General features: G+C 66.5%; 42 protein-coding genes, 11 tRNA genes, 1 other RNA gene and 3 pseudogenes (2 of these 57 only partly in view). 39 read left to right on the top strand and 18 right to left on the bottom strand.

Features of this window, described 5'->3' with window-relative positions:
• The 6 genes from ACXI0D_RS07815 to ACXI0D_RS07790 form a co-directional block, all read left to right on the top strand.
• Positions 1-175 carry the 3' portion of a histidine phosphatase family protein gene (locus tag ACXI0D_RS07815; protein ID WP_010483945.1) on the top strand. Its footprint begins 470 nt before the window's first position, so 175 of the gene's 645 nt are visible here — the last part of the coding sequence; its start codon lies beyond the left edge, outside the window; its stop codon occupies positions 173-175.
• Positions 176-216: 41 nt separating this feature from the next.
• Entirely contained in the window at positions 217-1,488 is a 1,272-nt protein-coding gene (folC, locus tag ACXI0D_RS07810) for a bifunctional tetrahydrofolate synthase/dihydrofolate synthase (RefSeq protein ID WP_101764990.1), read from the top strand.
• An 80-nt stretch (positions 1,489-1,568) separates the two neighbouring features.
• On the top strand, positions 1,569-2,603 hold the full coding sequence (locus ACXI0D_RS07805) for an SPOR domain-containing protein (RefSeq protein WP_479642461.1): 1,035 nt from the start codon (positions 1,569-1,571) through the stop codon (positions 2,601-2,603).
• Positions 2,604-2,649: 46 nt separating this feature from the next.
• Positions 2,650-3,429, top strand: a complete 780-nt coding sequence (locus tag ACXI0D_RS07800; protein ID WP_049446716.1) for a CvpA family protein — start codon at positions 2,650-2,652, stop codon at positions 3,427-3,429.
• Positions 3,430-3,459: 30 nt separating this feature from the next.
• The gene (gene purF / locus ACXI0D_RS07795) at positions 3,460-4,926 is read left to right on the top strand and encodes an amidophosphoribosyltransferase (protein WP_479642460.1); all 1,467 of its coding nucleotides are present in this window, start codon (positions 3,460-3,462) and stop codon (positions 4,924-4,926) included.
• Positions 4,927-4,935: 9 nt separating this feature from the next.
• Positions 4,936-5,760 (top strand): ferritin-like domain-containing protein, encoded by an 825-nt coding sequence (locus tag ACXI0D_RS07790; protein ID WP_119007239.1) that lies wholly within the window; start codon positions 4,936-4,938, stop codon positions 5,758-5,760.
• A gap of 68 nt (positions 5,761-5,828) precedes the next feature.
• Here the strand turns inward: ACXI0D_RS07790 and ACXI0D_RS07785 are convergent, their stop codons facing one another.
• Entirely contained in the window at positions 5,829-7,286 is a 1,458-nt protein-coding gene (locus ACXI0D_RS07785) for a DUF2235 domain-containing protein (RefSeq protein ID WP_049446712.1), read from the bottom strand.
• A gap of 225 nt (positions 7,287-7,511) precedes the next feature.
• Here ACXI0D_RS07785 and ACXI0D_RS07780 point away from each other — a divergent pair, with 225 nt between their 5' ends.
• Positions 7,512-8,765 (top strand): zinc-dependent metalloprotease, encoded by a 1,254-nt coding sequence (locus ACXI0D_RS07780; RefSeq protein WP_049446710.1) that lies wholly within the window; start codon positions 7,512-7,514, stop codon positions 8,763-8,765.
• Between the two features lie 87 nt (positions 8,766-8,852).
• Here ACXI0D_RS07780 and lpxH read toward each other — a convergent pair whose 3' ends face one another.
• The 9 genes from lpxH to ACXI0D_RS07735 all read right to left on the bottom strand — a co-directional run bounded on the left by lpxH (position 8,853) and on the right by ACXI0D_RS07735 (position 22,624).
• The gene (gene lpxH, locus ACXI0D_RS07775) at positions 8,853-9,599 is read right to left on the bottom strand and encodes a UDP-2,3-diacylglucosamine diphosphatase (protein ID WP_049446708.1); all 747 of its coding nucleotides are present in this window, start codon (positions 9,597-9,599) and stop codon (positions 8,853-8,855) included.
• Between the two features lie 93 nt (positions 9,600-9,692).
• Positions 9,693-10,232, bottom strand: a complete 540-nt coding sequence (locus ACXI0D_RS07770; protein WP_014036131.1) for a phosphatase PAP2 family protein — start codon at positions 10,230-10,232, stop codon at positions 9,693-9,695.
• Positions 10,213-11,358 carry a glycosyltransferase family 4 protein gene (locus ACXI0D_RS07765; RefSeq protein WP_135965883.1) on the bottom strand — a complete coding sequence of 382 codons (1,146 nt, stop codon included), beginning with the start codon at positions 11,356-11,358 and terminating at the stop codon, positions 10,213-10,215. Before ACXI0D_RS07765 ends, ACXI0D_RS07770 begins: the two co-directional genes overlap by 20 nt.
• Positions 11,359-11,529: 171 nt before the next feature.
• Entirely contained in the window at positions 11,530-14,472 is a 2,943-nt protein-coding gene (locus tag ACXI0D_RS07760) for a TonB-dependent receptor domain-containing protein (RefSeq protein ID WP_075675255.1), read from the bottom strand.
• A gap of 319 nt (positions 14,473-14,791) precedes the next feature.
• Positions 14,792-16,318: an exopolyphosphatase gene (ppx, locus tag ACXI0D_RS07755; protein WP_049446703.1), complete on the bottom strand. Its 1,527-nt coding sequence runs from the start codon at positions 16,316-16,318 to the stop codon at positions 14,792-14,794.
• 323 nt (positions 16,319-16,641) lie between these two features.
• Entirely contained in the window at positions 16,642-18,729 is a 2,088-nt protein-coding gene (ppk1, locus tag ACXI0D_RS07750; protein WP_049446701.1) for a polyphosphate kinase 1, read from the bottom strand.
• A 4-nt stretch (positions 18,730-18,733) separates the two neighbouring features.
• The gene (phoR, locus tag ACXI0D_RS07745; RefSeq protein ID WP_005415460.1) at positions 18,734-20,065 is read right to left on the bottom strand and encodes a phosphate regulon sensor histidine kinase PhoR; all 1,332 of its coding nucleotides are present in this window, start codon (positions 20,063-20,065) and stop codon (positions 18,734-18,736) included.
• Between the two features lie 106 nt (positions 20,066-20,171).
• Positions 20,172-20,861, bottom strand: a complete 690-nt coding sequence (phoB, locus tag ACXI0D_RS07740; RefSeq protein ID WP_005408258.1) for a phosphate regulon transcriptional regulator PhoB — start codon at positions 20,859-20,861, stop codon at positions 20,172-20,174.
• Positions 20,862-20,977: 116 nt separating this feature from the next.
• Positions 20,978-22,624 carry a M48 family metalloprotease gene (locus tag ACXI0D_RS07735; RefSeq protein WP_101764998.1) on the bottom strand — a complete coding sequence of 549 codons (1,647 nt, stop codon included), beginning with the start codon at positions 22,622-22,624 and terminating at the stop codon, positions 20,978-20,980.
• A gap of 142 nt (positions 22,625-22,766) precedes the next feature.
• Between ACXI0D_RS07735 and grxC the strand changes: the two genes are divergently transcribed.
• The 6 genes from grxC to ACXI0D_RS07705 all read left to right on the top strand — a co-directional run bounded on the left by grxC (position 22,767) and on the right by ACXI0D_RS07705 (position 27,503).
• Positions 22,767-23,057, top strand: coding sequence for a glutaredoxin 3 (gene grxC, locus ACXI0D_RS07730; protein ID WP_004154541.1), 291 nt, complete (start codon positions 22,767-22,769; stop codon positions 23,055-23,057).
• Positions 23,054-23,446, top strand: a complete 393-nt coding sequence (locus ACXI0D_RS07725) for a carboxymuconolactone decarboxylase family protein (protein WP_032129080.1) — start codon at positions 23,054-23,056, stop codon at positions 23,444-23,446. The genes grxC and ACXI0D_RS07725 overlap by 4 nt, the downstream gene beginning before the upstream one ends.
• A 323-nt stretch (positions 23,447-23,769) precedes the next feature.
• Positions 23,770-24,774, top strand: a complete 1,005-nt coding sequence (locus tag ACXI0D_RS07720) for an isocitrate dehydrogenase (RefSeq protein ID WP_014036138.1) — start codon at positions 23,770-23,772, stop codon at positions 24,772-24,774.
• A gap of 245 nt (positions 24,775-25,019) precedes the next feature.
• On the top strand, positions 25,020-25,763 hold the full coding sequence (locus ACXI0D_RS07715; protein ID WP_049446693.1) for a cysteine hydrolase family protein: 744 nt from the start codon (positions 25,020-25,022) through the stop codon (positions 25,761-25,763).
• 53 nt (positions 25,764-25,816) lie between these two features.
• Positions 25,817-26,725 carry a LysR family transcriptional regulator gene (locus tag ACXI0D_RS07710; RefSeq protein ID WP_049446690.1) on the top strand — a complete coding sequence of 303 codons (909 nt, stop codon included), beginning with the start codon at positions 25,817-25,819 and terminating at the stop codon, positions 26,723-26,725.
• A 25-nt stretch (positions 26,726-26,750) separates the two neighbouring features.
• Positions 26,751-27,503, top strand: a complete 753-nt coding sequence (locus tag ACXI0D_RS07705; protein WP_101764999.1) for a sulfite exporter TauE/SafE family protein — start codon at positions 26,751-26,753, stop codon at positions 27,501-27,503.
• Between the two features lie 11 nt (positions 27,504-27,514).
• Here the strand turns inward: ACXI0D_RS07705 and ACXI0D_RS07700 are convergent, their stop codons facing one another.
• On the bottom strand, positions 27,515-28,135 hold the full coding sequence (locus tag ACXI0D_RS07700; RefSeq protein WP_049446686.1) for a flavin reductase family protein: 621 nt from the start codon (positions 28,133-28,135) through the stop codon (positions 27,515-27,517).
• A gap of 125 nt (positions 28,136-28,260) precedes the next feature.
• Positions 28,261-29,019, bottom strand: a complete 759-nt coding sequence (locus tag ACXI0D_RS07695; RefSeq protein ID WP_049446684.1) for a Bax inhibitor-1/YccA family protein — start codon at positions 29,017-29,019, stop codon at positions 28,261-28,263.
• Positions 29,020-29,315: 296 nt separating this feature from the next.
• Between ACXI0D_RS07695 and ACXI0D_RS07690 the strand changes: the two genes are divergently transcribed.
• From ACXI0D_RS07690 to ACXI0D_RS07675, 4 genes are all read left to right on the top strand, one after another.
• Positions 29,316-29,392, top strand: a tRNA-Arg gene (locus ACXI0D_RS07690).
• 174 nt (positions 29,393-29,566) lie between these two features.
• Positions 29,567-29,643, top strand: a tRNA-His gene (locus tag ACXI0D_RS07685).
• Between the two features lie 79 nt (positions 29,644-29,722).
• A tRNA-Lys gene (locus tag ACXI0D_RS07680) sits at positions 29,723-29,798 on the top strand.
• Between the two features lie 195 nt (positions 29,799-29,993).
• A tRNA-Lys gene (locus tag ACXI0D_RS07675) sits at positions 29,994-30,069 on the top strand.
• 343 nt (positions 30,070-30,412) lie between these two features.
• Here ACXI0D_RS07675 and ACXI0D_RS07670 read toward each other — a convergent pair.
• Positions 30,413-30,697 (bottom strand): hypothetical protein, encoded by a 285-nt coding sequence (locus ACXI0D_RS07670; RefSeq protein WP_479642459.1) that lies wholly within the window; start codon positions 30,695-30,697, stop codon positions 30,413-30,415.
• Between the two features lie 298 nt (positions 30,698-30,995).
• Between ACXI0D_RS07670 and ACXI0D_RS07665 the strand changes: the two genes are divergently transcribed.
• From ACXI0D_RS07665 to ACXI0D_RS07610, 12 genes and pseudogenes are all read left to right on the top strand, one after another.
• A tRNA-Leu gene (locus ACXI0D_RS07665) sits at positions 30,996-31,080 on the top strand.
• 189 nt (positions 31,081-31,269) lie between these two features.
• Positions 31,270-32,564 (top strand): annotated as a pseudogene (gene tig, locus ACXI0D_RS07660) (trigger factor).
• Positions 32,565-32,640: 76 nt separating this feature from the next.
• Positions 32,641-33,267, top strand: a pseudogene (clpP, locus tag ACXI0D_RS07655) (ATP-dependent Clp endopeptidase proteolytic subunit ClpP).
• 126 nt (positions 33,268-33,393) lie between these two features.
• Positions 33,394-34,684, top strand: a pseudogene (clpX, locus tag ACXI0D_RS07650) (ATP-dependent Clp protease ATP-binding subunit ClpX).
• Between the two features lie 142 nt (positions 34,685-34,826).
• Entirely contained in the window at positions 34,827-37,277 is a 2,451-nt protein-coding gene (gene lon / locus ACXI0D_RS07645; RefSeq protein WP_101765000.1) for an endopeptidase La, read from the top strand.
• Between the two features lie 219 nt (positions 37,278-37,496).
• On the top strand, positions 37,497-37,769 hold the full coding sequence (locus tag ACXI0D_RS07640) for an HU family DNA-binding protein (protein WP_004146343.1): 273 nt from the start codon (positions 37,497-37,499) through the stop codon (positions 37,767-37,769).
• Between the two features lie 11 nt (positions 37,770-37,780).
• A tRNA-Val gene (locus ACXI0D_RS07635) sits at positions 37,781-37,855 on the top strand.
• A gap of 26 nt (positions 37,856-37,881) precedes the next feature.
• Positions 37,882-37,958, top strand: a tRNA-Asp gene (locus tag ACXI0D_RS07630).
• An 83-nt stretch (positions 37,959-38,041) separates the two neighbouring features.
• A tRNA-Asp gene (locus ACXI0D_RS07625) sits at positions 38,042-38,118 on the top strand.
• 87 nt (positions 38,119-38,205) lie between these two features.
• Positions 38,206-38,282, top strand: a tRNA-Asp gene (locus ACXI0D_RS07620).
• A gap of 106 nt (positions 38,283-38,388) precedes the next feature.
• Positions 38,389-38,465, top strand: a tRNA-Asp gene (locus tag ACXI0D_RS07615).
• A gap of 183 nt (positions 38,466-38,648) precedes the next feature.
• On the top strand, positions 38,649-40,604 hold the full coding sequence (locus ACXI0D_RS07610; protein WP_049446681.1) for a peptidyl-prolyl cis-trans isomerase: 1,956 nt from the start codon (positions 38,649-38,651) through the stop codon (positions 40,602-40,604).
• A gap of 226 nt (positions 40,605-40,830) precedes the next feature.
• Here the strand turns inward: ACXI0D_RS07610 and ACXI0D_RS07605 are convergent, their stop codons facing one another.
• Together ACXI0D_RS07605 and gloB are read right to left on the bottom strand one after the other, a co-directional pair.
• Entirely contained in the window at positions 40,831-42,033 is a 1,203-nt protein-coding gene (locus ACXI0D_RS07605) for a lytic transglycosylase domain-containing protein (protein ID WP_101765001.1), read from the bottom strand.
• The gene (gloB, locus tag ACXI0D_RS07600) at positions 42,030-42,794 is read right to left on the bottom strand and encodes a hydroxyacylglutathione hydrolase (protein ID WP_479642458.1); all 765 of its coding nucleotides are present in this window, start codon (positions 42,792-42,794) and stop codon (positions 42,030-42,032) included. The genes ACXI0D_RS07605 and gloB overlap by 4 nt, the downstream gene beginning before the upstream one ends.
• An 11-nt stretch (positions 42,795-42,805) precedes the next feature.
• Here gloB and ACXI0D_RS07595 point away from each other — a divergent pair, with 11 nt between their 5' ends.
• The 3 genes from ACXI0D_RS07595 to dnaQ are packed head-to-tail and all read left to right on the top strand — an operon-like array spanning position 42,806 to position 44,651.
• Positions 42,806-43,450, top strand: coding sequence for a methyltransferase domain-containing protein (locus ACXI0D_RS07595; protein ID WP_049446672.1), 645 nt, complete (start codon positions 42,806-42,808; stop codon positions 43,448-43,450).
• A 12-nt stretch (positions 43,451-43,462) separates the two neighbouring features.
• Positions 43,463-43,915, top strand: coding sequence for a ribonuclease HI (gene rnhA / locus ACXI0D_RS07590; RefSeq protein WP_014036151.1), 453 nt, complete (start codon positions 43,463-43,465; stop codon positions 43,913-43,915).
• A gap of 4 nt (positions 43,916-43,919) precedes the next feature.
• A complete protein-coding gene (gene dnaQ, locus ACXI0D_RS07585) occupies positions 43,920-44,651 on the top strand; it encodes a DNA polymerase III subunit epsilon (RefSeq protein WP_049446670.1) in 732 nt (243 codons plus the stop codon).
• Between the two features lie 110 nt (positions 44,652-44,761).
• On the opposite strand, the gene ACXI0D_RS07580 is transcribed toward dnaQ, so the two are convergent.
• On the bottom strand, positions 44,762-45,466 hold the full coding sequence (locus tag ACXI0D_RS07580) for a PP2C family protein-serine/threonine phosphatase (RefSeq protein WP_049446668.1): 705 nt from the start codon (positions 45,464-45,466) through the stop codon (positions 44,762-44,764).
• 165 nt (positions 45,467-45,631) lie between these two features.
• Between ACXI0D_RS07580 and ACXI0D_RS07575 the strand changes: the two genes are divergently transcribed.
• Positions 45,632-45,722: transfer RNA gene (locus tag ACXI0D_RS07575), tRNA-Ser, on the top strand.
• A 277-nt stretch (positions 45,723-45,999) separates the two neighbouring features.
• Positions 46,000-46,404 (top strand): DUF6165 family protein, encoded by a 405-nt coding sequence (locus tag ACXI0D_RS07570; protein WP_049446667.1) that lies wholly within the window; start codon positions 46,000-46,002, stop codon positions 46,402-46,404.
• A gap of 54 nt (positions 46,405-46,458) precedes the next feature.
• On the opposite strand, the gene ACXI0D_RS07565 is transcribed toward ACXI0D_RS07570, so the two are convergent.
• A complete protein-coding gene (locus ACXI0D_RS07565; RefSeq protein WP_049446665.1) occupies positions 46,459-47,505 on the bottom strand; it encodes a glycosyltransferase family 9 protein in 1,047 nt (348 codons plus the stop codon).
• Between the two features lie 20 nt (positions 47,506-47,525).
• On the opposite strand from ACXI0D_RS07565, the gene ACXI0D_RS07560 reads away from it, so the two are divergent.
• Genes ACXI0D_RS07560 through ACXI0D_RS07550 form a run of 3 tightly spaced genes read left to right on the top strand, consistent with a single transcriptional unit; the run spans position 47,526 to position 49,428 of the window.
• Positions 47,526-48,275, top strand: coding sequence for a 3-deoxy-D-manno-octulosonic acid kinase (locus ACXI0D_RS07560; protein WP_049446664.1), 750 nt, complete (start codon positions 47,526-47,528; stop codon positions 48,273-48,275).
• Entirely contained in the window at positions 48,275-49,042 is a 768-nt protein-coding gene (locus ACXI0D_RS07555) for an MBL fold metallo-hydrolase (protein WP_049446661.1), read from the top strand. Before ACXI0D_RS07560 ends, ACXI0D_RS07555 begins: the two co-directional genes overlap by 1 nt.
• Positions 49,039-49,428 carry a nuclear transport factor 2 family protein gene (locus ACXI0D_RS07550; protein WP_049446659.1) on the top strand — a complete coding sequence of 130 codons (390 nt, stop codon included), beginning with the start codon at positions 49,039-49,041 and terminating at the stop codon, positions 49,426-49,428. The genes ACXI0D_RS07555 and ACXI0D_RS07550 overlap by 4 nt, the downstream gene beginning before the upstream one ends.
• Positions 49,429-49,515: 87 nt before the next feature.
• On the opposite strand, the gene ffs is transcribed toward ACXI0D_RS07550, so the two are convergent.
• An RNA gene (gene ffs / locus ACXI0D_RS07545) (signal recognition particle sRNA small type) lies at positions 49,516-49,612 on the bottom strand.
• A 300-nt stretch (positions 49,613-49,912) separates the two neighbouring features.
• Between ffs and ACXI0D_RS07540 the strand changes: the two genes are divergently transcribed.
• Both ACXI0D_RS07540 and ACXI0D_RS07535 read left to right on the top strand, forming a co-directional pair.
• Positions 49,913-50,230: a DMT family transporter gene (locus ACXI0D_RS07540; protein WP_010483859.1), complete on the top strand. Its 318-nt coding sequence runs from the start codon at positions 49,913-49,915 to the stop codon at positions 50,228-50,230.
• 358 nt (positions 50,231-50,588) lie between these two features.
• Positions 50,589-57,671: the 5' portion of an autotransporter-associated beta strand repeat-containing protein gene (locus ACXI0D_RS07535; RefSeq protein ID WP_119007234.1), read on the top strand. 3,798 nt of this gene lie beyond the right edge of the window; the window shows 7,083 of its 10,881 coding nt (coding positions 1-7,083); its start codon is at positions 50,589-50,591; its stop codon lies off the right edge, out of view.

Raw genomic sequence — 57,671 nt, 5'->3', positions numbered from 1 at the left:
GATCCTGTGCAAGGTGCTGGGCCTGCCGATCTCGCGCCTGTGGACCTTCCGCCAGGCACCGACCACGCTCAACCTGCTTGAAGGCGCCGACCTGGACAGCCTGGAAGTGGTGCGCCTGAACGACTGCGCCCACCACACGCCGTTCTTCGGCGAAGCCAAGCACCGCGCTCTCTGATCCATCCCCTCGCATCAACTGCTTCTGCTGGAACTGCTGCCGTGACGAACACCCCGACCACCCTGGCCGACTGGCTGGACTACATTGAACGCCAGCACCCGGCGACCATCGACATGGGCCTGGAGCGCGTGCGCGCCGTGGCTGCAGCGATGGGCCTGGGTACGCCGGCCCAGCGCACCATCGTGGTCGGTGGCACCAACGGCAAGGGCTCCACCGTGGCCTTCATCGAAGCCATTGCACGCGCGGCGGGCTGGAAGGTCGGCGCCTACACCTCGCCGCACCTGCTGCGCTACAACGAGCGCGTGCGCATCGACGGCCAGGACGTGGACGATGCCGCGCTGGTCGCTGCGTTCAATGCGGTCGAAGCCGCGCGTGGCGACATCACGCTGACCTATTTCGAGTACGGCACGCTGGCCGCGCTGCAGTTGTTCGCCGACGCCGGGCTGGACCTGGCGGTACTGGAAGTGGGCCTGGGCGGTCGACTGGATGCGGTCAACATCATCGATGCCGATGTGGCAGTGATCACCACCGTGGACATCGACCATGCCGAATGGCTGGGCGAAGACCGCGAAGCGATCGGCACCGAGAAGGCCGGCATCATCCGTGGCTGGAAGCCGGTGATCCTGGGCGAGACCGATCCGCCGTCCAGCGTGCTGGCGCGTGCCTACCTGGTCGGTGCCAATGCGATCCGGGGTGGCAGCGATTATTTCTACGAGCCGATCGATGCCCAGCGCTGGCGCTGGCGCGACGTCGGCCTGCGCATGGAACTGCCGACACCGGCGCTGGCCGGCCCGATCCAGCTGGCCAACGCGGGTGCCGCCATCGCTGCGCTGCGCGCACTGGACAAGCCGGTGCCGCGTGCGGCGTGGGCTGCCGGTATCGCGGCGGCGCGCATCTCCGGCCGCCTGCAGGCGTTCGAGCGTGACGGTGTGCAGGTCCGCGTCGACGTCGGGCACAACCCCCAGGCGGCGGGCCAGCTGGCGCGCGCGCTCAAGTCCGAAGCGTCGGCCGGGCGCACCCTGGCGGTGTACGCCGCGCTACAGGACAAGGACGCGGTGGGCGTGGTGCAGGCACTGCAGGACGTGGTCGGCGAGTGGACCCTGGCTGGCCTGGACGGCCCGCGCGGTCAGAGCGCTGCCCAGTTGCAGGCCCGCCTGGCCGGCACGGCAGCGGCCAAGGCCCAGCGGGCTGATACCGTCGAACAGGCGCTGGCACAGGTCCTGGCCCAGGCCGGGCGCGGTGACCGCGTACTGGTGTTCGGCTCCTTCCATACCGCTGCTGCCGCGCTGCAATGGTTGCAGGACGCCGCCTGATCCGCGTTCAGCCAATGCCGACGCCGTCCGGTCCGGCACCCGTATAATCGACCGCAACCTCCGGACAGTTGCCGCCTCACGTGGATACGCCTCTGAAACAGCGTCTGATTGGTGCCATCGTGCTGGTGGCGCTGGCCGTGATTTTCCTGCCGATGCTGGTCAAGGGACCGGCGCCGGACAGCGGTGTGGCCTCGGTGCCGATCGCCGCGCCGGACGCACCGGCCGATGGCCAGTTCGAAACCCGTGAGCTGCCGCTGGTTGCTCCGGCCGGTGGTGCCACCGGCCTGCAGACCGGGCAGGCCAAGCCACTGCAGGAGGCCGCCGCGCCGGCCACGCCGCCGACCGTGGACACGTCTCCGGCGGTTGCCGCCGGCAACTACGCCGTCACGTTCGGCGCCTACGGCAGCAAGGCCGACGCCGATGCGGTGATCGCCTACCTGAAGCGCTCGCAGATGCCGGGCTTCGCCGAAACCACCACCATCAGCGGGCGCCAGGCGTGGCGTGTGCGCGTCGGGCCGTATGCCGACCGTGCCCAGGCCGAGGCCGCCCGGCTGCAGGCGGTGAAGATCCGTTCCGACGTGAAGGCCGAGGTCATCACGCTGGACGCGGCGGCAGGCAGCAGTGCGGCGGTCGCTGCCACGCCGGCGCCGACCACCAGCACCCCGGCCGCGGCCACCACGCCGTCGGCCACCAGCAACCCGGTGCGCAGCGAAAGCCTGCCGCCAAGCACGCCGACGGCGACCACCCGGCCGGAGCCGCCCAAGCCGGCGTCGAAGCCCGAGACCCCGAAGCCGGAGGCCAAGCCCGAGCCGAAGCCGGAGGCTACTGCCAGCAAGCCGGCGACGGCCCCGGCCACGCCGGCCGCACCGGCGGCCAGTGGCGTCGGCTTCGCCGTGCAGTTGGGCGCGTTCGGCCAGGCCAACGATGCCGATGCGCTGCGCGACAAGGTCCGTGCCGCCGGCTTCAGTGCTTTCGTCGAGCAGGTACGCACGGAAAAGGGCACCCTGCATCGCGTCCGCGTCGGACCGGTGGCCAACCGCGCTGACGCCGAGCAGCTGAAGGCGCAGGTCGCCGCCAAGGTCGGCGTGGCCGGCATGGTCCGACCGCACCCATGACCCACGCGCAGGCCCGTTGCCAGCGCCGCCGAAGGAGCGGGGCGCCATGATCGACGTGGTGCTGCTGATCGTGATCGCCGCCTCGACCCTGCTCGGGATGCTGCGTGGCTTTGTTGGAATCGTCATCGGCACGCTGTCGTGGCTGCTGGCCGCGTGGGCGGCCTTCGCCTTCGGCAACGATGCGGCACGCTGGTGGGCGGCCCCGGCCGCGCCCGGCGGCGAGCACTTCGTCGGCGGCTACCTGGGCGTCGGCATTGGCGTGATGATCGTGGTCGCGGTGATCGGCATGGTCATCAAGGCGATGATCCACCGCAGCATGCTGACCAGCCTGGACCGGTTGCTGGGCGGCGTGCTGGGAGCCGTGCGTGGCGGCCTGATCGCGGCGATCCTGGTGCTGCTGGCCAGCTTCACCCCGCTGACCGCCGAACCCTCCTGGAAGCGCTCGGCGGTCCGCCCGGTGCTGAACCCGGCCGTGGCCTGGATGAACGGGAAGCTGCCGCACTGGCAGGTGCCCGGCGCCGACCTGCTGCCCAAGACCTTGCCGACCGACATGCTGTCCCCATCTGCATTGATGGAGCTGGGAAAGAGCGCCGGCGCCGATTTGGGAAAGCCGGGCGCGGCAGGCGATAATGGCATCCTCAACCAGGTAGTGGCGGGCGGCGGATGGCTGCGGCCCGCGAAAGCGGAACAGGGCGACGCATACGATCCGGCCGAAGTGCGCCCGGACGCCCCAGCACTGCCAGACAGTATCGAGCCGGGCGATCCGGCCAATGTCGACCGCAGGCGCGGCGACCACCGCGGCCAGGTACGGCCACCTTCCTTGTAACTGGGCACAGCCCAGCGGAGACCTCGCACCATGTGTGGCATCGTCGGAATCGTCGGCAACCAGAACGTCGCCGGGCAGTTGTATGACGGCTTGACCGTTCTCCAGCATCGCGGCCAGGATGCGGCGGGCATCGCCACGGCCAATGGCAGCCGCCTGCGGGTGCAGAAGGCCACCGGCCTGGTCCGCGATGTGTTCGATGCACGCACCATGTCCACCCTGGAAGGCAGCGTCGGCATCGCCCATGTGCGCTACCCGACCGCCGGCTCAGAAGGCATGGACGAGGCGCAGCCGTTCTACGTCAACTCGCCGTACGGCATCGCGCTGGCCCACAACGGCAACCTGATCAACACCGAGGCACTGCGCCAGCAGGTGTTCGAGCAGGACCGCCGCAACGTCAACACTGATTCGGACAGCGAAGTGCTGCTGAATGTGTTCGCCTATGAGCTGGAACAGCAGCGCCAGCTCAGCCCGGAAGCCGCGATCCGCGCGGTGGCCGGCGTGCACCGCCGCTGCAAGGGCGGCTATGCGGTGGTCAGCGTGGTGCTGGGCCTGGGCCTGGTCGCCTTCCGCGATCCGCATGGCATCCGTCCGCTGGTGCTGGGCAAGCGCAGCCATGCCGAGGGCGACGAGTACATCGTGGCCTCCGAGTCGGCCGCGCTGGACGTGCTGGGCTTCCAGCGCGTACGCGACGTGCAGCCGGGCGAAGCGCTGGTGATCACCGCGCGCGGCGAGCTGTTCTCGGAAATCTGCGCCGAGCCGGCCGAGCACACCCCGTGCATCTTTGAATACGTGTACTTCGCGCGCCCGGATTCGATGATCGACAACGTCTCGGTGCACAAGGCGCGCATGCGCATGGGCATCAAGCTGGGCGAGAAGATCCTGCGCCTGCGCCCGGACCACGATATCGACACCATCATCCCGATCCCGGATACCTCGCGCGATGCCGCGCTGGAGATCTCCAACGTGCTTGGGGTGAAGTACCGCGAAGGCTTCATCAAGAACCGCTACATCGGCCGCACCTTCATCATGCCGGGCCAGGGCGAACGCGTGAAGTCGGTGCGCCGCAAGCTCAACCCGATCCACCTGGAGTTCCGCAACCGCGTGGTGCTGCTGGTGGACGACTCGATCGTGCGTGGCACCACCAGCCAGCAGATCGTGCAGATGGCCCGTGATGCGGGCGCGCGCAAGGTCTACCTGGCCAGCGCGGCACCGCCGGTGCGCTACCCGAACATCTACGGCATCGACATGCCGGCGGCCGAAGAGCTGGTCGCGCACAACCGCACCGTGGAAGAGATCGAGGCCCACCTGGGCTGCGACTGGCTGATCTACCAGAATCTGGAAGACATGGAAGCGGCGGTGAGCGAGGGCAACCCGGCGCTGCGCAACTTCGATTCGTCCTGCTTCAACGGCCACTACCCGACGGGTATCGAGCCTGGCTACTTCGAGCGCATCCAGCAGTTGCGTTCGGACGACGCCAAGCACAAGCGCCGCGCCTGAGGTCCAGGCGTGGTTGCGGTGCCCGACGTTGGAGGTGACCTGCTGCGCGCAGCGCAGCAGTGCCTGGCCGAAGCCGACCCGCTGCGCAAGGTCGCGCTGACCCAGGCGTATGCGGCCGCGTTCCGTGCCGGTCGCCTGAAGGTGGCCGCCGATGCGCCGCCACCGGAACCGATCCGCATGCCGGGCCGGCCGGCTCGGCTGATGCTGGTGCATCCGCGCGAAGTGCCGCGGCGCGGCCTGGGCGGCGTGGAAGGACGCGCCGCCTTCATCCACGCCATCGCCCACATCGAACTCAACGCGATCGACCTGGCCTGGGATGCGGTATACCGCTTCCGCGGCCTGCCGCCGGCGTTCCATGCCGACTGGGTCAGCTGTGCCGACGACGAATCGCGGCACTTCATGCTGCTGCGCGAGCGCCTGCAGGCACACGGCCACGACTACGCCGATTTCCCCGCGCACAACGGCCTGTGGGAAATGTGCGAAAAGACCGCGCATGACGGCTTGGCGCGCATGGCGCTGGTACCGCGTGTGCTGGAAGCGCGCGGCCTGGACGTCACCCCGGGCATGATCGAGAAGCTGCGCAATGTCGGTGATGGCGAAACCGCCGACGTACTGGAAGTGATCCTGCGCGAGGAAGTGGCGCACGTTGCCGCCGGTTCGCGCTGGTACCGCTGGTACTGCGATCGCGCCGGTGTAGAGCCGCGTGCGCGCTTCAAGGAACTGCTGGTGGAATACGCCGGCGGCTACCTGCATGGGCCGTTCAACATGGAAGCGCGCCTGCTTGCCGGCTTCGATGCCGACGAGCTCGCCAACCTGGTCGAACAGGCCGGCTGACAGAAAAAGGGGACGGAGGGGATCAAGTCGTTCATGCATAAACGACTTGATCCCCTCCGTCCCCTTTTTTATGTGTTGGGCAACACCACGCGCTTGCCATCCACGGTGGGCCGGTTGATGTAGAACAGGCCGGGACCGGGCCGGTAGGGCAGCTCGCTGACGCCGGCATCGGCGGCGTAGGTCAGTGCGGTATCGCCCAGTGCATCGAAATTCCAGTGCGCCGACTGCATCAGGTAGCGACGCCGCAACAACGCCTCCTGGGTCTGGGTCAGCGCCTGCCCGGCCACCAGCCGCCGTGCGATCGGCTGCAGGGCGGCGGGCAGCTCCCAGCCGGGAACCCCGGCGGCGTTGCCGCGCCATTGCACGCCGGCATCGAGTGCGTGCTGCTGCATCACCTGCAGCGCGATCAGCTGGTAACGCCAGTCGATGCGCCGGCGCAGCACCACGGCAGCGGTGACGTACAGCACAGGTGACAGCAGCACGCTGCGGCTGCCGGCGCGGCGCTGCTGCTGCCACTGGTGCCAGACATCCACCCAGACTTCCTTTTCGTCCACGCCCAGCTGCTGCCGCCAGCGTTCGGCATCGGCCTGCGTTTCAGCGTAGGCGGTGGTGGCCTGCAGCATTGCCAGCGAGGGAATCTGGTAGTCGGCAACGGGGGGGCGGCGCAGCTGCTGGCGGCGTGGGCGGCTGAGCAGCTTGGGGCCTTCCTCCAGCTGGTTGTAGCCGCCGCCGATATTGGCGTGCACGCCGGGCAGTGCGATCTCGGTGAACGGCGGTGCCACCGTGGTCAGCGGATAGTGCTGGCGATGTTCGTCGCGCGCGGTCAGCTGCACCGCGCGTGCAGCGATGCCTTTGTGCAGGGCAAGCTGCGGTTGTTCGTCGGCGCGGCCACCGCTGACCGCAACCACGGTATCGAACAGGCCGATGAAACGCAGCACCGGCAGGACAGGAGCGAAGTCCGCCGCACAGGCCAGACCGGACGACTGCAGCAGTTGCCGCCAGCGAACGGAATCCCAGCCCTGCAGCTGGTTGGCGATATCACGTGCCGCGGCAGCGCCTCGCGAAAACCCGAACAGATCCAGCTGCACGCGACGCAGCGGTTGCCGCCAACGCGTGGACAGTTCTGCAAGCGCAGCCGGCAGCAGCACCTGCAGCGCGCGCTGCACCTTTGCGCGGATACCGCTGGCACCGATGCCGAAGGCCAGGCCGATCAGATCATCATCGGCATCATCGCGGGTGCCCACGCCTTCCACATAGATCGACAGCGAAGGCGCGGCCATCGCATCGCGGCGGCTGTCCGGGTACAGCTGCTGCAGGCGCGCGATGTTGGTCAGGCCGTTGTCGTAGCTGCTGGTCAGCCGGCTCTGGTAGGTCGAATCATCATCGGCACGCAACTGTGCCGGGCGCGGCTGCGGCAGCTGTGGTCGACCACGTGCCAGGTTGTGTGCGTTGTTGCGGGTGCCATCGAAGAACAGGCCGATCCGCAGCAAGCCGACATCTTCGTCCGTGTCCTGCGATGGTGCCATGTGCATTCCCCGTCGTGGCTGCGTCACGGTAGCGCGAAAGCGGTGTATTGGCGAAGTGTAGTGACGCTTTTGACCTGACTGAACGTAGATGCGGTCGATCACAAATCCTGACTTTCATTCCACTCGCCTATTGAATTCACACGACCCGCGCAGGCCATATGGCCAAACCCGGCAAACCGGGTCGTGCTGCATCAACGCTGTTCACATCATTCAAGGAGCGACGCAATGTTGTCCAGATCGATTGGTAAAGCGGCAGGTGGCCTGGTGTTGGGTTTGTCGGTGGCAGCGGCCGCGCATGCGGCACCGTTGTTCGAGCCGGTGACGGTCATCAGCCGCGCATCGGCAAGCAGTGAGCCCGCACTCGGCAAGCTGCTGGCCACCCCGTCCACGGCGACGGTACAGGAAGTGCGTGTCGATGCAGCCGCCACTGCACAGCCGCAGCTGGAATTCGAACTGCTCGGCCAGCGCGTGCAGGCGGTGCGCAGCAAGGTCCAGGCGCTGCCCGATGGCGGCAGCATCTGGTACGGCCAGTTCCGTTCGCCCTCGGACAAGCTGACCGCGGCCACCTCCAACGGCCAGGACGATCCCGGCAATTCGCTGATCCTGGTGCGCTCGGGCGATACCATCACCGGCTCGATCCGCAAGGATGGAAAGCTGTACCGCCTGCGCCCGCTGGGCAACCGCCACGTGCTGGTGGAAGTGGATGAGTCGCGCATGCCGGCCGACCATCCGGCCGATTACAATCAGCTGCCGAAGATCCCGATGGGCAACAACGATCGCCTCGGTATCGCCCAGGCTTCGTCCGGCACGCCGGCCACCATCCGCGTGCTGGTGGTGGCGACCAATGCCGCCGTCACCGCCTATGGTGGCAACATGCAGTCGCTGGTGCAGCTGGCGGTGGCCGAGTCCAACCAGGGCTATGTCAACAGCAACGTTGGCATCACCATGGAACTGGCCCGCTACGAGACCACCAACTACACCGAATCGGGCAGCTTCGATACTGACCTGGCGCGCTTCCGTGGTACCAGCGACGGCTACATGGACAGCATCCACACCAGCCGGAACACCTACGCGGCCGACGTGGGCGTACTGCTGATCAATAACACGGCGTATTGCGGCCTGGCATCGGGTATCGGCTCGACGGCCTCGACCGCGTTCGCGGCGGTGTACTGGGATTGCGCGACCGGCTACTACTCGTTCGCGCACGAGATCGGCCATCTGCAGAGTGCGCGGCATGACATCGCCACCGACTCGAGCACCTCGCCGTATGCCTATGGCCACGGCTATCGCTACGAGCCGGCCACCGGCACCGGCTGGCGCACGATCATGGCCTACAACTGCACCCGCAGCTGCCCGCGCCTGAACTACTGGTCCAACCCTAACATCAGCTACAACGGCATCCCGATGGGCAATGCCAGCACCGCCGACAACCAGCGCGTGCTGGTCAACACCAAGGCCACCATCGCGGCCTTCCGCTGAGTCCAAGCGCCGACCAAGGTCGGCGTCTACCCGGGCGCATGCACCTGCTCTGGTAGATGCCAACCTTGGTTGGCACCTTGCGATCCGCTATTCGCGGGCCAGGGTATCCAGCGACCAGCCGTTGGCATCCACGCGCAGCACCGAACCCTGTTCGTACCAGTCGCCGAGCACGATGCGGGTGCGCTCGCGTCCACCGGCCTGCAGCGTGTGGATGGCCGGCCGATGGGTATGGCCATGGATCATGGTGTCCACGCCATGGCGCACGAAGGTGGCATCGACTTCGGCAGGGGCCACGTCGGTCACCGACTCGAACTGCGCACGATCGTCCTGCTTCATCTCGGACTGGCGCGCCTGGCTGGCTTCGCGCGCCTTCTGCGCGAAGGCGATGCGAGCAGCCAGCGGCTGCGACAGGAACTGCGCCTGGAACACCGGGTCGCGCGTCTGTGCACGGAACTGCTGGTAGGGAATGTCATCGGTGCACAGCAGGTCACCGTGCTGCAGCAGCACCGGGCGGCCGTACAGTTCGATCATGCACGGGTCGGGCAGGATGCGCAGGCCGGCACGGCGCGCGTAGTCCTCACCGAGCAGGAAGTCGCGGTTGCCGCGGATGAAGTACACCGGCACACCGCTGTCGGACAGCACCTTCAACGCATCGGCCACCGCATCGGCGGCGGGCGAGGGCGTGTCGTCGCCGATCCAGGCCTCGAACAGGTCGCCGAGGATGTACAGCGCATCGGCGCCGGGCGCCTGCTCGCGCAGGAAGCGCAGGAACAGGTCGGTGATCTCCGGACGGCTGGGGTCCAGGTGCAGGTCGGAAATGAACAGCGTGGTCATGCCCGCATTCTAGGCCATCAACGATGACGGTAGCGCCGCCGGCATTGTCGGGGTCAGATCCCTGTTCCGAAGGAAAAGGGATCTGACCCCGGGCTACACCGGCAACGGCAGCCAGGCCAGGCTGGCCGATGCCAGCAGCACCGCGATGCCCGTCGCGGCCAATACGTCGCTGGGGTAGTGCAGGCCCAGGACCACCCGCGACAGCGCGACGCCGGCGGTGAACGGCACCAGCAGCGGCGCCAGCCAAGGGTAGTAGGCCAGTGCGACGATGGTGAACGACACCGCATGCAGGGTGTGCCCGGAGGGGAAGCTGAATTCGTCCAGAGGTGCCACCCAGGCGCGGATGCGCAGGTCGGCCGCATAGGGCCGCGGGCGCCGGGTCCAGCGCTTGAGGCCCTTGTATAGCAGCAGCGCGGCCAGGCCGGTGGCGGCCATGTGCACCGAGGCGCGCAGGCCATCGAAGCCGTCCAGCACTACCAGCGCACCCATCAGTACATACCAGAACACGCCATCGCCGAGCCGGCTGATGACCGAGAACAGGCGGCGTACGCGGCGGCGCCGGCAGTAGTGGTTGGCCCGTCGGCACAGGCGTGCTTCGCGATCGGCCAGCAGCTCAAGCCGCGTGGTGCGCATGGCCGCTCCTCCGCAACTGCGCCAGTTCGGCCAGCAGGGCATCGAACTCGGCCACCACCTGTTGTGGATGCAGGCGCTTCATCGCGCGCGCAGCGTTGCCGCCCAGTTCGCGGCGTTGCGCGTCATCGGCAGCCAGCTGCACGGCGGCCTCGATGAACTGCTCGTCGCTGTCCACCGCTGCGCCGTTCTCGCCATTGCGCAGGTACTCGCGTGCAGCACCATAGTCGAACGCCACGGTGGCTACACCGCTGGCCATGCTTTCCAGAGTCACGTTGCCGAAGGTCTCGCTGCGGCTGGGGAACAGGAACAGATCGCCGCTGGCGAAGTGCCGGGCCAGCGCATCGCCGCGCTGGATGCCGCAGAAGATGAAGTCGGGATTTTCGTGTGCCAGTTTCTCGCGGGCCGGGCCATCACCCACCCACACGAAGCGCGCCTTGGGCCGGATCTGCTGCAACCGGCGGAATGCCTTCACTGCCAGGCCGAGATTCTTTTCAGCGGCAATGCGGCCAACATAGATCGCCACCAGGCCATTGCCATCCACGCCCCATTCCTCGCGCAGCGCAGGATCGCGCCGGCCCGGATCGAACTGCTGGCTGTCCACGGCGCGGGCCAGCAGGCGCACGCGCTCGAAGCCCTGTTCGCCGAGGAACTGCTGCAGTTCGCGGGTCGGCACCAGGGTGGCGTCCGCCTGGTTGTGGAAACGGCGCATCCAGCGCATGGCGGCGGCCTGCAGCCACGCCACGCCATAGTCGGGCAGGTATTCGTCGAAACGGGTATGGAAGCCGCTGGCGACCGGGATGCCGAGGCGGCGTGCGGTGCGCAGAGCAGACCAGCCGAGCGGACCTTCGGTGGCGATGTAGACCGCATCCGGGCGCTGCTTCTGCCAGTGGCGGCCCAGCCGGATCGGCGCCGGCAGGCCGAAACGCAGGCCGGGATAGCGGGGCAGGGCAGCGCCGGGAACCAGCAAGATGCCAGGTGCCGAATCCAGCGCTTCGCTGGACTGGCGGGGGCGGACCAGGTCGATCTCGTGCCCGGCTGCGCGCAGACCTTGTTCCAGCCCCTGCACGGTGAGCGCGACGCCGTTCACTTCCGGCGGATAGGTCTCGGTGACGATGGCATAGCGCATGGCGGGCCTCCGGGTTTCCGGCATGCTCGGGCCTGGCGATGTAGCCGACATGACCGCTTTGCGACCATCAGATGACGGCGGCGCCAGTCACCGTATGGAGGCCGGCGCTCACAAAAAAACCACGGCCCCGAAGGGCCGTGGTCATCGTGCTTCACGTCACAGCGCGATGGATCAGAAGCGCTGCTGGTACTTCATGTAGACGAAGCGGCCGATGTCGTAGCCACCGTAGTACGAGAAAGCCGAGTTCGGCTTGGTGTACATGATCGGGCCGGTCTTCTCGAACACGTTGTTGGCACCGACCGAGACGGTGGCATCCCACGGCAGCGAGTAGCGGAACTGCACGTCGTGGAAGGTGACCGAACCACGCTCGTTGTAGTTGCGTGCGCCCTTGTACCACGGGGCATACACGCCCGGATCGGAGCACTCGTCCGGATAGGCACGGATGTCCACGCACTGTTCCTTCACGCCGGAGTAGTAGCGCGCGGTCCAGCTGACGCCGAAGTTGCCCAGGTCCCAGCCCAGCACCAGGTTCGAACGGACGCGGAAGTTGCTGCCGATGCCGTTGGAGACGGTCGGCACCACCGTGCTGTCGTTGGTCGAGCGGAACTCGCTCTTGCTGACATAGGTGGTGGCCCAGCCGGCGTTGAACTTGCCGACGCTGGTGTCCAGGCGGTAGTTCAGGTCCAGGTCGTAGCCCTCGGTTTCCATGAAGCCGGCATTGCGGCTGCCGAACTGCAGGGTATCGACGATGCCGGCGGTCGGGCCGGTCGACTTGTCACGGGTGAAGCGCTGGCAACGTGCGTCGATGCCCTGCTCGTAGCAGTCGATCAGGATCTGGGTCGGGCTGTCGGCAACGATGGTGTTGTCGATGCGGATCTTCCACCAGTCCAGCGAGGCGTTGAAGTTCTTGATGAAGCTCGGGCTCCAGACCAGGCCCAGCGTCTTGCTGGTCGAGGTTTCCGGGGTCAGGGTCGGGTTGGAGCCCGACACGAACGGCACCGGCGTCGCATCGACGGAGGTGGCGACCGGCTGGTTGCCCTGGCGCAGCTGGCGGAAGGTTGCAGCGTTGGCGATGTCACGGGCGCAGCGGGCGCGGACTTCGGCGCTGGTGCGCGAGGAGCCGAACACGGTATCGCACGGGTCGCTGAACTGGGCGAAGGTCTGCGAGCCACCACCGTACAGATCGCTGATGGTCGGGGCGCGGAAGCCTTCGGCCCAGGTACCACGGACCAGCAGCTGGTCGAACGGCTTCCACTTGAAGCCGAACTTGCTGTTGAGCGTGTTGCCGAAGGTGTCGTAGTCGGAGAAGCGGGTGGCACCGTTGAAGGTCAGTTCCTTCGCGCCCGGCAGGTCCGCCAGCACCGGCACGTTGATTTCCAGGTACGCCTCGTTGACCTTGTAGCCGCCACCGGTCGGGCCTGCGGCCAGGTTGGTGGTGGCGCCGGCCTGCGCCAGCGGATCCGGACGGTACTCACCGGTTTCCTTGCGGCTTTCCACACCGAACGCGAAGCCCAGGTCGCCGGCCGGCAGGGTCACGATGGAACCGGCGATGTTGGCGAAGAAGTTCTTGCTGGTGGTCTTGCCGGTGGTGACTTCCGGCGGGAACAGCCAGGCCTGCAGGTCGGCGTTGCCATCGATGCCGTTCGGATCGATCGTGCCGTACGGCACCAGCGGGTTCCACGGCTTGCACACGTCATAGGAGATCGGCGCGGCAGCGGTGCCGCACTGGACCTTGCCGGTGGCCGCATTGTAGAACGACGGGCCGACGCCGCCAGCGACGCGCGCCTTGTGCAGGTTGCCGGTGGCGATGGTTTCCAGCTCGTTGCGGTTGTACTGGTAGCCCGCTTCCCAGTCGAAGAAGCGGCTGCCGATCTCGAACGAACCGTCGAACGAAGCCACCGCGCGGTAGGTCTTCAGCTCGCTGGTGGTCACGCGCGGCACTTCCCAGGTACGGCGGTTCCAGGCCACGGCGGTCGGGGTGGCGTAGCCGTGCTGGCGGCCGAACGGATTGAAGTAGCTGTCGATCGACATCGAACCCACGCCCGCGGTGCTCGACTGCAGCGGGTAGCCGGCGATCTGGCGCACGGCCTTGCGCTTGTTATAGCCCAGCTCGGTGCGGAAGTTGACGTTGTCGGTGATCTTGAAGCGGCCGTCGAAGTACACCGAATCACGCTTGAGCGGGAAGTTCAGGTGCATCTGGTCGTTGGCGTTGCTGACATCGCCAGTGAACGCCGACGGATCGGTGATGTGGTAGTTGGCCGGATTGGTCGGGTCGGCACCACGGTTGAGCGAGTAGTTGCAGCCGTCCTTCGCGTTGGTGCAGCCCGGGCGACCCTTCAGGCCGGTGAACTGGCCGTACTGGCTGATGGTGGTCCAGTTGGTCAGGTTATCGGCATGGCGGTCGGTCAGGCCGTAGGCGCTGAAGCCGCGGTCCTTGGCCCACACCGCCTTTTCTTCGGCATGTTCGGCCGCGACGGTCAGCGAGATGCGGTCATTGCTCCAGCCCGCCACCACGTCGAAGCGGTCACGCGCGCCATCGCCCTGGCTGAACTGGCCGTGGTAGACGTTGGCGGTCACACCGGTGACATTGGAACGGGTGATGATGTTCACCACGCCGGACATGGCATCGGAACCGTAGATGGCCGACGCGCCGTCCTTCAGCACTTCGATGCGCTCCACCGCCGAGACCGGAATCGTGGAGATGTCCTGATAACCCGAGGTGCTGATGCCCAGGCGCTTGCCGTTGATCAGCACCAGCGTGCGCTGGGTGCCCAGGTTGCGCATGTCGATGTACGAACCACCCGCGTTCTCACCGGCGGTCAGCGCGTTGGCGCGGCTGATCGCCGGGCTGCCCATCGCGGTGACGTTCTGCAGGATGTCGGCGACCGAGCTGAAGCCCTGCTGCTCGATGGCCGTACGGGTGATCGCGAACACCGGCTGGGCGGTTTCCACGTCCACCTGGCGGATGCGCGAGCCGGTGATCTCGATGCGATCGAGGTTGGTGGGAGTGGCGCTGCTGCCGTCCTGGGCAAACGCGGGCAGGGCGGCCAGCGCTGCGGTGGTAGCCAGGGCGTAGCGGATGGCCTGCCCCAGTGCGGTGGTGCGTGAAGTCATGGCGAGCTCTCTCTCTCTCAGGTCGTGCAAAGGACGCCAAAGTGGGCGTCGAAGGAGCCAGCAGGGTCGATGACCGAGCCGGTGACCCGATAGTAGTCTCGTTAGTTAATGCTCTGTAAAGGGTTCGTATCAATTTATGTCGTGGGTCGGCGCGAACCTTCACGAAACGTGAACAAAAGCAGGCGCTTACGTGATGGTCGCGACTCCCCGTACCGCGCCGTTGTGTTGCGAAGCAGCACAAAAAACCGCCAGACTGCGCAAAGCAGGGGTGCGAAGTGCGTCACCCCTGCTGTCCTGTGGACAACAGGGGACAGCGTATTCAGGCCACGAACGGTCGGAACTGGATGCCCAGCCCGGCGATCCCGTCGGTCTCGCCGATCAGGTCTGCGCGCAGCAGCGGACGGGCATCGATGAAGGCCTGCGGCACGATCAGCGACAGCCGGTTGTCGTCGGCGGTCAGTTCCAGCGCGGGCAGCGGGTCGTCCTCATGCGCGCGGTTGAGCAGCACTGCCAGGCGCAGCAGGGCCGCCAGCCGGCGTGCGGTCAGCAGCAGGCGTTCGGGCAGGGCGTCGAAAGCGGTCTTGGTCACGCTGCGGCGGTGGCTGCGCACCAGTGCCGCCAGCATCTGCTGCTCCTGGCGCGAGAAGCCGGCGATATCGGAGTGTTCCAGCACATAGCTGCCATGCACGTGGTAGCCGCTGTGCGCGATCATCAGGCCCAGCTCGTGCAGGCGCGCGGCCCAGCCGAGCATGCGCGCATCGTCGGCATCGAGCCTCCAGCGTTCCTGCACCTGCTCCAGCAGTGACAGGGCGGTGTCCTGCACGCGGTCGGCCTGCACCGTATCGATGCCATAGCGCTGGCTGAGCGCAGCTACCGATTCATCACGCAGGTCGTTCTCGCCGGCGCGGCCGACGATGTCATACAGGATGCCTTCGCGCATCGCCGCCTTGCTGACCAGCAGCTTCTGCAGGCCCAGCGCCTGGAACGCCGCTTCCAGCACCAGGATGCCGCCGGCGATGATCGGGCGGCGGTCGCTGGACAGGCCCGGCAACTGGATGTCGTCGATCTTCTTGGCCTTCAGCAGTTCATCGCGCAGCTGCGGCAGGGCCTCGGCGGTGATCGCGCCCTTGCTCAGCTTCATCGTCGCGCAGATCTCGCTGATCGCCTTGTGCGTGCCCGAAGACCCCAGCGCTTCCTGCCAGCCCAGCGCGCGGTACTTGCTGGCGAAGGGCTGGAACTCGCGGCCGATCTCGGCCAGCGCGTCCTTCCAGCGCTTCTTGCTCAGCTTGCCGCCGGGGAAGAAGCGCCGGGTGCTGGCGATGCAACCGGCCTGCAGGCTTTCGCGCTCCAGGGTCTGCATGCCCATGCCGATGATGAATTCAGTGGAGCCGCCACCGATGTCGATCACCAGCCGGCGCTGGCCGGGCTTGGGCGGTTGCGCGTGGGCCACGCCCAGGTAGATCAGGCGCGCTTCTTCGCGGCCGCTGACCACTTCGATGGCATGCCCCAGTGCGGTTTCGGCCGGGACCAGGAACGACTGCGGCGAGCGCAGCTGGCGCACGGTGTTGGTGGCCAGGGCGCGCACCCGGTGCGGCGGTACATTGCGGATGCGCTGGCCGAAGCGGGCCAGGCATTCCAGTGCGCGCTGGCGGGCTGCGGCGGAGAGTCCACCCTTGCCATCCAGCCCATCGGCCATGCGCACGGTCTCGCGCAGGCGGTCGATCACCCGCAGCTGGCCTAGCGTGTAGCGCGCGATGACCATGTGGAAACTGTTGGAGCCAAGGTCAATGGCGGCCAGCAGGTCGCCATCCTGCAATGCGGGCGGAGTCGTGGTGGTATGCGGCATGGACGAATGTTAGCCGAAGGGGCGGTGTGCTCGTCACCGCGCGGCCTTCACATTTTGTAGGAGGGAGTGCGGCAGGGCTGCGCCCTGCATCCGCAGAGGCCAAAGCAACGGCAACGGCAACAGCAACAGCGGGCTATACGTGGGATGGCGGGGTGGGTCCGGTTGCGGGGGACGGCGCAAGTACGTCCATGTAGCCTCGGTCGCGCCATCCATGGCGCTCACGCCCCCGCAACCGGACCCGCCCCGCCTTCGACAGTTCTTTGCGATCTGATGGTGGGTGCCTACCGCTCCTGGTAGGTGTCGACCTTGGTCGACACACCGGGTTACAGACCCTGCATCAACGCCATCTGTGCCGAATGCGGTGCCTCGTCGTGCGCCGGCGCACGCTTGTGGTAGACGCCGTCGGCGTCCAGTTCCCAGGCGTTGAGGTTGTCGTCCAGGTAGTTCTGCAGGACCTCGCGGTACACACGCTTGGCCAGTTCCGGGTCGAGGATCGGGAAGCAGGTCTCGACCCGGCGCAGCAGGTTGCGTTCCAGCCAGTCTGCACTGGCGCAGTACATTTCCGGTGCGCCGTCGTTGCCGAACCAGTAGACGCGGCTGTGTTCCAGGAAGCGGCCGACGATCGAGCGCACGCGGATGTTGTCCGACACGCCCGGCACGCCCGGGCGCAGGGTGCAGGCGCCACGGATGATCAGGTCGATCTGCACGCCGGCCTGCGATGCGGCGTACAGCGCGCGCACCACCTGCGGTTCGTTCAACGCGTTCATCTTGGCGATGATCCGCGCCGGTCGGCCGGCGGCGGCGATGCGCGTCTCGCGCTCGATGCGGCCGAGGATGCCGGTGTGCAGGGTGAAGGGCGACTGCAGCAGGCGCTTGAGCTTCATCTTCGAGGCCAGCCCGGACAGCTGCTGGAACAGCAGGTGCACGTCGTTGCCGATGTCAGCATCGGCGGTGATCAGGCTGATGTCGGTGTACGCACGGGCGGTGCCGCTGTGGTAGTTGCCGGTGCCCAGGTGCACGTAGCGGCGCAGCTTGCGGCCCTCGCGGCGCACGATCAGCAGCATCTTGGCGTGGGTCTTGTAGCCGACCACGCCGTACACCACCTGCACGCCGGCCTCCTGCAGGCGATCGGCCAGGCCGAGGTTGGCTTCTTCGTCGAAGCGCGCGCGCAGTTCGACCACCACGGTCACGTCCTTGCCGTTGCGCGCGGCCTGGATCAGTGCGTCGACGATCAGCGAATCCTTGCCGGTGCGGTACAGGGTCTGCTTGATCGCCAATACGTTGGGGTCGATCGCCGCCTGCCGGATCAGGTCCAGCACCGCGGTGAAGGCATCGAACGGGTGGTGCAGCAGCAGGTCCTGGCGCGCCGTGGTCTCGAAGATGCCGTCACTGTCGCGCAGCGTGCGCGGGGTCATCGGCGGGTACTTCAGGTCCGGCTGCGCGATCAGGTCGTACAGCTGGATGATGCGGTTGAGGTTGACCGGGCCATCGATTCGGTACACCGCGTTCTCGGTCAGGCCGAAATTCTGCAGCAGGGTGCGCACGATCTCGCGCGGCATGTCGTGGGCGATCTCCAGCCGCACCGCCGGCCGGTAGCCGCGATCGACCAGCTCGTCACGCAGTGCCAGCGCCAGGTTCTCCACTTCCTCCTCATCCACCACCAGTTCGGAGTTGCGTGTGACGCGGAACTGGTAGGCGCCCTGGACTTCCATGCCCGGGAACAGCTCATCGACGAAGGTCGACAGCACCGAGGACAGGAACACGAAGTTCTGCGGCCCGCCGAGCTTTTCCGGCAGCTGGATGATGCGCGGCAGCGATCGCGGTGCACGCACGATGGCCAGGTGGCCGGCGCGGCCGAACGCGTCGGTGCCCTTCAGCACCACCACGATGTTCAGCGACTTGTTGAGGATCTTCGGGAACGGGTGCACCGGGTCCAGGCCCAGCGGCGACAGCACCGGCATGATCTCGTTGCGGAAGTACGCACGCAGCCAGCGCTTCTGGCGGTCGGTCCAGGAATGGCGGCCGAGCACGCCGATGCCGGCGTCCATCAGCGCCGGGCGCAGCGTCTCGTTCCAGCAGCGGTACTGCTGGTCCACCAGTTCCGCAGCGCGGTCATGGATGGCGTTGAGGATGGTCTGCGGGCTCATTCCGTCCGGGGCCGGCGGCAGGCCGAATTCCTGCGCGTGGCGCACGGCGGCGGCGCGGATCTCGAAGAACTCGTCGAGGTTGGTGCAGGAGATGCACATGAAGCGCAGGCGTTCCAGCAGCGGCACCTGCGGGTCCATCGCCTGCGCCAGCACGCGGAAGTTGAAATCCAGCTGCGACAGCTCGCGGTTGATGTACAGCGCCGGGTCGCGCAACGGATCGTTGTCCGGGCTCACGGGGAGGGGGAGGGATCCGAGGCTGCTCATGGCGTCATTCTTCGATGGAGGTCAGGGGGGCAGACTCGCGCGGGCGCACGTGGTCGGCATCGAAATGGCAGGAGAACACCGAGCCCTTGCCGACTTCGCTTTCAATCTCCAGCCGTGCGTGGTGCAGGCCGAGGATGTGCTTGACGATGGACAGGCCCAGCCCGGTGCCGCCGCTCTCGCGTGAGCGGCTGCTGGACACACGGTAGAAACGTTCGGTCAGGCGCGGCAGGTGGGTGGCCGGGATGCCATAGCCGGAATCGCGCACCGCCAGCACCGCGCCGTCGCCTTCGCGGCGGAACTCCACCGCGATGCGGCCGCCGGCCGGGGTGTAGCGCACCGCATTGGTGACCAGGTTGGAGAAGGCGCTGTGCAGTTCCTTGGTCGAACCCTGCAGGTCGACACCGGCGAGGTCGTCGATGCTGATCTGGTGGCGGCCCTGGCTGTGCGCCTCGGCCTCGCGGCGCAGCGTCGCCAGCATCGGCTGCATGGCCACGGTCTCTTCCTCGCTGTGTTCCTGCGATTCGAGGCGCGACAGCGTCAGCAGGTCTTCCACCAGCTGGGCCATGCGCTGGCTCTGCTTGCGCATTTCTTCCAGCATCGGTCCGGTTCCCGGGAAATCCTCCGGGTCCATCATGTCCAGGTAACCGTGCACCACGGTGAGCGGCGTGCGCAGTTCGTGTGAAACGTTGGCGACGAAGTCGCGGCGCACCTGTTCCAGGCGCAGCAGTTTGCTGACGTCGCGGGCGATCAGCAGCCAGTAATCCGACGAATAGGGAATCAGGCGCAGGTTCAGGCGGATCGCCGGGTCGACCGGCGAAGGCACGTCCAGGATCGGTTCGGCGTTGCGGCCCCCGGCCAGCCAGTGGGCCAGCGGCATCGGCTGCAGGCGTTCGACCAGGGCTTCGCCGAGGTCGCCGGGATGGTGCAGGCCGAGCAGGGCGGTGGCCGCTTCGTTGAACCACTGCACGCGCTGGCTGTTGCGGTCCAGCACCACCACCGCGTCGGGCAGCGCGGCCGCCGCAGCGCGGTAGCTGCGCAGCATGTCCAGCAGGCGGCGCTTGCGCACGCGCATTTCCACCTGGTTGCGATACAGCAGGCGGTCCAGTTCGTTCCAGACGCCGGTGCCTTCTTCGGCGGTGTCCCAGCGCTGGCGCGCGGTCAGCCGGCGCAGCACGCTGCGCAGTCGCCAGTAATGCCAGGCCAGGGTGGCCAGCGCGCCCAGTGCGATGCACAACCACAGGTGGCCCGTGAACCACCCCACCAGTCCGGCGAACAGCAGTACCGCGGCAACGGTGGCCAGGGTCTTCAACCAGGCAGAGCGGATGTGGCGGGGCATTGCGATCTCGTCGTTGAGGTGCGGCGGTTCACTGGGGTGAACCGAGGGTTATAGCAGAGTTGCCGGCACCGGCACCCGCAGGTGCGCGGTGCCGGCACGACGAGACTCAGGTGGCAGTGGAGAAGCGGTAGCCGGCGCCGCGCACGGTCTGCACCATGTTCTCGGCGTTGAACGGCTCCAGCGTCTTGCGCAGGCGGCGGATATGCACGTCGATGGTGCGCTCCTCCACGTACACGCTGCCGCCCCACACATGGTCCAGCAGCTGGGCACGGGTATAGACGCGCTCCGGGTGGGTCATGAAGAAGTGCAGCAGGCGGTATTCGGTCGGGCCGATCGGCACCGGCTGGTCGTTGGCGAACACGCGATGGGCGGCGCCGTCGATGCGGATCGGGCCAACGGCCACGCTGCCGTCCTCGTCGTCTTCGCGGGCACGGCGCATGACCGCACGGATGCGGGCCAGCAGTTCGCGCGCCGAGAACGGCTTGACCACATAGTCATCGACACCGGCTTCGAGGCCACCGACGCGATCGTTCTCTTCGCCGCGGGCGGTCAGCATGATGATCGGCACTTCGCGGGTCAGCGTTTCCTTGCGCCAGCGGCGGGCCAGGTCCAGGCCGCTGGTGCCGGGCAGCATCCAGTCCAGCAGGATCAGGTCCGGAACGCGGTCGGCGATCGCGGTCTGGGCCTCCCGGGCATCGCCGGCGTGGACCGGTTCGTAATCGCCCTTGCGAAGGGCGAAGGCGACCATTTCACGGATCGCGGGCTCGTCATCGACGATCAGGATGCGTTTCTGCACGAGGACACCGTAGGGCTCGGTTACTGGAGTGGTGCCAGTAGACTACGGTTTGATGACATGTTTGTGACTACCCGGCCGGAACCGGCCTGGATCGCCATCGGCCGGTCATGCAGCGCTCAGCGGCGGTCCAGGTCCGGGTCCTGCACGCCCTGGCGGCGCAGCTCCAGCACGGTCGGGGTGATCGATTCGATGCGGGCGTCGACCCGCGCGCGGCCAATGTAATCCAGCGCCGGATTGCGCTTGAGCGCCTGCAGCTGCATCAGCGCCTGTTCCGGCCGCCCGCTGAGGAAGGCCGCCTCGGCGTAGGCCTCGCTGGCACGCACGCTGTCGCCGGCCAGCTCGCTGGCGCGGGCAAAGCGCTGCTGGAAGACCGGATCGTTACCGCTTTGCGACAACAGGGGGCGCAGCATCGCCTGCGCGCGCTGGCCGGCCTCGCGGTTGCCCTGTTCGTTCAGGATCTCGGCATAGGTCAGTGCCACCGGGCGGCTGTTGGGGTGTTCGCGCAGCAGCTGCTCGAAGCGGCTGTTGGCCTGGGCGGCCTGGCCTGCCCGCGACTCCGCTTCGCCCAGGCCCAGCGCCACCCACAGGTTGCCGGGATGGGTCTGCAGCAGGCCGGCCAGGGTCTGCCGGGCCTGGCCGGCGCCCGCGCGGCCACCGCGCATCACGGCCAGCGCCTGGCCATAACGCTGCGCATCGTTGAGGCCGTCCTTCTGCCGCTTGGCCAGGTCGGCATACTCGCGTTCCAGCTCGGGGGTGGAATCCGCGCTGAGCACGCGCAGGCGCTCACGCGCCCAGTCGAAGTCGCCGCTGGCGCCACGGTTGAGCTGGCCGATCGGCAGGCGCAGCACACTACTGGGCAGCAGCGGGTTGTTGCCGCGCAGCAGCGGCTCGCCGAGGCTGGGATCGGCCGGGTCCACCCGCTCCTTGCGCTCGCCGGTGGGGGTGCTGGTGGTCAGCAGCACCGTATCCTTCTTCATCTGCTCGGCGCGGGCCTTGGCTTCGCTGATGCGGGTGATGTTGACCGGGTGGGTGCGCAGGAATTCGGGCACGCTGTAGCCCCCCTCGTTGCCACGCATGGCCGCCGACATCCGTTCGAAGAAGCCGGCCATGGCATCCACGTCGTAGCCGCTGCGCGACAGGGTGCGGATGCCAAGGCGATCGGCCTCGGACTCGTTGGACCGGGTGTAGTTGATCTGCCGTTGCTGCATCAGGCCCATGCCCGAGCTGATCGCGGCCATCGTCGCGTTGCCGGACGACGTGCTGTTGCTGGCCTGGGCGGCCACCACCGCCGCCAGCATGCCCAGCAGGATCGGGATCTGGTCGCGCTGTGCGCGTTCGACACCGCGCAGCACATGCTGCTGGGTGACGTGGGCGATTTCGTGGGACAGCACCGCAGCGACCTCGTCCTCGCGCTCGGCGGTCAGCACCAGGCCGGCGTTGACCCCGATGTAGCCGCCCAGCGTGGCGAAGGCGTTGATCTGGCGGTCGTTCATCACGAAGAAGGTGTATGGCTGCCGCGGCTGGTCACTGTTGGAGCCGAGCCGGGTGCCCATGGTCTGCAGCCAGTCGTTGACCAGCGGATCCTCCAGCAGGTAGCCGTAGTTGCGCAGCTCACGCAGCATCATCGCGCCGTACTCGGCCTGGCGGGCCGGGGTCAGCAGCTCGCCGGCCGAGGAGCCGATGTCGGGCAGCTTCTCCTGGGCCTGGGCCAGCGGCATGGCCAGGGCCAGGGTGACGGCGGTAGTCAGCAGCAGGGCTCGCAAGCAGAAGGTCCTCGGGCGGGGCGCGCCAAGCGTGGCAGGGCAGGGGGCAACCATTCGTTAATCCACAGTGTTGCGGCCGTGGCGTGGAAATTCCAGCGCACCGGTACCATATGTAGACCGTCGATCCATCGTGGAGTTTCCCGTGACAGCCCAGACCGCCGGCGGTGCCCCCGCCATCACCATCTATTCCACCGCCGTCTGCCCGTACTGCGTGGCCGCCAAGAACTTCCTGAAGAGCAAGGGCCAGCAGTGGACCGAGGTCCGCATCGACCTGGACCCGGCCGAGCGCGAGAAGATGATGGCGCTGACCCGCCGCACCAGCGTGCCGCAGATCTTCGTCGGCGACGTCCATGTCGGCGGCTACGACGACATGATGGCCCTGCACCGTGAAGGCAAGCTCGAGCCGCTGCTGGCCGGGCAGGGCCAGGCATGAGCGCGGCCGACGACGGCAGCAAGGACCGCATCGCCGAGTTCACCGAGTTCCGCAAGCGCATGAACGAGCGGATCCTGGGTGAGCCGAACCAGGTGGTGCGCCGCTTCTTCGCGCTGGACACGCAGACCTACCAGGCCGGCGCGCTGGACGTGAAGACCAAGGAACTGCTGGGCCTGGTGGCCTCGATGGTGCTGCGCTGCGACGACTGCATCAGCTACCACGTGGCCCAGTGCAAGGACGCCGGCGTGACCCGCGAGGAGTTCTTCGAGACCTTCTCGGTTGGCCTGGTGGTGGGCGGTTCCATCGTGATCCCGCACCTGCGCCGCGCGGTCGACTTCCTCGACCAGCTTGAAGGCGGCGCCGCCGCCCCGGAAGCGCACGCGCATTGAGGGTAGTGCCGGCCGCTGGCCGGCATCCCCTGAACCCGACATGGCCGAGGTTGCCGGCCAGCGGCCGGCACTACCGAACGTGCGAGAGGCTTTCCCCTCAATCCAACAGCCCAGGAGCCCCCTTGTTGTTCAAGGGGGCGCGCCGACAGGCGCGGGGATAAGGTGGGATGCGCGGGCAATTCTGCCTGGGCCGGGCACTGGGACCATGGTCTATTTGGGACCTCGGCCCCGGCTCAGGCATAATTGCCGGTGAAACTTCCTTTGCGCCGGCGTTTCCGGGCACGTCCGGACGGCGTTTTTCCCCCTGTTCGGAACATCGATCAATGACGCAGAAAATTACGGTCATCCGCGGCGACGGCATTGGCCCGGAAATCATGGACGCCACCCTGTTCGTGCTCGACCAGCTCAAGACTGGCCTGGAGTACGAAGACGCCGACGCCGGCCTGGTGGCCCTGGAAAAGCACGGCGACCTGATGCCGGCGGTGACCCTGGAATCGATCGCGCGCAACAAGGTCGCGCTGAAGAGCCCGCTGACCACCCCGGTCGGTGGTGGCTTCACCTCGATCAACGTCAGCCTGCGCCGTCACTTCGACCTGTACGCCAACGTGCGTCCGGCCCACACCTTCCCGAACACCAAGTCGCGTTTCGACAACGTCGACCTGATCACCGTTCGTGAGAACACCGAAGGTGCCTACCTGGCCGAAGGCCAGGAAGTGTCGGCCGACGGCGAGACCGCCTTCTCCGGCACCCGCATCACCCGCAAGGGCTCCGAGCGCATCGTGCGCTACGCCTTCGAGCTGGCCAAGAGCACCGGTCGCAAGAAGGTCACCGCCGTGCACAAGGCCAACATCATCAAGTCGACCTCGGGCCTGTTCCTGAACGTCGCCCGTGAAGTCGCCGCACAGTACCCGGAGATCGAGTTCCAGGAAATGATCGTCGACAACTGCTGCATGCAGCTGGTGATGCGTCCGGAGCAGTTCGATGTGATCGTCACCACCAACCTGTTCGGTGACATCATCTCCGACCTGTGCGCGGGTCTGGTCGGCGGCCTGGGCCTGGCCCCGGGGGCCAACATCGGCAAGGACGCGGCGATCTTCGAAGCCGTGCACGGCACCGCGCCGGACATCGCCGGCCAGGGCAAGGCCAATCCGTGCGCGCTGCTGCTGGCAGCCGCGCAGATGCTGGACCATGTCGGCCAGCCGGAAAACGCCGAGCGCCTGCGCAAGGCCATCGTGGCGACCATGGAAGCCAAGGACTCGCTGACCGGCGACCTGGGCGGCACCGGCACCACCATGAGCTTTGCCCAGGCCATCGCCAGCCGCCTGTAAGCGGCCGGCCGACCTCGGTTGGATCCACAGCGGGGCGCCTTCGGGCGCCCCGTTGCGTTGTGGACTGGCTCGTTGGATCCACGCCATGCGTGGATGGCCGGCGTTGGTACGCAGTCACCCATGGGCTGGCTCTACAGGGGGTTGTCTGTGCGCATATCGCACAGATCATGTGCGGCTTGGCGGCTGGTTCGTGCGCCATCCGCTCCGCATCATGTGCCCACTTTCCACCGCACAGGAGCTTGAACATGAACCTCACCGCCTTTGGTCTGGCCAGCCTGATCGGTATGGCCACCGCTACCTCCGTTGCCGCTGCCGAGCCGGCCCATCCCACCATCCGCCACATGGCCGGCGCGCCGGTCGCGACCTCGCTGGATGCGGCGAAGACCGCCGTACTGGTGATCGACTTCCAGAATGAGTACTTCGATGCCAAGGCCGCACCGGGCTTTGCCGGTGGCCGCATGGTCATTCCCGATGGCGTGGCCGCGCTGCGGCAGGCCAAGCGGGTGGTCGAATTTGCCGACGCCCACGGCATCCGCGTGATCCATGTGCAGCACGTGCTGCCGGCCGGCGCACCCCTGTTCGCGCAGGGCAGCGTCAATGCTGCCTTCCATCGCGACCTGCAGCCGCGCCAGGGCGAGACCGTGGTGCAGAAGGACAACGTCAGTGTGTTCGCCGGCGCGTCCGCCGCCGCGCTCGACCAGGTGCTGAAGAGCGCCGGCATCGACACCCTGATCGTCACCGGCCTGCAGACCCATGCCTGCGTGGCCGGTGCTGCGCGCGATGCGGCGGCCGCGCCACGTGGCTACCGGGTGATCGTCTCGTCCGATGCCAGCGCCAGCCGTGACCTGGACCTGGCCGGCGGCCAGCGCATCGGCCATCGCGCGCTGCATGAAGCTTCTCTGGCCCAGATCGAGGACACCTTCGGCGATGTCATGACGACTGACGCGATCCTGGCACTGCCGGTGCGCAAGGCTGGCGACGGCGCTTGATAAGCTGGCGGGGCCCGCATGCCGCGGGCCCCGCCACCTGGAGCTGCCCGCCGATGGATCACTTCGCCGCCCTGCGTGCGCTGCGCGCCATCGTCGACGCCGGCAGCTTTACTGCGGCCGCCGAACGCCTGGGGACCACCCATTCGGCGATGTCGCGGCAACTGCGGCAGTTGGAAGAACACCTGCAGGTGCGCCTGCTCGATCGCAACAGCCGTCGGCTGTCGTTGACCGAGGCCGGGCGCGATTACTACCGTGAGGCGGCGACGCTGCTGGACCGCCTGCAGGAAGCCGACGACCGTGCCCGTGCCGGGCAGGCGCAACCCAGTGGCAGCGTACGTATCAGCGTGCCGCAGGTGGTGGCCAGCCAGGAGCTGCCGCACTGGCTGCCGTCGTTCCTGCAGCGTTATCCGCAGGTTACGCTGGACCTGTCGGCAGATGATCAGCTGGTCGATGTAGTGGGCGGTGGTTTCGACCTGGCCCTGCGCATCGCGGCTTCATTGCCGGACAGCCAGCTGGTCGCGCGCGAACTGGCCAGCTGCCCGCGCATCCTGGTCGCCGCACCGGCCTACCTGGCGCGCCACGGCCTGCCGCGGCAGGCAGCGGACCTGGCACAGCACACGCTGCTGGGTTTCAGTCCCACGCCGTCAATGCCGCCCTGGCAGTTGCAGGGGCCGCGCGGCGCAACCGCGAGCGTCGAAGCCGGGCAGCGCCTGCGCGTGGATGCCACGCCCGCACTGTACGCTGCCGCGCTGGCCGGCATGGGCATCAGCCTGTTCACCGCGCTGACCGTGCAGGAGGATCTGCGCGCCGGTCGTTTGATCCGCGTACTGCCGGCCTGGCATGCCGGCCAGCGGTGCTACTTCGCGCTGTATCCGCATGCGCGTGCGCTGGCGCCCAAGGTGCGTGCGCTGGTCGAGCATCTCGCGGCGCACTACGCTGCACAGGTGAGCGCGGCAGGGTAGTCGCGCGGTTGCAACCGAGGTGGTGATGGAGTCGGTGTATCTGCTGGTCGCGCTCGGCGCGATCGTCGCCGGATTCGTGCAGGGCCTGTCCGGTTTCGCCTTCGGGATGGTAGCGATGTCGTTCTGGGCGTGGGGGCTGGAGCCGCGCCTGGCCGCTACGCTGTCGGTGTTCGGCGCGCTGGTTGGTCAGCTGGTGGCAGTGTTCACCGTGCGCCGCGGGTTCAATCTGCGCCTGCTGCTGCCGTTCGTGCTGGGTGGGCTGGCGGGCATCCCGCTGGGCGTGATGGTGTTGCCGCAACTGGACATGGACTGGTTCAAGGCGCTGCTGGGCGGCTTCCTTGCGCTGTGGTGCCCGGTGATGCTGATGGCGCGATCATTGCCGCCGATCCGCGTGGGCGGTCGTATCGGTGACGCGATCGCCGGCATGGCAGGTGGCGTGCTCAGCGGCATCGGTGGTTTCGCTGGACCGGTGCCGACGCTGTGGAGCACGCTGCGTGGCTTCGGCAAGGACGAGCAGCGCGCGGTCATCCAGAACTTCAATCTGGCGATGCTGGCAGTGACCATGGCCACCTATGTCGGCAGCGGCCTGGTGAGCCGGCAGATGCTGTCGTACTTCGCCATCGTGGCACCGGCGATGCTGGTGCCGACCCTGCTGGGTGCGCGCGTCTACATCGGCATCAGCGAGGCGCGCTTCCGGCAGATCGTTCTGAGCCTGTTGACCGCCTCGGGCATCGCACTGCTGGCGTCGTCGCTGCCGGTGCTGCTCGCGCGACCGTAACCAGTTGAACTTCAGGCCGGGCGGAACATGCGGAAGCGCTGTTCGGCGCCGATGCGGAAGTAGTCGGCGGGCCCGCCACCGCGCAGGATCGGGGCCGCCGCCGCGGTGTCGTAGATGCCATCGACCAGCAGCCGTGCATCGATATGCACCGCCACCACTTCGCCCAGCACCAGCCAACCGCTGGTGTCCTGGCCGGCGGCATCGCGCAGGCGCACGATCTGGGTGCAGCGGCATTCCATGCTCACCGGGCTCTGTGCAACACGTGGGGGTGCGACCTGCGTGGATGCCAGCGGCGTCAGGCCGGCGAGGGCGAACTCGTCGACATCTGGTGCGACCGCGCGGCAGCTTTCGTTCATGGCCACGGCCAGGTCGAACGTGGCCAGGTTCCAGACGAACTCGCCGGTGGCTTCGATGTTGCGCAGCGAGTCTTTGCGGCCCTGGCTGGAGAAACCGATGATCGGCGGGGTGTAGTTGAAGGCGTTGAAGAAGCTGTAGGGCGCCAGGTTCAACATGCCTTGCGCGTCGCAGCTGGAAATCCAGCCGATCGGGCGCGGGCCGATGATGGCGTTGAACGGGTCATGCGGCAGGCGGTGGCCTTCAGCCGGGCGGTAGCTGTGGAAGGTGTCGGTCATGGGGGCGTGTTCCGTAGCGTCGAGCGTGCTCGACTCTACCGCCTGAAACAGTCGAGCAGGCGCGGCCCACAAAAAAAGCCGCGACCCTTGCGGATCGCGGCTTGTCGTTTTCGGCGTGGCTGGACTCAGCGCTGCTGGATCTTCGACAGCAGGCGCAGGAATTCCACGTACAGCCAGACCAGGGTCACCATCAGGCCGAATGCGCCATACCACTCCATGTACTTCGGCGCGCGCTGGGCCACGCCGGTTTCAATGAAGTCGAAGTCCAGCACCAGGTTCAGCGCGGCCACGACCACCACGAACAGGCTGAAGGCGATGCCCAGCCAGCTGGAGTCATGGATCACCGGCACATTGATGTTGAAGAAGCCCAGCACGAACGAGGCCAGGTAGAGCAGGGCGATGCCGCCGGTGGCAGCGACCACGCCCATCTTGAAGTTCTCGGTGGCCTTGATCACGCCGCTGCGGTATGCGAACAGCAGTGCGGCCAGGGTGCCGAAGGTCAGCAGCACGGCCTGGAACACGATGCCCGGGTACTTCATGTTGAACAGGGCCGACACGGCGCCCAGGAACAGGCCTTCGACCAGCGCGTACATCGGCGCGGTGACCGGCGACCATTCCTTCTTGAAGATGGTGATCAGCGCCAGCACCAGGCCGCCGATCGCGCCACCGATGGCGTACAGGCTCGCGCTGCCGGAAATCTGGCCGTACTCGTCAACCGACTGGCTCCAGGCGAATGCCGCGGTCAGCACGGTCAACAGCAGCAGGATGCCGGTCTTGTTGGCGGTGCCGTTGAGGGTCATCACCTGGTCGGGGCTGGTCACCACCGAACCGCTGGCGAGGTCGAGGAAGGTCGACTCGGAAAGAGCCGGGTTGCCGCTGCGCATGCGTGTTCTCCGTGCGAATGAGGGTCGGGACGGCCATCCGGCCGATGACCGCGAGCATAGCGGATGACCACGCACGGCGCTGTGGCAGACTTCAGGTTGTAGCCGCCCGCGTTGACAGTTCGCGATGTGCTTGGCGACAATGAACGACTCCCCGGGCCTGGCCCGAGGGGATTGCAGGACCGGGGTATAGCGCAGTCTGGTAGCGCGCCTGCTTTGGGAGCAGGATGTCGGGGGTTCGAATCCCTCTACCCCCACCAATCCCACGTCACGTCGGATTGGACACCGTTCCGGTTCGGGCGCCCGTAGCTCAACTGGATAGAGCACCGGCCTTCTAAGCCGGCGGTTACAGGTTCGATTCCTGTCGGGCGCGCCATCGGCGAGACAGCGGGGTCGCATCGGCGGATGTGAAGAAGTGCTTGCAAAAGCGTAAAGACTCCACCAGAATATCGGACTCGCTTCGGCGGACCGGAACTTCGGTGACAGTCTCCAGGCAAAGGTTTGAGGTTCCATCGCCAGCGGCATCGGCGGGGAACGAAAGTTTTCAGTGGTGGCTGTAGCTCAGTTGGTTAGAGTACCGGATTGTGATTCCGGTGGTCGGGGGTTCGAATCCCCTCAGCCACCCCACTGATTCAACCGCATCGGCGCAGCCGAAACGGTATTGCAATAAACAGAAAGCACGCTACAATGTGCGTCTGAGTTTCACGGGCCGTTAGCTCAGTTGGTAGAGCAGTTGACTCTTAATCAATAGGTCCAAGGTTCGAATCCTTGACGGCCCACCAAGACGGAAGCCACCTGTATGCCAGGTGGCTTTTTTCTTATAAGTGTGACCCTTTCGTTTCGATGGGTCACACGTTGCAGGGCCCCGCCTGGTGTGGATCTGCAACGCAGCGGGATCGCAGTACTGGTTTCAACGATGTTGAAGAAAGTGCTTGCACCCACCGAGCGGATCGGGTAATAATTCGCGCCCCGATTTCGGGCTGTTAGCTCAGTTGGTAGAGCAGTTGACTCTTAATCAATAGGTCCAGAGGTTGAATCCTTGACAGCCCACCAGACGAAAGCCACTTGGTTCGCCAAGTGGCTTTTTCTTGTCTGCGCGCCGGGTTGAGCGTGCGGATGTCAGTGCGCTGGCTGGCGTGGAGCCTCCTTGAGTCAAGGGGGTGCGGCGAAGCCGCGGGGATGTGGGGGCTGATGAAGTGGGGTCCGCGCTTTGCCGCGCAAAGCGTGGGGCTGCGGCGCGAATGCGCGGGCAGCTTCCCACTTGGTTCGCCAAGTGGCTTTTTTCTTGTCTGCGCGCCGGGTTGAGCGTCATCCACGCATGGCGTGGATCTACTGAAGCGGTGCTGAAATCAGGGGCATACGCGTCATCAGTGTTTTCAATGCTGTGCGCTGCTTCTCACCGCATCGCGTCCTGCATCGCACCCAATGGATCTTCCGCGCCGATGGCGCATGCACGAAGGAAGATGTTGATGGCTGAGATCACTCGATTCCCGCACCGCACGCTGTGGGTTCCCTTCGCGTTGATGGCACTGGCGGCCTGCACGCCGGGCAATGATCCCGCGCAGACCGTCGAGCGCGATGCGAGCGCGGAGAGCATTCCGGCGCGCCCGGTCGGTGACGCCATGCAGATGCAGCCGGCCCAGCCTGCGGAAGGGGAGGTCCTGCCCGACGCGGTGGACATGCAGCGCAATGCGGACGGTTCGGTGGATGTGCGCAAGGCTGCGCCGGAGTCGGTGGCCCTGCGTTTACCGACGATGGGGGCGTGGAGGTCCGGAAGGTGGATGCGACCGTCGACCCTGGCACAGGCGCGGCGCCGGCCCGCGCTGTGCCGCAGCAGTAGGCTGCAACCGCCCCGGCGGGTCGCGCGCCCGCCGGGGTGGCTGCGATGCAGCGATGGCGCGGAGCTTAGTGGATTCAGCTTTGTGCAGGCCTTCCGATTCCAGTCGCCGCCTGCGACAATGAAAGCCTGTGCCGGCCACGCGAAAGTGGCGGAATTGGTAGACGCCCTGGATTTAGGTTCCAGTGCCGCAAGGCGTGGGGGTTCGAGTCCCCCCTTTCGCACCAGTGCCGGCCTGTCCCCGCCCTGATCGGGCCATCGGCGCCCCCTTGACCGGCACGCGCTGGCAGTGCAGGCCGAATTGGGCGAAACTAAAGGGCTGCGGCAAGCAGGCGCGTCCCAGACGTCGTGTCCTTACAACCGTTTCATCCCAATCATCGAGCCGGGGGCCTGGGCCACCGGTGGCAGGAGTTAACATGCAAGCTTCGATCGAATCCACCGGCAACCTGAACGCCGCCTGAGCTTCTCGCTGCCGGAAGAGCGTCTGCAGAGCCACATCGTCGGCCGCCTGGGCGAAATCGCCCGCACCACCCGCATCAAGGGTTTCCGTCCGGGCAAGGTGCCGGCCAAGGTGATCGAGCAGCGCTTCGGCGCGCAGGTCCGTGGCGAGGCGCTGGACGGCCTGCTGCGCGAGACCTTCGATGCCGCCGTGCGCGAGCACGACCTGCGCATCGTCGGCAGCCCGCGCATCGACAAGGGCGACGAGGGTGAGTTCTCCTTCGTGGCCACCGTGGAAGTGGTGCCGGACTTCGGCGACATCGACGTCAGCAAGCTGACCGTCGTGCGCCACAGCGCCGAGATCACCGACGCCGACATCGACCAGATGATCGAGAACCTGCAGAACCAGCGTCGTACCTGGGCCCCGGTCAGCCGTGGCGCGCAGGACGGTGACCTGGTCGCGGTGGAAACCTGGTCGCAGGCCGGCGAAGAGCGCCTGCCGGCCGAAGGCACCGAGAAGGGTTCGATCGTGCTCGGCCAGGACGGCATGATGTTCGACACCATTGAAAAGGGCCTGGTCGGCCTGGCCAAGGGCGAAGAAAAGACCCTGGACGTCGAGTTCCCGGCTGACTGGCGCGTGCCGGTGCTGGCCGGCAAGACCGTGCAGGTCACCGTCAAGGTCGCCGAAGTGTCCGAGCCGGTCGTGCCGGCGGTCGACGAAGCCTTCATCAAGAGCTTCGGCGTGAAGGGCGGCGACGTCGAGCAGTTCCGCAGCGACATCCGCGCCAACCTGGAGCGCGAGCTGAAGGGCGCGCTGATGATCCGCCTGCGCTGAAGTGGGCGAGCAGCTGATCGCGCCTACGCCTCGGTGGAAATGCCGCCGCGCCTGGTCGAGAACGAAGCCCGCGCCATGCTGGCCCAGCAGGTCGAGCAGATCCGCCGCAATGGCCAGAACGTCGGCGAAATCCCGGCAGATGCCCATGAAGGTTTCAAGGACGCCGCCGCCAAGCGCGTACTGGTCGGCCTGCTGGTCGGTGAAGTGGCCCGCATCAACGACCTGCGCCTGGAAGCCAAGCGCCTGAACGAAACGATGCGTCTGATCGCTTCGACCTACGAAGAGCCGGAACAGGTCATTGAGATGTACCGCAACGACCCCCAGCTGATGTCTGGCCTGCAGAACCGCGTGATGGAAGAGCAGGTGATCGACTGGATCGCCGAGCGTGCCCAGCACACCGAAGAGAAGCTGTCGTTCCAGGACGCGATCCGCCAGTAATCCCGGGCGGATCACCGGATGCCCCGCGCCTTTGCCGGCGTGGGGTTGTTGCCCCCCAAGATAGGTACCTCACGTAATGGACAACCGAACCAAAGCCCTGAACCTGGTTCCGATGGTGGTCGAGCAGACCAGCCGCGGCGAGCGTGCCTACGACATCTATTCGCGCCTGTTGAAGGAGCGCCTGATCTTCCTCGTGGGCCCGATCGACGATCACATGGCCAATGTGGTGGTGGCGCAGTTGCTGTTCCTGGAATCGAAAACCCGGAAAAGGACATCAACATCTACATCAACTCGCCGGGTGGCGTGGTCACCGCCGGCATGGCGATCTACGACACCATGCAGTACATCAAGCCGAATGTGAGCACCACCTGCATCGGCCAGGCCGCCTCGATGGGCGCCCTGCTGCTGGCCGCGGGCGAAGCCGGCAAGCGCTATGCGCTGCCGAATTCGCGCGTGATGATCCATCAGCCGCTGGGTGGCTACCAGGGCCAGGCCACCGACATCGACATCCACGCGCGCGAGATCCTGACCCTGCGTTCGCGCCTGAACGAGGTGCTGGCCAAGCACACCGGCCAGTCGCTGGAGACGATCGCCCGCGACACCGAGCGCGACAACTTCAAGAGCGCCTTCGAGGCGCAGGCCTACGGTCTGGGTCGACCACGTGCTGGAGCGTCGTCCGGATGAGTTGATCCAGGCCGGTTGACCGGCCTTCACGGGGCCATGGAGGCCCCGTTCCTGCAGGGTCGGGCGGGACTGGCGTCCCCTCGGCCCTGTGCTATTCTCGAATCGAACCCCCGTTCAGCGGGTGGGGTAACTGGGTAAGCGAAGCATGAGCGAAGACCGCCAAGGTCGTTCCACGGACACCGGCAAGATCCTCTACTGCTCTTTCTGCGGCAAGAGCCAGCATGAAGTGCGCAAGCTGATTGCGGGTCCGAGCGTATTCATCTGCGATGAGTGCGTGGAGCTGTGCAACGACATCATCCGTGAGGAACTCGAGGAAAAGGCGCAGTCGGCGCGCAGTTCGCTGCCCAAGCCGCGCGAGATCCTCGAGGTCCTCGACCAGTACGTGATCGGCCAGAACCGCGCCAAGCGCACCTTGGCCGTGGCCGTGTACAACCACTACAAGCGCATCGAGAGCCGGCAGAAGAACGACGACGTCGAACTGGCGAAGTCGAACATCCCGCTGGTCGGCCCGACCGGTTCGGGCAAGACGCTGCTGGCCGAGACCCTGGCCCGCCTGCTCAACGTGCCGTTCACCATGGCCGACGCCACCACGCTGACCGAAGCCGGTTACGTGGGCGAGGACGTGGAGAACATCATCCAGAAGCTGCTGCAGAAGTGCGACTACGACGTCGAGAAGGCGCAGCAGGGCATCGTCTACATCGATGAAATCGACAAGATCTCGCGCAAGAGCGAGAACCCGTCGATCACCCGCGATGTGTCCGGCGAAGGCGTGCAGCAGGCCCTGCTGAAGCTGATCGAAGGCACCGTGGCCAGCGTTCCGCCGCAGGGCGGCCCGCAAGCACCCGCAGCAGGAATTCCTGCAGGTGGACACCAAGAACATCCTGTTCATCTGCGGCGGCGCGTTCGCCGGGCTGGACAAGGTGATCCAGGCCCGTTCCACCGACGTCGGCAGCATCGGCTTCGGCGCCAAGGTGAAGAGCAGCGAGCGCAAGCAGGAAGTGGGCAAGGTGCTGGCTGAAGTCGAGCCGGAAGACCTGATCAAGTTCGGCCTGATAGCCGAGTTCGTCGGCCGCCTGCCGGTGGTGGCGACCCTGGAGGAGCTGGACGAGCCGGCCCTGATCAAGATCCTGACCGAGCCGAAGAACGCCATCACCAAGCAGTTCAAGAAGCTGTTCGAGATGGAGAACGTCGAGCTGGAGTTCCGTCCGGACGCGTTGTCGGCCATCGCCAGGAAGGCGCTCAAGCGCAAGACCGGTGCCCGTGGCCTGCGCACCATCGTCGAATCGGTCCTGCTGGACACCATGTACGACCTGCCGTCGCAGGAAAACGTCAGCAAGGTGGTGGTGGACGAGTCGGTGATCGAGCACAAGTCCGAGCCGTACCTGATCTACCAGACCCCGGCGGCCCCTGAACAGAAGGCCGCAGGCGCCGAGTGATCCTTCCAGGTTGTTGATTGGAAAGGATTTTCAAGGAATGCCTTGCATCTGAAAGCCGATGGCCCCATAACGGGGCCATCGGCTTTTTTTGTCTCCGGAAGATGCCCTCCCGGAGGCGGTTTTCCCCTTCCCTGGAGCCCCCATGGCCCGTTCCCCAAGTGAAACCCTCGACCTGCCGGTCCTGCCGCTGCGCGACGTAGTGGTGTTCCCGCACATGGTCATCCCGCTGTTCGTCGGCCGTGACAAGTCCATGCACGCGCTCGAACAGGCAATGGAAGCGGACAAGCGCATCCTGCTGCTGGCGCAGAAGTCGGCCGAGACCGACGACCCGCATGCGGCCGACCTCTACCAGGTCGGTACGCTGGCGCAGGTGCTGCAGCTGCTGAAGCTGCCCGACGGCACCATCAAGGTGCTGGTCGAAGGCCTGTCGCGCGTGCAGGTCACCCACGTCGACGAGCGCAACGGCTCGCTGCACGGCCAGGCCGTGGAGATCGACGCCAGCGATGAGCGCGGAGCGCGCGAGGTCGAGGCGATCGCCCGCTCGCTGATGTCGCTGTTCGAGCAGTACGTGAAGACCAACCGCAAGTTGCCGCCGGAACTGCTGCAGACGCTGTCGGGCATCGATGAGCCGGCGCGCCTGGCCGACACCATCGCCGCGCACATCAGCGTGCGCCTGGCCGACAAGCAGCGCCTGCTGGAAACGCTGGCCGTGAGCGATCGCCTGGAGATGCTGGTCGGCCTGGTCGATGGCGAGATCGACGTGCAGCAGATGGAGAAGCGCATCCGCGGCCGCGTGAAGTCGCAGATGGAGAAGAGCCAGCGCGAGTACTACCTCAACGAACAGATGAAGGCCATCCAGAAGGAACTGGGTGACCTGGATGACGCGCCGGGTGAACTGGAAGAACTGGCCCGCAAGATCGCCGAAGCCGGCATGCCGAAGGCCGTTGAAGCCAAGGCGCGCAACGAACTGAACAAGCTCAAGCAGATGTCGCCGATGTCGGCTGAAGCGGCCGTCGTGCGCAACTACCTGGAGTGGTTGCTGGGCGTGCCGTGGAAGAAGCGCAGCAAGGTGCGCAAGGACCTGAAGGCCGCGCAGGACACCCTCGATGCCGATCACTACGGCCTGGAGAAGGTCAAGGAACGCATCCTTGAATACCTGGCGGTGCAGTCGCGCGTGAAGCAGATGAAGGGTCCGATCCTGTGCCTGGTCGGTCCGCCGGGCGTGGGCAAGACTTCGCTCGGCCAGTCCATCGCCAAGGCCACCAACCGCAAGTTCGTGCGCATGTCGCTGGGCGGCGTACGCGACGAGGCCGAGATCCGTGGCCACCGTCGTACCTACGTCGGTTCGATGCCGGGCCGCATCGTGCAGAACCTCAACAAGGTCGGCAGCAAGAACCCGCTGTTCGTGCTCGATGAGATCGACAAGATGTCGATGGACTTCCGTGGCGATCCGTCTTCGGCGCTGCTGGAAGTGCTCGATCCGGAGCAGAACAACGCGTTCAACGACCACTACCTGGAAGTGGACCTGGACCTGTCCGAAGTGATGTTCGTGGCCACCTCGAACTCGCTCAACATTCCGGGCCCGCTGCTGGACCGCATGGAAGTGATCCGCATCCCCGGCTACACCGAGGACGAGAAGCTCAACATCGCCACCCGCTACCTGGTGCCGAAGCAGATCAAGGCCAACGGCCTGCAGCCGGAAGAGCTGGAGATCGGCAGTGATGCGATCCAGGACATCGTGCGCTACTACACGCGCGAATCGGGCGTGCGCAACCTGGAACGCGAGATCGCCAAGATCTGCCGCAAGGTGGTGAAGGAGATCGCGCTGGCCGGGCCGCAGCCGGTGAAGGCGAAGAAGGGCGCGAAGAAGTCCAAGGCGCTGGTGAGCGTGTCCAGCAAGAACCTGGACAAGTACCTGGGCGTGCGTCGTTTCGACTTCGGCCGTGCCGAGGAAGAGAACGAGATCGGCCTGGTCACCGGCCTGGCCTGGACCGAAGTCGGTGGCGATCTGCTGCAGATCGAATCGACGCTGGTGCCGGGCAAGGGCCAGCTGATCCTGACCGGCCAGCTCGGCAACGTGATGAAGGAATCGGCGTCGGCGGCGCTGTCGGTGGTGCGTTCGCGCGCGGTCGGCTTCGGCATCGACAGCGACTTCCTGCAGAAGCACGACGTGCACCTGCACGTGCCCGATGGCGCCACGCCGAAGGACGGCCCGAGTGCCGGTGCGGCGATGGTCACCTCGCTGGTGTCGATGCTGACCAAGGTGCCGGTGCGCGCCGATGTGGCGATGACCGGCGAGATCACCCTGCGTGGTCGCGTCACCGCCATCGGTGGCCTGAAGGAGAAGCTGCTGGCTGCACTGCGTGGCGGCATCCGCACGGTCATCATCCCGGAAGAGAACCGCAAGGACCTGGCCGACATCCCGGCCAACGTCACCCGCGATCTGGAGATCGTGCCGGTGAAGTACATCGAAGAAGTCCTGGACCTGGCGCTGGAGCGTCCGTTGGCACCGAAGAAGGCGCGCAAGAGTGCGCAACGTGTCACGGTGCGCAGCAAGGCCAAACCGAGTGGAAACGCGCGCGTCAAGCATTGACGCGCGCTGTCCAATGGCCCGAAACCCGCGTCGTTGCTGGCTTTCCAGCTTGCGTGGGGGTAGGGCCGCTGGTATAAAAGCAGCACTCGCGAATGAGTGATCGCAGTCTGGCGATCGCTGAATTCGGCGAACCGTTTCCACATGGCGGCCGCATGCAGAGCGCGTGCGGTTGCTTCCCTGTCGAATAAGCGGAACCCACCGCCAAAGGAGTTGTAGAGAATGAACAAGACCGAATTGATCGATGCCGTTGCTGAAGCTGCAGACCTGACCAAGGCCGAGTCCAGCCGCGCTGTCGATGCCGTCGTTGCTGCCGTCACCAAGGCGCTGAAGGACGGCGATGCGGTCACCCTGGTTGGCTTCGGTACCTTCCAGGTCCGCGACCGTGCTGCCCGCACCGGCCGCAACCCGAAGACCGGCGACACCATCAAGATCGCTGCTTCGAAGAATCCGTCGTTCAAGGCTGGTAAGGCCCTGAAGGATGCTGTAAACTAAGCGGCTCGCTGGGGTGCTTAGCTCAGCGGTAGAGCGTCTCCTTTACACGGAGAGGGTCGGGGGTTCGAAACCCTCAGCACCCACCACAGCACCGCGGTAAAAGTTTGAGTGTGGAGCGGTAGTTCAGCTGGTTAGAATGCTGGCCTGTCACGCCGGAGGTCGCGGGTTCGAGTCCCGTCCGCTCCGCCATTCAACGAGGCCTCCGGCCAAAAGCTGGAGGCTTTGTTTTCTCCCCGGTCCAGGCCGGCTGAAAGCAAAAAAAGCAACAACGCGGAGCGGTAGTTCAGCTGGTTAGAATGCTGGCCTGTCACGCCGGAGGTCGCGGGTTCGAGTCCCGTCCGCTCCGCCATTACATCGAGGCCCCCGGCCTAAAGCTGGGGGCCTTGTCTTCTCACCGACAGGTTCGGGAGGAAGACGAAAAGGTTTTTGCAAGAACGGAGCGGTAGTTCAGCTGGTTAGAATGCTGGCCTGTCACGCCGGAGGTCGCGGGTTCGAGTCCCGTCCGCTCCGCCATTGCAGAATTCTTAAGTCCCTGTGAAAAAACTTTGAAAAAAGTGTTCATCGGGCTGGGTTTCCAGAGAGTCTTCGGATATACTGGGCACCTGCAAAGTTCAAGCGCGGAGCGGTAGTTCAGCTGGTTAGAATGCTGGCCTGTCACGCCGGAGGTCGCGGGTTCGAGTCCCGTCCGCTCCGCCAACTTCAAAAGCCCTCGGCGCAAGCCGGGGGCTTTTTCTTTGTGGCGCGCCGAACGTTGCCGATGCCGCGGGTGGCGCATCGCCGGCGGAGATGGGCGCAGGCCACGCCGGTGCTGCTTTTGGTCCCTGCGGCGAAGCGGGTTACACTGCCGGGCTCGCCAATCAGGCCTTGTGATTCCTCACCATGCTGCAGAAACTCCGCGACAAGACCTCAGGCTGGATCGTCACCGTGATCCTGGGGCTGCTGATGATTCCGTTCCTGTTCGTGATCGACAACAGCTACCTCGGTGGCGTTGGCGCACAGAACGTGGCCAAGGTTTCCGCGCCGCCGACCTGGTGGCGTTCGGCGCCGTCGTGGTGGCCGGTGCGCATGCTGTGGCAGCATCACGAGATCAGCTCGCAGGATTTCCGCACGCGTTTCGAGCAGGAGCGCATGCGTGAGCGCCAGCAGCAGGGCGACAACTTCGACCCGCGCGCGTTCGAGAGCACCGAGAACAAGATGGCCGTGCTCGACCAGCTGATCGACGAGCAGGTCGTGCGCCTGGTCGGTGAGCAGGCCGGCGTGGTGATCGGCGACGGTGCGGTGCGCGAGTACATCGCGACCATGCCGGCGTTCCTCGATTCGAACGGCAAGTTCAACGAGAACAACTATCGCCTGGCGCTGGCCGGCAGCAACCCGCCGCGTACGCCGACCCAGTTCCAGGAACTGGTGCGTGAGAGCCTGCAGCAGTCGGTGATCCCGTCGGGCCTGCAGAGCTCCGGCTTCGTCACCCAGGCCGAGACCGAGCGCCTGTTGAAGCTGCTGGGTGAAACCCGCGACGTCGAGCTGGCCGCGTTGCCGCCCGTGCCGGCCGATACCGCGCCGGTCACCGATGAGCAGATCAAGAAGTGGTACGACAGCCACGGCAAGGATTTCCGCCAGGCCGAGAGCGTGTCGCTGGAGTACGTCGAGATCAACGGCGCGAACCTGCCGGCACCGACCGCGGCCGATGAAGCGACCCTGCGCAAGCGCTATGAAGACGAGAAGGCGAAGTTCACCTCGCCGGAGCAGCGCCAGGCCTCACACATCCTGATCACCGGTGATGGCGCCGAAGCCAAGGCGAACAAGATTGCTGCCGAAGCCAAGGCCGCCGGTGCCGATTTCGGAGCGCTGGCCAAGGCCAATTCGGAAGATCCGGGCTCCAAGGACCAGGGCGGTGACCTGGGCTGGGTCGAGCGCGGTGCGATGGTGAAGCCGTTCGAGGACGCACTGTTTGCGGCCAAGGCCGGTGACGTGATCGGCCCGGTGAAAACCGAGTTCGGCTACCACATCATCAAGGTGGCCGCTGTGCGCGGTGGCCAGGGCAAGTCGTTCGAGGAAGTGCGTGACACGCTGGCCGCCGAGCAGCTGAAGGCGGACGGTGAGCGTGGCTTCAACGAGCTGGCCGGTCACCTGGTCGATGCCATCAACAAGAGCCCGAGCGACCTGGCCGCTGCGGCCAAGGAAGTGAACCTGCCGCTGCAGACGCTGGGCCCGATCACCCGCGCGACCGCCAGTGGCATTGCCGCTGACCCGGCGGTGCTGCGTGCAGCGTTCTCCGACGTGCTGGTGCAGGACGGTACCGCCAGCGACCCGATCGCCCTGGGTGGCGCGACCAACCACAGCGTGGTCATCCGCGTGGCTGCGCACACTCCGGAACAGGCGCTGCCGCTGGACAAGGCCCGTGAGCAGGTGATCGCCGCGATCCGTGCTGACCGCCAGCGCCAGGCCAGCGACAAGGCCGCCGATGCCATTCTGGCCAAGCTGAAGGCGGGCGCCACCCTGCAGTCGCTGGCTGCCAGCGAGAAGCTGCAGCTGAGCCCGATGCCGGGCCTGCCGCGCAGCCAGCCGGTGCCGACCCCGGAAATCAACCGCGCGATCTTCAGTGCGCCAGTGCCGGCCGAAGGCAAGCCGAGCTATGGCAAGGTCGACGTCAATGGCCACGCGCTGCTGTTCGCGGTGAACAAGGTCAATCCGGGCGACATCAAGGAAGTGACTGCAGAGCAGCAGAAGCAGCTGAAGGAACAGCTGAGCCAGATCGACGGCATGGCCGCGGCCAAGGCCTACATCGAGGCGATGCGCAAGAAGTTCGTGGTCCAGACCACCGAAGCGAACCTGTAAGCCTCGCCGGCAGCAGGTACGAAAAGGCCCGGCAATGCCGGGCCTTTTTTGTGCCTTCGCCTTGCTTGTGGCGCGCTTGAGCTTTGGTAGTGGTCGAGCTTGCTCGACCGCCTTTTGTAGCGTCGAGCCATGCTCGACTGCGTCTGCTGGGCGCAGGCATGAAAAAGCCGAGCATGGGCTCGGCTCTACAGGAAACAGGGCAGGGCGCGGTGGTGCCGCGCCTGACTCAGTCTTCGACGCGCAGCACGGCGCCCGGCTTCAGCACGCTGCTGCCGCTCAGGCCGTTCAGCGACAGCAGGGCCTTGACCGGCATGCCGTAGCGGCGGGCAATGGTCCAGGCCGACTCGCCATCACGCACGGTGTGGCGGCGGCTGCGCGGACGATCAGCAATCGCGGCGACGGTCTTGGCGACCTGCGGCGTTGGCGTGGCGGCGGCAGCCGGTGCGGCGCTGGCGACCAGCGCAGTGGCTGCTTCCGCGACAGTCGCATTGGCGGCCGAGACCGGTGCCAGCACGCGGGTGGTGCCCGACGAGGCGCGACCCCCCCCAGCCAGGGCAGGGTTCAGGCGGGCGATCCTGGCCGGGTCCAGGGCGCGCTGTGCGGCCCACTGCTGGACGCTGGTGCCAGCCGGCAGGGTGTGGTCCTTCAGCACCGGCACGGTGCGGTCCAGCGAGGCCATCACGCCCGGCTGGTCTTCCACGTCTTCCAGCACGCAGGCCAGGGCATGCAGCTTCTCGACGTAGGCGTAGGTGACCGGCGACAGGCCGGGCAGCGCCGACGGCTTGGCGTTCTGCGCATTCATGCCGGCCTTGCGCAGCGACTGCAGCACGCGGTACTCACCAGCGTTGTAGGCCATGGTGGCCAGGCGCCAGTCGCCGCCGAACATCCCGTGCAGGGTCTTCAGGTAGCGCACTGCAGCCTGGGTCGAATCGACCGCCGACAGGCGGCCGTCGTAGCCGTTGGCCATGGGCACGCGGTGGTTGCGCGCGGTGGTGGCGATGAACTGCCACAGGCCGGTCGGGCCGCTGCCGTTGCGGGCGTTGGGCCGATAGCCGCTTTCCACGAACGGAATCAGTGCGAATTCGGTAGGCAGGTTGGCCTTGCGCAGCTCTTCGACCACGTAGCCGAACAGCACCAGCGCATCGTCATCCTGGTTGGCCAGGCGCGACGGGGCGTGGGCGAACTGCTTCTGCCAGCGCGGGCTGGTGGCGTCGGCGTTGCAGGTAGGCTCGGCCAGGCCGTCGCGGAAGCTGGAGAAGATCTCCTGGCCATTGCGGACCGACGCGGCCGGCAACGCGGCCGGATCCAGCGGCAGGGCCGCGGCGGCGGTCAGGTTCTGGCTGATGCCGGCGCCCAGCGACTGGGCACCGGCGGTTCCGGCCAGCCCCAGGACCAGGCCCAGGGCCAGCGGCAGACTTCGGCGCATCATGCGCGGAAGCCGTCTTTCCAGTGCCGGAGGCCGGCCATGACGTCGACGTCGTCAACGACGTCGCGGCCCAGGTGCGCCGACACTGCCGCGCGGATCGGCGCAGTGTGCACACGCAGGAACGGATTGCAGTCGAATTCGTTGGCCAGGGTTACCGGCAGGGTGGAACGGTCATCGCGGCGCATGGCCAAAGCCTCCTCTTGGCGCTGCCACAAGGCAGCGTTGGCGGGGTCGACATGCCGCGCGAAGACGGCATTTGACACGGTGTACTCATGGGCGCAACAAAGCAGCAGTTGCGCGGGCAAGGTACCCAGCTTGCGCATCGATGCCAGAAGCTGGGACGGCGTACCTTCGAACAGGCGTCCACAGCCCAGGCTGAACAACGAATCTCCGCTGAAAAGATGTTCAGCAGTGTGAAACGCGATGTGGCTGCGGGTATGCCCGGGCACGGATAGTACGTGGAACGTCCGGCCCAGTGCCTGAACGCGTTCACCTTCGCCGACCCGCTCGGTTGCCGTGGGGATGCGCTCTTCGACCGGCGCGATGACCCGTGCACCGGGAAAACGTGCCTGCAGCGCGGGCACGCCACCGATGTGGTCATCGTGGTGGTGGGTGAGCAGGATCGTGTCCACGCGCAGGCCCTGATCGGCCAGCGCAAGCACCGGCGCGGCATCGCCGGGATCGACGACCACGGCGGCGCCAGCGTCGTCGATCAACGTCCAGATGTAGTTGTCCGCAAATGCGGGCAGGGCAGTCAGTCGCATAGAATTGGACCATGCCCGCGCTGCAGAGCACCCGTCAAGCGAGCCAGACCCCGTGGTTCGACAGTGAACCGGCGGAGTCCTTGCGCGTGCTGGAGCGGCAGTTGCTGCTGCCGCAGCTGTCGGTGCTGCCGACGCAGCCCTGGCTGTGGATCGCGCCGAGTGCTGCCTGGCTGGACGATGCGCAGCTGGGCGGGCGTGGCCTTCGCCTGTTCCGGCAGGGGCAGGGCTATGCCGGTGACACCCGCTGTGCGCTGCCGCTGCCGCTGGCGAACGAGAGCGTCAACGCGGTCGTGCTGCAGCATGTCACCACGGGTGATGCCGACCAGCTGCTGGACGAGTGCGAACGCGTACTGATGCCGGGTGGCCACCTGTGGCTGAGCAGCCTCAACCCGTTCAGCCCTTACCGCACGCACTGGCGCCAGCACGGACTGGTGGTGCGCACGCCACAGCGGATCCGCCTGCTGCTCGGCCGCCACGGGCTGGAGTGCGACGATATGCGTTACCTCGGCCCGCTCTGGCGCGGCGCCGGCAGCCGCCGCCCGGGCGGTTGGGCGCCGCTGCGTGCGGCCTGCCTGTTCCATGCTGAAAAGCGCACGCTGGCCCTGCCCGGGCCGAAACCGTTGCCGGTGCGTTGGCACGGCACCGTTGCTACCTGATCTGGAGTTGTATTGAAAACCATCGAAATCCACACCGACGGTTCCTGCCTTGGCAATCCCGGCCCCGGCGGCTGGGCTGCGCTGCTGCGCTACAAGGGCCACGAACGTGAACTGAGCGGCGGCGAAGCGCACACCACCAACAACCGGATGGAGCTGATGGCGGCCATTTCCGGGCTGGAGACGCTCACCGAGCCGTGCAACATCGTGCTCTATACCGATTCGCAGTATGTGCGGCAGGGCCTGACGCAGTGGATGCCCGGCTGGATCCGCAAGAACTGGAAGACCGCCGGCGGCGACCCGGTGAAGAACCGCGAACTGTGGGAGCGCCTGCATGCCGCGACGCTGCGGCACCAGATCGACTGGCGCTGGGTGAAGGGCCACTCCGGTGACCCGGACAACGAGCGGGTGGATACCCTGGCGCGCAACGCAGCCATCCAGATCCGCGACTCGAGCCCGGTAAACTGAGCCCATGCGTCAGATCATCCTCGATACCGAAACCACCGGCCTGGAATGGAAGAAGGGCAACCGCATCGTTGAAATCGGCTGCGTGGAGCTGTTCAAGCGCCGCCCGACCGGCAACAACTACCACCAGTACATCAAGCCGGACTGCGAGTTCGAACAGGGCGCGCAGGAAGTCACCGGCCTGACCCTGGAGTTCCTGGCTGACAAGCCGGACTTCGCGCAGATCGCCGATGAGTTCCTGGCGTTCATCGATGGCGCCGAGCTGATCATCCACAACGCGGCATTCGACCTCGGCTTCCTCGACAACGAGCTGTCGCTGCTGGGCCCGCAGTACGGGAAGATCACTGACCGCTGCACGGTGATCGATACCCTGGTGATGGCGCGCGAGCGCTTCCCGGGCCAGCGCAATTCGCTGGATGCGCTGTGCAAGCGGCTGGGTGTGGACAACTCGCACCGTGCACTGCATGGCGGCCTGCTTGATGCGCAGATCCTGGGCGACGTCTATATCGCGCTGACCTCGGGCCAGGAGGAAATCGGCTTCGGTCTGGGCGATGACGATGGCGGTGGCGCCGGTGCGGCGCTGCAGGCCTTCGATACCAGCAAGCTGCTACCGCGCCCGCGCGTGGTGGCGACGCCGTCGGAGCTGGAAGCGCATACCGCGCGGCTGGAGCGGCTGCGCAAGAAGGCCGGCCACGCATTGTGGGATGGCCCGAAGGCGGAAGAAGCCGCCAGCGCGTAATACACCGGGGTAGTGCCGGCCGCTGGCCGGCATCTGCGTGATACGCGGGTTCCCGGTGAGCCGGCCAGCGGCCGGCACTGCCGCATCCACGCATGGCGTGGATCTACGGGTTAATGGCAGCGCACCAGGATCACGCTGATGTTGTCGCGGCCACCGCCGTCGAGCGCGGCGGCGACAAGGGTGTCCACGCATTCCTGCGCGCTTGCATCCTCGAACGCCAGGGTGCGGGCGATGCCGCGGTCGTCCACTTCCTCGGTCAGGCCGTCACTGCACAGCAGCAGCTGCATGCCGGGGCGCAGTTCACCGCTGGTGGTGGCCACGTTCAGGTGTGCCGGATCGGTCACGCCCAGCGCCTGGGTGACCACGTTGCGATGCGGATGCGCGCGTGCCTGCTCGGCAGTCAGGTTGCCCTGCGCGACCAGCTCCTGCACCACGCTGTGGTCCTGGCTGAGCTGGGCCAGCTGGCCGTCACGCCACAGATAGGCACGGCTGTCGCCGACCCATGCCACTTCATAGCGATTGCCCTGCACGCGTGCGGCGACCACGGTGGTGCCCATCGGCAGGGTGTCGTTGCGCCGCCGCGAGGCGCGGATGATCTCTTCGTCGGCGGTACGGATGGCGTGGGCCAGCGGCGCGCCACGGCGGATCTCGCGCACGATGGTTTCGCGGGCCAGCGCGCTGGCCACCTCGCCGCAGGCGTGGCCGCCCATGCCATCGGCCACCAGCCACAGGGCCAGCTCGCTGTCACCGTAATAGGTGTCTTCGTTGAGCTCGCGGCGCAGGCCGGGGTGGGTGAGGTGTCCGAATTCGATCATGGTGTGCGGGGGCGGGGTATTGCTGGGGAGACAGGCATCATCGGGGGGCTGCAGGCATCCGGCAAGGCATGCACTCAGGAAATTTTCACTTCGTTGACCGGAATGACTTGTCGTCGGCCTCACTTCCTCGTATGATGCGCGTCCCCGGTCCGCCGGGGACCACCCGGAGAGGTGGCAGAGTGGTTGAATGTACCTGACTCGAAATCAGGCAGGCGTTTATAGCGCCTCGGGGGTTCGAATCCCCCCCTCTCCGCCAGATAAAGAAAAAGGGCTGCCGAAAGGCAGCCCTTTTTCTTTATCTGGCGCGGGACGCGCCGCGCTTTGCGCGTCGCCCCACACGTTGCTGCGCAACGCGTGGGCCCCTCCCTTTGCCGGCCTCTCCCCGCCCCTGTCGGGGCAGGTGCATCAGTAGATCCACGCCATGCGTGGATGCTGTTCCTGCCGAGCTGAACCATCCACGCATGGCGTGGATCTACCCATTCCATCGCGAGCTGCGGGTTAAACTGCCTGCATCACCTGCTGGAGCTTTCCCCATGACCGCTGAAATCCTCGTCCCCGTTTCTTTCGGCGAGCTGCTGGACAAGATCTCGATCCTGCAGATCAAGTCCGAGCGCATCAGCGACGAGGGCAAGTTGGCCAACGTGCGCAGGGAGCTGTCGGCGCTGGAGCAGACCTGGATGGCGCACCCGGCGGCGGTGAAGGACATCGCCAAGCTGCGTGCCGAGCTGAAGGCGGTCAACGAGCAGCTGTGGGATATCGAGGACGACATCCGACTGAAGGAGAAGGCGCAGGCGTTCGACCAGGGCTTCATCGACCTGGCGCGCAGCGTCTACCTGCGCAATGACGAACGCGCGCGCATCAAGAAGGCGATCAACCTGGCGCTGGGTTCGGCGTACGTGGAAGAGAAGTCGTATCAGGATTACGCGCAGCGCGCGTAATCCCGGGGATGCCGATGCAGTAGATCCACGCCATGCGTGGATGGAGCCCGCTGCTCACCCCAGATGGTCGGCGACGTAGCGTTCGAAGGCAGCGATACCGTCTTCAACGGTGATCAGTTCCATCACATCGTCGAACTCGATCTTGGTGCCCCACTTCAGATCGGTGGCCTGCTTGGCGAGGTACTTGCGTGCAGCATCGTCGTAGCGGTCCACGCAGTAGCGACGGTCCGAGTAGGGACCGCTGCGGTTCGGATTGCTGGCCGCATGCAGGCCCAGCACCTTGGCGCCCATCGCGTTGGCGATGTGCATCGGGCCCGAGTCCGGTGTCATCACCAGGTTGGCGCGGGCCAGCAGGGCAGGCAGCTGCTTGAGCGTGTCCTTGCCGACCAGGTCCAGTGCCGGTGTGTGCAGCTGTGCCTGGATGGCGTCGGCCATGCTGCGTTCCAGTTCGCTGCGGCCACCGCACAGCACCACCTGCCAGCCGCGCGTGACCGCGTGGTTGGCCACTGCGGCGTAGCGGTCGGCATACCAGTTACGGCGCACGTGGCTGGAGCAGGGCGAGATCATCAGCACCGGGCGACCATCGTCCTGCCACTGCGCGGCGGCCCACTCATATGCGGACTGCGGCACGGCCAGGTCCCAGCTGACCTCGGCCTGGCGCAGGCCCAGCGGTTCGCAGAAGCTGCCGATGGCATCGAGCACGTGGATGCCGGGACGGTCGGGAATGCGTTCGTTGATGAAAAGCCCATGCAGGTCCTTCGAGCGGCTGCGGTCGTAGCCGATGCGGCGCTCGGCCGGAATGAAGGCCGACAGCAGGTTGGCGCGGAACGCGACCTGCATCTGCAGCAGCGCTTCGAAGCGCCCCGGCGGCAGCTGCCTGCGCAGTTCCTTGACCCCGGCCATGCCGCTCTTCTTGTCGTAGGCATGGAAGGTGACGCCGGGCAGGCCGTCGAGCAGCTTGTGGCCGACCTTGTCGATGATCCAGTGGATCGGCGTGTCCGGGCGCGCGGCCTGCAGGGTACGCACCAGGGGCACCACGTGGGTGACATCGCCAAGTGCGGACAGGCGCAGGAGGCACAAGGAGGAGGACGCTGATGCCATGTGTTGTTAGACTCAATGAAATGGTCGCATTCGACGCCAATGAAGCGCTGACGCCATGCCGCGAGGGTCGCGGCATCGGGGCCATTCTGTTCGACCGCGAGCGGCTGCGGCAAGCCGAGATCGGCCTGTTCTCGCCCCAGCACTGGGGCAGCAGGGCCCGGCCGGTGGGCGAGGGCGGCCGTGGCAGTGCCTGGTTCGTCGATGCGCCGTTCGGTGCCAGCGTGCTGCGCCACTACCTGCGCGGCGGCATGGCGGCCCGTATCAGCCATGACCAGTACCTCTGGCGCGGTGCGGACCGGACCCGCAGCTTCGCCGAATTCCGGCTGATGCGCGCGCTGCGCGAGAAGAAGCTGCCGGTGCCCCGACCATTGGCGGCCTTCTACATGCGCGAGGGCCTGCGCTACCGGGCGGCGATCCTGATGGAGCGGATCGAGGGCGTGCGCTCGCTGGCCGACCGCGCACTGGTGGCCGGCCGGGGTGCTCCCTGGGAGGAGACCGGGCGCCTGATCGCCCGCTTCCACCGTGCCGGGCTGGACCATGCCGACCTCAACGCGCACAACATCCTGTTCGATGGCAGCGGCCATGGCTGGCTGATCGATTTCGATCGCGGCGTGATCCGCATCCCGGCCACCGCCTGGCGCGAGCGCAACCTCAAGCGCCTGCTGCGCTCGCTGATCAAGCTGCGCGGCGAGCGCAGCGTGGAAGACGTGCAGAAGGACTACGCGCGGCTGCGCCGCGCCTATGACATGGCCTGGAACCGGGGCACCTGATGGACTGGTCGTTGCGTTTCCTCGGCGTCGGCAATGCGTCGGCGGTCGAGCTGGGGTCGCCGATGTCGGTGATCGAGCGGGAGGGGCGCCCGTGGCTGACCATCGATTGTGGTGGTGAAGGCCTGACCGCGTTCAAGGCGCACTACGGGCACATGCCGCAGGCGCTGTTCGTCACCCATGTGCACCTGGACCACGTGGCCGGCTTCGAGCGCCTGTTCGTGGATACCTTCTTCAATGCGCACCGGCGCGGCAAGGTGCGCCTGTACGTGCCTGCCACGGTGGTGCCGCTGCTGCACAAGCGCATCGGGGATTACCCGAACGTGCTGGCCGAGGGCGGTGCGAACTTCTGGGATGCCTTCCAGTTGATCGTGGTCGGTGAGGCGTTCTGGCACGAGGGCGTGCGCCTGGAAGTGTTTCCGGTGCGCCATCACTGGCCGGAGACGGCCTATGGCCTGCGCCTGCAGGGCGCGTTGACCTGGAGCGGCGATACCCGGCCGATTCCGGAGATGCTGGCCCGCTTCGCCAACGACAACGAACTGATCGCCCACGACTGCGGCCTGCACGGCAATCCGTCGCATACCGGCGTGGACGACCTGGAGCGTGAGTACAGCGCCGAACTGCAGGCGCGAATGATGCTGTACCACTACGCCAGCGCGGCCGATGGCCTGGCATTGGCCGCGCGTGGGCACCGCGTGGCGCAGCCGGGGCAGTGCGTGCCGCTGGCGAGCCCGACCGCGCCGCACGTGCTGGCCCAGGATCCGCCGTGAGTGGTACCGGCCAGCCCGCAGACGCGGCGCTGGCTGCCGAACTGGAGGCGCTGGAGCGTGCACTGCATGCGCCAACCGTGCGGGCCGGCCGCGAGCAACTGGCGGCATTGCTGGATGAGGAATTCAGCGAGATCGGCAGCTCCGGCCGGTGCTATGACCGCGCGGCCGCGCTGGAGGAGATTCCGCTGGAGCGTGCGCAGGTGCAGATCGAATCGGAGCAGTACGCGATCTGGCTGCTGTCGCAGGACCTGGCCCAGGTGCGCTATCGCAGTCGCTATCACCTCGATGGCCAGGCGCAACGCTGGGTGCTGCGCAGTTCGCTGTGGCGCCGGCACGGGGAGGGATGGCGCATGGTGTTCCACCAGGGCACGCCAGAGGCAGGGTAGCGGCGGGTGTTGCCTGGTACGAACGGCTTAAGGGTCAGAGCCCTTTGCCGGGCAAAGGGATCTGACCCCAGTGCAGAAAAGGCGGTGGCCCCGCCGGCTGACCTCGGCGCCCGCGTCGATCGATACCGTTGCTGCCTTCCGGCCCTGGCGGGGTTTTCGACCTAGCGTCGCGAGGGGCCGACGGGGCCACCATAGAGACGTCGGCCGCCCATTGGGCGGCCAGTTCACGGATCAGGGGAAGCAGCGCGCGTCGCGCCGGAGACCACAGCCGGACTGCACATCGGCTGGCCGATGGCAGACGCGCATTCTAGCGCAGGCAGGCCCATCGACGCCAGCTTCGCGCACTGAATCGGCTGTAACCCGTTGCCGGCGGCGGCGGCCGGGGGCTGCCCCCGTTGCTAGAATGCCGGCCAGGAGGAACGACCTCCCCCACATCGGGAATCAAAGACCAGGACGGCCTGGCCCTACCAAGAGGAGGGCCGTCATGGCCTGGATCTATCTGTTGTTCGCCGGCCTGCTGGAAATCGTCTGGGCCGTGTCCATGAAGCAGTCCGAAGGCTTCACCAAGCTCACTCCCACCGTGGTCACCATCATCGGCATGATCGCCAGCTTCTGGTTGCTGGCGGTGGCCATGCGCAGTCTGCCGCTGGGCACCGCCTATACGATCTGGACCGGCATCGGCGCGGTCGGGGCGTTCGTGGTTGGCATCGTGTTTCTCGGCGAGCAGGTCAGCCCGATGCGGATCGGTGCAGCGGTATTGATCGTTTCCGGCCTGGTGCTGATGAAACTCTCGAGCAGCTGAATCCATTTACTTATGGCGGGGAAGGGAATCTCCGCTTGCTGCAGGTATATGCATTTTCGGCAAAACCATTTTGTCCGCCGGTTTTATTTGACGTACGTCATAAAAATAACGAGCGTGATTCACATGCCGCTGGCGCCGCCGGTCGCACAGTGCCGCCATTCGTCAGGCGAAACCGGGGAGTTTTCGCCTTGACGGACACGCCGGCGCGCCCTTTCCAAGGGGCGTCGCGTGAAGATGTGAAGATTTTCAGGAGTTAATGCCGCCAGGCCTTGTTTCCGTGTCGGGAGCCGGGATGGGCCGCATCGTCTTCAAAAAAACTGCCCGCAGTGCCATCCGGTCTTTTCAGGGAGATTTACCGATGAACCGCATTTACCGTCTGGTTTTCAATCGCGCCCTCGGCGTAATGCAGGTTGCTTCGGAGGTCGCCCAGAATCCTGGCGGAAGTGCGGCTACCGCGAAGCGGCCACCGCGACTGCGGGCGCATCAGCTGGCGGTGGCACTGGCGGCCACGCTGGCCAGTGGATCGGCATTCGCGGCGTGCACGACACCGGGCCCGACCATCACCTGCACCGGAACCACCAACAATTTCGTCGACGCCACCAATGGTGTCCAGGTGACCGTGGCAGCTGGCGCGAACGTAGGAAGTACCGCTGGCCTGGGGAATTCGATGACGTTGAGCGGCAATGGCATCCAGCTCACCAACAACGGCACGATCGGCACCAATGTCGGCCTCTTTGCTGCCTCCGGCGCGGTGCTGGGCAATGCCAGTGGCCAGGCGATCAGCGTTACCAACAGCGCGACCGGCACGCTTCAGGGCTTCATTGATATTGGCTCCCTGCTGGGCGCGAATGGCCGCGCGCTGTCCGTGCAGAATGGCGCAGGCGGTGTCACCACGATCAACAATGCCGGCACCGTCAACATGAATTTCCTGCTGGGCGGGCTCGGCACGGCCGACGCGCCGGCCATCGTCAGCTACGGTGGCGCACAGACGGTCCTGAGCAACAGCGGCGGGATTACCGGGCGGGTCGGATTGGCCGGCTCGACGCTGGGCAACTCGGTCAACAACAGTGGCACGATCACCGGCAGTGTCTACCTCGGTGATTCAGCGCAGGGGAATACCTTTACCGCCGTGTCCGGGTCCAGTGTGGCGAACGGGGCCGGGGCCTCGGCGGGAATTGATGTACTGGGTGGTATTTCGGTTTCGCTCGCCGCCGCAGGCACGGTCAATGCCGGCGTGGGCGCCGGCGCCGCCAGCAACACGCTGGTGCTGCAGAACGTCGTCAGCGGTCCGGGGGCCGGTACCGGCGGTGCAGTGACCACGCTGGGCTGGAACCAGTACCTCAATTTCCAGAGGCTGACCGTCAACAGCGGCACGTGGAACCTGCAGGGCGCATGGGGCGGAACCGGGCCGACGACGCTCAACGATGGCCTGGTCAACTTCAACAATGCCGCTTCCTTCGGCACAGGGCTGTTCACGGCCAACGGCGGTGCCATCGCATCTTCCACGGCCGGTCTGAACCTGGCCAACGCTTTCAGCCTCGGTGGCAATCTGTCTCTGTCCGGAACCAATGCATTCGGTCTGGGCGGAGTGCTTTCAGGCGCTGGCGGGCTGACGGTCAACAACACCGGCATCGTTACTCTCGGCGGCGCAAACCTGTTCTCCGGCGGCGTCAACCTCAATGCCGGCGGGCTGGTACTGGGCAATGCCGGTGCACTGGGTAGCGGCAACCTGACCGTCGGTGGCAGCGCTTCGCTGGATACGACGGCGGGCTTCAGCCTGGGCAACAATCTGGTGATCAATGGCGGGGGCTCGTTGAACCTGCTGGGCAGCAATGCGTTGTCATTGAACGGTTCGATCTCCGGTGCCGGCAACCTGACCAAGAACGGTGCCGGCACGCTGACCTTGAACGGCGCCAATTCGCTGACCGGCAACTTCAACCTGGCCGGGGGCGCGTTGGCGCTGGGCGCGGGCGGCAGCCTGTCGCCCACCGGTGCGATCACGGTCGGCGTCGGCACCACCCTGGACCTGTCGGCAGCCGCCAACCAGACCATCGGTTCGCTGGCGGGCCTCGGCGGTTCGGTCAACCTGGGCAGCCACACGCTCACCCTCGCCGGGCTGGGCAATACCAGCTACAGCGGCACGTTCGCCGCAGGCACGGGTGGCCTGGTCAAGCTGGGCACCGGCGTGCAGACCTTGTCGGGCGTGAACAACCTCAGTGGCGGCGTAGCACTCAACGCCGGTGGCCTGCTGCTGGGCAATGCTGCCGCGCTGGGCAGCGGTGCGCTCTCGGTTGGCGGCAACACTACACTCGACGGCACTACGGCGCTGACGCTGACCAATGCAGTCAACCTCGGTTCGGGTGCCAGCCTGAATCTGCTCGGTAACCAGGCGCTGACGTTCAACGGCGTGATCGGTGGCACCGGCAGCCTGGTGAAGAGTGGGGCGAGCACGCTGACACTCAACGGTGCAAATACCTTTGGTGGTGGGCTGGCGCTCAATGCCGGTGGCCTGGTCCTGGGCAATGCCGGCGCGCTCGGAACCGGCGCGCTGAATGTCGGCGGTGCGACAACGCTCGATGCCAGCGCGGCGCTGAGCGTGGGCAATGGCATCAACCTCGGTGCAGGTGGCCTGCTGAATGTACTGGGCAGCAATGCGCTGACGCTGGGCGGCGCCATCGGTGGCACCGGCAGCCTGGTCAAGAACGGTGCCGCCACGCTGACGCTGGGGGGGGCGAATACCTTCACCGGCGGCCTGGCGATCAATGCCGGCAAGGTTGCGGTGGGCAGCGGCGGAAGCCTGGCGGCCGGGGGTGCGGTCAGCCTGGCCGGCGTTGGCGCGGACCTGGACATCTCGCTCGGCGGCAACCAGACCATCGGCGCGCTGTCCGGTATCGCCGGCAGCACGGTGACGCTGGGCAGCAGCACGCTCACCTTCGGTGATGCCACCAACCAGACGTTCGCGGGCGTGATCGGTGGTACCGGCGGCCTGGTCAAGCAGGGGACGGGCATCCAGACCCTGAGCGGGGCCAACACCTTCAGTGGGGGCGTGAATCTGACGGCGGGCGGCCTGCTGCTGGGCAACAACAGTGCGATCGGCAGCGGGGCGTTGACGGTCAGCGGCAACAGTTCGCTCGATGGCAGCGCGGCATTGAACCTGGCCAATGCCATCAATCTGGGCGCGGCGTTGACCTTGCCGGGCAGCCAGAACCTCACCTTGGGCGGCAACATCACCGGCACTGGCAGCCTGACCAAGAACGGTGCCTCGCTGCTGACCTTGAGTGGCACCAACACCTTCAGCGGGGGAGTGAATCTCAACGCGGGCGGGTTGCTGCTTGGCAATGGCGGCGCGCTTGGCACGGGTGCCCTGAACGTGAGCGGCAGTGCGTCGCTTGATGGCAGCGCGGCGCTGAGCCTGGCCAACAATGTGACCCTGGGTAGTGGGGCCGTGTTGTCGCTGCCGGGTTCGCAGGCGATCACGCTCGGCGGGGTGGTTTCCGGTGCGGGCGGCCTGGTCAAGAACGGTGCCAGCACGCTCACGCTCAACGGTGCCAATGCATTCACCGGCGGCCTGGTGCTCAATGGCGGCGGCCTGACGCTGGGCAATGCCGGCGCGCTGGGAACCGGACTGCTTGCAGTCGGTGCAAACGCCACCCTCGACAGTTCGGTGGCGTTGAACCTGGGCAACGCCATCGATCTCGACACCGGTGCGCAGCTGAGCCTGGTGAGCAACCAGAACGTCGCGCTGGGCGGACTGGTCACCGGCACCGGTGGCCTGATCAAGACCGGTAGCGGCATTCTGTCATTGAACAACAGCAATACCTTCAGTGGTGGCCTTGCGTTGAACGCGGGCAGCGTGTCGGTCGGCGCCAACGGTGCGCTCGGCACGGGGGCGCTGAACATCGGCGGCAATGTTTCGCTGGATGCGGGAGCCGCGGTTTCGCTGGCCAATGCGGTGAACCTGGGCGCCAACACGCTGACCCTGCCGGGCAGCAACAACCTCACTCTGACCGGCGTGGTGGGAGGAGCCGGTGGCCTGATCAAGAACGGCGCCTCGACGCTGACGCTGTCCGGTGCGAATACCTTCCTGGGCGGTGCCACGGTCAATGCCGGCACGCTCGCGCTTGGCGCCGGTGGCAGCCTGGCCGCAACCGGTGCGGTGGACCTCGCCGGTGCCGGAGCGACGCTGGACATCTCCGCGGCCGGGGCCGGGCAGACGATCGGCGCGTTGAACGGCATCGCCGGCAGCCATGTGGCACTGGGCACGCAGACCCTCACTTTCGGTGGCGCCAGCAATGGCAGCTTTGCCGGTGTCATCGATGGCAGCGGTGGGCTGATCAAGGTCGGTACTGGCGTGCAGACGCTGTCCGGTGCCAATACCTTCAGTGGCGGTGTCGCGCTTGATGCCGGTGGCCTGATCCTCGGGAATTCGGGGGCGCTGGGCACGGGCACGCTGGGCATCGGCGGCAACGTCAGCCTGGACGGAACGACGGCACTGACTCTGGCCAACGCCGTGAACTTCGGCGGGGGTACGCAGCTGACGCTGGGCGGCAGCAACGATCTCACCCTTGCAGGCGTGGTGGCCGGCAGCGGCAGCCTGATCAAGAACGGTACGGGCCTGCTGACGCTCAACAACACCAATACCTTCGGTGGCGGCCTGACCTTGAACGGTGGTGGCCTGGTGGTCGGCGCCGACGGAGCGCTGGGTTCCGGCACGCTGGCGGTGACGGCCAGCACCACGCTGGACGCGAGTGCTGCAGCGACGCTCGGCAATGCGGTCACGTTGGGCTCGGGTGTCGCACTGACATTGCCGGGCAGCAATGCGCTGACGTTGTCGGGTGTGATCGGTGGCAACGGCAGCCTGATCAAGAACGGCGCTACCACGCTGACGTTGTCCGGTGCCAACACCTACACCGGCGGTACCACCATCAATGCCGGCACGCTGGCGCTGGGCACGGGCGGCAGCCTGGCCGCGGCGGGTGATGTCACGCTGGGCGCAGGCGCTGGCTTCGATATCTCCGGTGCCAGTGGCAGCCAGACCATCGGTGCACTCAATGGCGTGGGCGGAAGCACGCTGGCGCTGGGCGGAAATTCATTGACGTTCGGAACCGCCAGCAACGCCGCGTTCGATGGCGTGATCAGTGGTGGCGGCGGCCTGGTGAAAGTGGGCGCAGGCGTGCAGACGTTGTCAGGTGCCAACACGTTTGGCGGCGGCGTGACGCTCAACGCAGGCGGGCTGGTGCTCGGCAATGACGCGGCGCTGGGTACGGGTGCGTTGACCGTCGGCGGTGCCGCCACGCTGGACACCACCGGCCAGGCAACGCTGGCCAACAACATCGCCCTCAATGCCGGGCTGACCGTGCTCGGCAGCAATGCGCTGACACTCAACGGCGTCCTTTCCGGGGCTGGCAGCCTGACCAAGAATGGCGTCGCGACGCTGACCTTGAACGGGATCAATACCTACACCGGTGGCACCAACATCAACGCCGGCACGCTGGCGCTGGGTGCCGGTGCGAGCCTGGCGGCAAGCGGTACCGTGAACCTCGCCACCGGCGCCACGCTGGATCTGTCTGCCGGCAGCGGCACGCAGGTGTTCGGCACCCTGGTCGGCAACGGTACGGTGAACCTCGGTGCCAACTCGATCGAAGTCGGCGGTGCCACCAATGGCACGTTCAGTGGCTCGATCGCAGGCACCGGTGGCCTGACCAAGGTCGGTTCGGGCATCGAAACGCTGACCGGTACCAATACCTATACCGGCGGCACCTTCATCAACGCCGGCACGCTGGCGATTGGCCCGGGTGGCAGCCTGGCTGCGGACGGGGCGGTGACGCTCACTGCGGCGGGAACCGGCTTCGACATCTCGTCGTCCGGCGCCAGCCAGACGATTGGTTCGCTGGCCGGCGTGAGCGGCTCCACGGTCAGCCTGGGCGCGCAGTCGCTGATTCTCGGCGGCATCACCAACAGCGTGTTCGACGGTGCGATTTCCGGCACCGGTGGCCTGGTCAAGAATGGCGCCGGCATCCTCACGCTGGGTGGCGCCAATCTGTTCAGTGGTGGCGTTGCACTCAACGGCGGTGGCCTGGTGGTCGGCAACAACGCTGCGCTCGGCACCGGTACGCTGACGGTGGGCGGCAACGCGACGCTGGATGCATCGACAGGCGTCAATCTGGCCAACAACATCGGGCTTGCAGCGGGCGCCAACCTCGACCTGCTCGGCAGCCAGGCGCTGACACTGGGCGGTGTGATTTCCGGTACCGGCGGCCTGATCAAGGACGGTGCGGCCACCGTCACGCTGAGCGGTGCCAACACCTACACCGGTGGTACCACCATCAACAACGGCACGCTGGCGATCAGCGCCGGCGGCAGCCTGGCGTCGACCGGTGCGGTGAACCTGGCAGGTGCCGGTACCCTCGATATCTCTGCGGGCAACCAGACCATCGGTTCGCTGGCCGGCGTGGCCGGCAGCACGGTGGCACTCGGTGGCAGCACGCTGAGCCTGGGCGGCACGGTGGACAGCACCTTCAACGGCGCGATCAGCGGCAACGGTGGCCTGATCAAGAACGGCGCCGGCGTGCAGACGCTCAATGGCGCGAGCACCTTCAGTGGTGGGGTAACGCTCAATGCCGGTGGCCTGGTGGTCGGCAACAATGCTGCGCTGGGCACCGGCGCGGTCACGGTGGGGGGCAATGCCACGCTCGATTCGAACACGGCGGTGACGCTCGCCAACAACTTCATCCTCAACAATGGGTTGACTGTACTCGGCAGCAACAACCTCACCCTCAACGGCAGCCTGAGTGGCACCGGCAGCTTGACCAAGGAAGGTGCCGCAACGCTGACCTTGAACGGCATCAACACCTACACCGGTGGCACCAACATCAACGCCGGTACGTTGGCATTGGGCGCGGGCGCGAGCCTGCACGCCAGCGGCGTCGTCAACCTGGCTTCGGGGGCGACCTTCGACCTGTCGGCGGGCAGCGGCACGCAGCAGTTCGGCACCCTGATCGGAAACGGTACGGTGAACCTGGGCGCCAACACGCTGACGATCGGAGACGCCACCAACGGCACGTTCAGTGGTTCGGTGGCCGGCTCCGGCGGCCTGATCAAGGAAGGTTCGGGGACCCAGACGCTGACCGGCACCAACACCTTCACCGGGGGTACCACCATCAACGCCGGCACGCTGGCGATCGGCGCAGGCGGCAGCCTGGCGGCAACCGGCGCGGTGAACCTGGCCAATGCTGGTACCGCCTTCGACATCAGCGCGGGCGGCGCGCAGACGATCGGTTCACTGGCCGGCGTGGCTGGCTCGGCCGTGGCGCTGGGCACCAGCACGCTCACCCTCGGCGGCGTCGGCAATACGACGTTCGCCGGCACCATTGGTGGCACGGGTGGCCTGGTGAAGAACGGCGCGGGTGTGCAGACCCTGAGTGGCAGCAATACGTTCAGC

It is taken from the genome of Stenotrophomonas sp. C9D9 (assembly GCF_056491205.1).
Note: the sequence above shows the minus strand (reverse complement) of the source record. Positions and strands in the feature narration are given on the sequence as shown.

Bases quoted from the DNA above. Each gene is read 5' to 3' on its own strand.
- ACXI0D_RS07800 (WP_049446716.1), top strand. From the start codon at position 2,650: ATGATCGACGTGGTGCTGCTGATCGTGATCGCCGCCTCGACCCTGCTC.
- purF (WP_479642460.1), top strand. From the start codon at position 3,460: ATGTGTGGCATCGTCGGAATCGTCGGCAACCAGAACGTCGCCGGGCAG.
- ACXI0D_RS07785 (WP_049446712.1), bottom strand. From the start codon at position 7,286: ATGGCACCATCGCAGGACACGGACGAAGATGTCGGCTTGCTGCGGATC.
- ACXI0D_RS07780 (WP_049446710.1), top strand. From the start codon at position 7,512: ATGTTGTCCAGATCGATTGGTAAAGCGGCAGGTGGCCTGGTGTTGGGT.
- lpxH (WP_049446708.1), bottom strand. From the start codon at position 9,599: ATGACCACGCTGTTCATTTCCGACCTGCACCTGGACCCCAGCCGTCCG.
- ACXI0D_RS07770 (WP_014036131.1), bottom strand. From the start codon at position 10,232: ATGCGCACCACGCGGCTTGAGCTGCTGGCCGATCGCGAAGCACGCCTG.
- ACXI0D_RS07765 (WP_135965883.1), bottom strand. From the start codon at position 11,358: ATGCGCTATGCCATCGTCACCGAGACCTATCCGCCGGAAGTGAACGGC.
- ACXI0D_RS07760 (WP_075675255.1), bottom strand. From the start codon at position 14,472: ATGACTTCACGCACCACCGCACTGGGGCAGGCCATCCGCTACGCCCTG.
- ppx (WP_049446703.1), bottom strand. From the start codon at position 16,318: ATGCCGCATACCACCACGACTCCGCCCGCATTGCAGGATGGCGACCTG.
- ppk1 (WP_049446701.1), bottom strand. From the start codon at position 18,729: ATGAGCAGCCTCGGATCCCTCCCCCTCCCCGTGAGCCCGGACAACGAT.
- phoR (WP_005415460.1), bottom strand. From the start codon at position 20,065: ATGCCCCGCCACATCCGCTCTGCCTGGTTGAAGACCCTGGCCACCGTT.
- ACXI0D_RS07725 (WP_032129080.1), top strand. From the start codon at position 23,054: ATGAGCGCGGCCGACGACGGCAGCAAGGACCGCATCGCCGAGTTCACC.
- ACXI0D_RS07720 (WP_014036138.1), top strand. From the start codon at position 23,770: ATGACGCAGAAAATTACGGTCATCCGCGGCGACGGCATTGGCCCGGAA.
- ACXI0D_RS07715 (WP_049446693.1), top strand. From the start codon at position 25,020: ATGAACCTCACCGCCTTTGGTCTGGCCAGCCTGATCGGTATGGCCACC.
- ACXI0D_RS07710 (WP_049446690.1), top strand. From the start codon at position 25,817: ATGGATCACTTCGCCGCCCTGCGTGCGCTGCGCGCCATCGTCGACGCC.
- ACXI0D_RS07705 (WP_101764999.1), top strand. From the start codon at position 26,751: ATGGAGTCGGTGTATCTGCTGGTCGCGCTCGGCGCGATCGTCGCCGGA.
- ACXI0D_RS07700 (WP_049446686.1), bottom strand. From the start codon at position 28,135: ATGACCGACACCTTCCACAGCTACCGCCCGGCTGAAGGCCACCGCCTG.
- ACXI0D_RS07695 (WP_049446684.1), bottom strand. From the start codon at position 29,019: ATGCGCAGCGGCAACCCGGCTCTTTCCGAGTCGACCTTCCTCGACCTC.
- ACXI0D_RS07670 (WP_479642459.1), bottom strand. From the start codon at position 30,697: ATGTCCACCGCGTCGGGCAGGACCTCCCCTTCCGCAGGCTGGGCCGGC.
- lon (WP_101765000.1), top strand. From the start codon at position 34,827: ATGGCCCGTTCCCCAAGTGAAACCCTCGACCTGCCGGTCCTGCCGCTG.
- ACXI0D_RS07640 (WP_004146343.1), top strand. From the start codon at position 37,497: ATGAACAAGACCGAATTGATCGATGCCGTTGCTGAAGCTGCAGACCTG.
- ACXI0D_RS07610 (WP_049446681.1), top strand. From the start codon at position 38,649: ATGCTGCAGAAACTCCGCGACAAGACCTCAGGCTGGATCGTCACCGTG.
- ACXI0D_RS07605 (WP_101765001.1), bottom strand. From the start codon at position 42,033: ATGATGCGCCGAAGTCTGCCGCTGGCCCTGGGCCTGGTCCTGGGGCTG.
- gloB (WP_479642458.1), bottom strand. From the start codon at position 42,794: ATGCGACTGACTGCCCTGCCCGCATTTGCGGACAACTACATCTGGACG.
- ACXI0D_RS07595 (WP_049446672.1), top strand. From the start codon at position 42,806: ATGCCCGCGCTGCAGAGCACCCGTCAAGCGAGCCAGACCCCGTGGTTC.
- dnaQ (WP_049446670.1), top strand. From the start codon at position 43,920: ATGCGTCAGATCATCCTCGATACCGAAACCACCGGCCTGGAATGGAAG.
- ACXI0D_RS07580 (WP_049446668.1), bottom strand. From the start codon at position 45,466: ATGATCGAATTCGGACACCTCACCCACCCCGGCCTGCGCCGCGAGCTC.
- ACXI0D_RS07570 (WP_049446667.1), top strand. From the start codon at position 46,000: ATGACCGCTGAAATCCTCGTCCCCGTTTCTTTCGGCGAGCTGCTGGAC.
- ACXI0D_RS07565 (WP_049446665.1), bottom strand. From the start codon at position 47,505: ATGGCATCAGCGTCCTCCTCCTTGTGCCTCCTGCGCCTGTCCGCACTT.
- ACXI0D_RS07560 (WP_049446664.1), top strand. From the start codon at position 47,526: ATGGTCGCATTCGACGCCAATGAAGCGCTGACGCCATGCCGCGAGGGT.
- ACXI0D_RS07555 (WP_049446661.1), top strand. From the start codon at position 48,275: ATGGACTGGTCGTTGCGTTTCCTCGGCGTCGGCAATGCGTCGGCGGTC.
- ACXI0D_RS07540 (WP_010483859.1), top strand. From the start codon at position 49,913: ATGGCCTGGATCTATCTGTTGTTCGCCGGCCTGCTGGAAATCGTCTGG.